General features: G+C 35.6%; 42 protein-coding genes (1 of these 42 only partly in view). 31 read left to right on the forward strand and 11 right to left on the reverse strand.

Features of this window, described 5'->3' with window-relative positions:
• On the forward strand, positions 1-104 hold the end of the coding sequence (locus tag G600_RS0107850) for a YoaK family protein (RefSeq protein ID WP_027431455.1). 580 nt of this gene lie to the left of the window's left edge; only the last 104 of its 684 coding nucleotides appear in the window; the start codon falls outside the window, past its left edge; the stop codon is at positions 102-104.
• A gap of 27 nt (positions 105-131) precedes the next feature.
• Here the strand turns inward: G600_RS0107850 and G600_RS0107855 are convergent, their stop codons facing one another.
• Positions 132-581 carry a hypothetical protein gene (locus G600_RS0107855; RefSeq protein ID WP_027431456.1) on the reverse strand — a complete coding sequence of 150 codons (450 nt, stop codon included), beginning with the start codon at positions 579-581 and terminating at the stop codon, positions 132-134.
• A 160-nt stretch (positions 582-741) separates the two neighbouring features.
• Here G600_RS0107855 and G600_RS0107860 point away from each other — a divergent pair, with 160 nt between their 5' ends.
• From G600_RS0107860 to G600_RS0107870, 3 genes are all read left to right on the forward strand, one after another.
• Positions 742-1,914 (forward strand): serine/threonine-protein kinase, encoded by a 1,173-nt coding sequence (locus tag G600_RS0107860; protein ID WP_027431457.1) that lies wholly within the window; start codon positions 742-744, stop codon positions 1,912-1,914.
• An 89-nt stretch (positions 1,915-2,003) separates the two neighbouring features.
• A complete protein-coding gene (locus tag G600_RS15040; RefSeq protein ID WP_051195422.1) occupies positions 2,004-2,639 on the forward strand; it encodes a DUF4190 domain-containing protein in 636 nt (211 codons plus the stop codon).
• 16 nt (positions 2,640-2,655) lie between these two features.
• Positions 2,656-3,618 carry a D-2-hydroxyacid dehydrogenase gene (locus G600_RS0107870; RefSeq protein ID WP_027431458.1) on the forward strand — a complete coding sequence of 321 codons (963 nt, stop codon included), beginning with the start codon at positions 2,656-2,658 and terminating at the stop codon, positions 3,616-3,618.
• Positions 3,619-3,850: 232 nt separating this feature from the next.
• On the opposite strand, the gene G600_RS0107875 is transcribed toward G600_RS0107870, so the two are convergent.
• Complete coding sequence (locus G600_RS0107875; RefSeq protein ID WP_027431459.1) at positions 3,851-4,207, reverse strand: hypothetical protein; 357 nt, start codon at positions 4,205-4,207, stop codon at positions 3,851-3,853.
• Positions 4,208-4,249: 42 nt separating this feature from the next.
• Positions 4,250-4,636, reverse strand: coding sequence for a hypothetical protein (locus G600_RS0107880; RefSeq protein WP_027431460.1), 387 nt, complete (start codon positions 4,634-4,636; stop codon positions 4,250-4,252).
• A 165-nt stretch (positions 4,637-4,801) separates the two neighbouring features.
• On the opposite strand from G600_RS0107880, the gene G600_RS0107885 reads away from it, so the two are divergent.
• Together G600_RS0107885 and G600_RS0107890 are read left to right on the forward strand one after the other, a co-directional pair.
• Positions 4,802-5,446: an HAD-IA family hydrolase gene (locus G600_RS0107885; RefSeq protein ID WP_034245953.1), complete on the forward strand. Its 645-nt coding sequence runs from the start codon at positions 4,802-4,804 to the stop codon at positions 5,444-5,446.
• 80 nt (positions 5,447-5,526) lie between these two features.
• Entirely contained in the window at positions 5,527-6,030 is a 504-nt protein-coding gene (locus G600_RS0107890; protein ID WP_027431462.1) for an NUDIX hydrolase, read from the forward strand.
• 630 nt (positions 6,031-6,660) lie between these two features.
• Here the strand turns inward: G600_RS0107890 and carB are convergent.
• Complete coding sequence (gene carB / locus G600_RS0107895; protein ID WP_027431463.1) at positions 6,661-9,912, reverse strand: carbamoyl-phosphate synthase large subunit; 3,252 nt, start codon at positions 9,910-9,912, stop codon at positions 6,661-6,663.
• Positions 9,913-10,097: 185 nt separating this feature from the next.
• Between carB and G600_RS0107900 the strand changes: the two genes are divergently transcribed.
• The 6 genes from G600_RS0107900 (at position 10,098) to G600_RS0107925 (ending at position 15,057) form a co-directional block, all read left to right on the forward strand.
• Positions 10,098-10,655 (forward strand): GAF domain-containing protein, encoded by a 558-nt coding sequence (locus G600_RS0107900; RefSeq protein ID WP_027431464.1) that lies wholly within the window; start codon positions 10,098-10,100, stop codon positions 10,653-10,655.
• A gap of 3 nt (positions 10,656-10,658) precedes the next feature.
• Positions 10,659-10,931, forward strand: a complete 273-nt coding sequence (locus G600_RS0107905) for a hypothetical protein (protein WP_027431465.1) — start codon at positions 10,659-10,661, stop codon at positions 10,929-10,931.
• Between the two features lie 93 nt (positions 10,932-11,024).
• The gene (locus tag G600_RS15695) at positions 11,025-11,198 is read left to right on the forward strand and encodes a hypothetical protein (protein ID WP_155885959.1); all 174 of its coding nucleotides are present in this window, start codon (positions 11,025-11,027) and stop codon (positions 11,196-11,198) included.
• Positions 11,199-11,331: 133 nt separating this feature from the next.
• Positions 11,332-13,758: a leucine--tRNA ligase gene (gene leuS / locus G600_RS0107915; protein ID WP_034245956.1), complete on the forward strand. Its 2,427-nt coding sequence runs from the start codon at positions 11,332-11,334 to the stop codon at positions 13,756-13,758.
• 143 nt (positions 13,759-13,901) lie between these two features.
• A complete protein-coding gene (locus G600_RS0107920) occupies positions 13,902-14,426 on the forward strand; it encodes a hypothetical protein (protein ID WP_027431467.1) in 525 nt (174 codons plus the stop codon).
• A 10-nt stretch (positions 14,427-14,436) separates the two neighbouring features.
• The gene (locus G600_RS0107925) at positions 14,437-15,057 is read left to right on the forward strand and encodes a hypothetical protein (RefSeq protein WP_027431468.1); all 621 of its coding nucleotides are present in this window, start codon (positions 14,437-14,439) and stop codon (positions 15,055-15,057) included.
• A gap of 66 nt (positions 15,058-15,123) precedes the next feature.
• Here the strand turns inward: G600_RS0107925 and G600_RS0107930 are convergent, their stop codons facing one another.
• On the reverse strand, positions 15,124-16,347 hold the full coding sequence (locus G600_RS0107930) for a 6-phosphofructokinase (RefSeq protein WP_027431469.1): 1,224 nt from the start codon (positions 16,345-16,347) through the stop codon (positions 15,124-15,126).
• Between the two features lie 573 nt (positions 16,348-16,920).
• Here G600_RS0107930 and G600_RS0107935 point away from each other — a divergent pair.
• The 4 genes from G600_RS0107935 (at position 16,921) to proS (ending at position 22,291) form a co-directional block, all read left to right on the forward strand.
• Positions 16,921-18,435: a sensor histidine kinase gene (locus G600_RS0107935; RefSeq protein ID WP_027431470.1), complete on the forward strand. Its 1,515-nt coding sequence runs from the start codon at positions 16,921-16,923 to the stop codon at positions 18,433-18,435.
• Between the two features lie 60 nt (positions 18,436-18,495).
• Positions 18,496-19,185, forward strand: coding sequence for a response regulator transcription factor (locus G600_RS0107940; RefSeq protein WP_027431471.1), 690 nt, complete (start codon positions 18,496-18,498; stop codon positions 19,183-19,185).
• Between the two features lie 830 nt (positions 19,186-20,015).
• Entirely contained in the window at positions 20,016-20,720 is a 705-nt protein-coding gene (locus G600_RS14080) for an RluA family pseudouridine synthase (protein ID WP_051195423.1), read from the forward strand.
• A 131-nt stretch (positions 20,721-20,851) separates the two neighbouring features.
• Positions 20,852-22,291, forward strand: coding sequence for a proline--tRNA ligase (gene proS / locus G600_RS0107950; RefSeq protein ID WP_027431472.1), 1,440 nt, complete (start codon positions 20,852-20,854; stop codon positions 22,289-22,291).
• Positions 22,292-23,091: 800 nt separating this feature from the next.
• Here the strand turns inward: proS and G600_RS0107955 are convergent.
• A complete protein-coding gene (locus G600_RS0107955; protein WP_027431473.1) occupies positions 23,092-24,375 on the reverse strand; it encodes a CCA tRNA nucleotidyltransferase in 1,284 nt (427 codons plus the stop codon).
• A gap of 281 nt (positions 24,376-24,656) precedes the next feature.
• Here G600_RS0107955 and G600_RS0107960 point away from each other — a divergent pair, with 281 nt between their 5' ends.
• From G600_RS0107960 to G600_RS0107990, 7 genes are all read left to right on the forward strand, one after another.
• The gene (locus G600_RS0107960) at positions 24,657-26,000 is read left to right on the forward strand and encodes a PEGA domain-containing protein (RefSeq protein ID WP_027431474.1); all 1,344 of its coding nucleotides are present in this window, start codon (positions 24,657-24,659) and stop codon (positions 25,998-26,000) included.
• Between the two features lie 181 nt (positions 26,001-26,181).
• Positions 26,182-27,393: a DegT/DnrJ/EryC1/StrS family aminotransferase gene (locus G600_RS0107965; protein ID WP_027431475.1), complete on the forward strand. Its 1,212-nt coding sequence runs from the start codon at positions 26,182-26,184 to the stop codon at positions 27,391-27,393.
• A 12-nt stretch (positions 27,394-27,405) separates the two neighbouring features.
• Positions 27,406-28,122, forward strand: coding sequence for a sugar transferase (locus G600_RS0107970; protein WP_081669443.1), 717 nt, complete (start codon positions 27,406-27,408; stop codon positions 28,120-28,122).
• A 105-nt stretch (positions 28,123-28,227) separates the two neighbouring features.
• Complete coding sequence (locus tag G600_RS0107975) at positions 28,228-29,223, forward strand: glycosyltransferase family 2 protein (RefSeq protein WP_027431477.1); 996 nt, start codon at positions 28,228-28,230, stop codon at positions 29,221-29,223.
• Positions 29,224-29,392: 169 nt separating this feature from the next.
• Positions 29,393-31,255 carry a polysaccharide biosynthesis protein gene (locus G600_RS0107980; RefSeq protein ID WP_027431478.1) on the forward strand — a complete coding sequence of 621 codons (1,863 nt, stop codon included), beginning with the start codon at positions 29,393-29,395 and terminating at the stop codon, positions 31,253-31,255.
• 227 nt (positions 31,256-31,482) lie between these two features.
• On the forward strand, positions 31,483-33,813 hold the full coding sequence (locus G600_RS14085) for a glycoside hydrolase domain-containing protein (protein WP_051195424.1): 2,331 nt from the start codon (positions 31,483-31,485) through the stop codon (positions 33,811-33,813).
• 1 nt (position 33,814) lies between these two features.
• Positions 33,815-34,399 carry a hypothetical protein gene (locus G600_RS0107990; RefSeq protein ID WP_027431479.1) on the forward strand — a complete coding sequence of 195 codons (585 nt, stop codon included), beginning with the start codon at positions 33,815-33,817 and terminating at the stop codon, positions 34,397-34,399.
• Between the two features lie 123 nt (positions 34,400-34,522).
• Here G600_RS0107990 and rfbC read toward each other — a convergent pair whose 3' ends face one another.
• The 5 genes from rfbC to G600_RS0108015 form a co-directional block, all read right to left on the reverse strand.
• Entirely contained in the window at positions 34,523-35,131 is a 609-nt protein-coding gene (gene rfbC / locus G600_RS0107995; RefSeq protein ID WP_027431480.1) for a dTDP-4-dehydrorhamnose 3,5-epimerase, read from the reverse strand.
• Positions 35,132-35,209: 78 nt separating this feature from the next.
• Positions 35,210-36,157, reverse strand: coding sequence for a dTDP-4-dehydrorhamnose reductase (gene rfbD, locus G600_RS0108000; RefSeq protein WP_027431481.1), 948 nt, complete (start codon positions 36,155-36,157; stop codon positions 35,210-35,212).
• A gap of 100 nt (positions 36,158-36,257) precedes the next feature.
• Positions 36,258-37,277, reverse strand: a complete 1,020-nt coding sequence (gene rfbB / locus G600_RS0108005) for a dTDP-glucose 4,6-dehydratase (protein ID WP_027431482.1) — start codon at positions 37,275-37,277, stop codon at positions 36,258-36,260.
• A 49-nt stretch (positions 37,278-37,326) separates the two neighbouring features.
• The gene (gene rfbA, locus G600_RS0108010; RefSeq protein ID WP_027431483.1) at positions 37,327-38,223 is read right to left on the reverse strand and encodes a glucose-1-phosphate thymidylyltransferase RfbA; all 897 of its coding nucleotides are present in this window, start codon (positions 38,221-38,223) and stop codon (positions 37,327-37,329) included.
• A gap of 191 nt (positions 38,224-38,414) precedes the next feature.
• Positions 38,415-39,608 (reverse strand): MerR family transcriptional regulator, encoded by a 1,194-nt coding sequence (locus G600_RS0108015; RefSeq protein ID WP_027431484.1) that lies wholly within the window; start codon positions 39,606-39,608, stop codon positions 38,415-38,417.
• Between the two features lie 122 nt (positions 39,609-39,730).
• On the opposite strand from G600_RS0108015, the gene G600_RS0108020 reads away from it, so the two are divergent.
• The 8 genes from G600_RS0108020 to G600_RS0108055 all read left to right on the forward strand — a co-directional run.
• On the forward strand, positions 39,731-40,168 hold the full coding sequence (locus G600_RS0108020; RefSeq protein ID WP_027431485.1) for a DUF2712 domain-containing protein: 438 nt from the start codon (positions 39,731-39,733) through the stop codon (positions 40,166-40,168).
• 1 nt (position 40,169) lies between these two features.
• Positions 40,170-40,847 carry a hypothetical protein gene (locus G600_RS0108025; protein ID WP_034245960.1) on the forward strand — a complete coding sequence of 226 codons (678 nt, stop codon included), beginning with the start codon at positions 40,170-40,172 and terminating at the stop codon, positions 40,845-40,847.
• Positions 40,848-40,930: 83 nt separating this feature from the next.
• Positions 40,931-41,761, forward strand: a complete 831-nt coding sequence (locus G600_RS0108030) for a hypothetical protein (RefSeq protein ID WP_027431487.1) — start codon at positions 40,931-40,933, stop codon at positions 41,759-41,761.
• On the forward strand, positions 41,715-42,530 hold the full coding sequence (locus G600_RS0108035) for a hypothetical protein (protein WP_027431488.1): 816 nt from the start codon (positions 41,715-41,717) through the stop codon (positions 42,528-42,530). The genes G600_RS0108030 and G600_RS0108035 overlap by 47 nt, the downstream gene beginning before the upstream one ends.
• Positions 42,493-43,260, forward strand: a complete 768-nt coding sequence (locus G600_RS0108040) for a hypothetical protein (RefSeq protein ID WP_027431489.1) — start codon at positions 42,493-42,495, stop codon at positions 43,258-43,260. Before G600_RS0108035 ends, G600_RS0108040 begins: the two co-directional genes overlap by 38 nt.
• Before the next feature lie 2 nt (positions 43,261-43,262).
• Positions 43,263-43,895 (forward strand): ATP-binding cassette domain-containing protein, encoded by a 633-nt coding sequence (locus G600_RS0108045; protein WP_027431490.1) that lies wholly within the window; start codon positions 43,263-43,265, stop codon positions 43,893-43,895.
• Between the two features lie 10 nt (positions 43,896-43,905).
• Positions 43,906-44,457: a hypothetical protein gene (locus tag G600_RS0108050; RefSeq protein ID WP_027431491.1), complete on the forward strand. Its 552-nt coding sequence runs from the start codon at positions 43,906-43,908 to the stop codon at positions 44,455-44,457.
• A gap of 256 nt (positions 44,458-44,713) precedes the next feature.
• Positions 44,714-45,419: peptidoglycan-binding domain-containing protein (locus tag G600_RS0108055; RefSeq protein ID WP_027431492.1), on the forward strand; the 706-nt coding region annotated here is incomplete at its 3' end.

Consider the following 45,419-nt stretch of genomic DNA (forward strand, 5'->3'; position numbering starts at 1 on the left):
TTGGTGGAACATTTTCAAAAGATATAGGAATTCATGCTATATGGATAAGCTGTGCTTTCTTGATTGTAGCTATAGGACTTATGGCCATGGAGATTAGGAAATAAGGGCAAATTGACATGTATATCAAAAAGTTACAGTAGAAGTAAGCTTTCATCTTGTGTCAAATCATATATTTCCTGATTAATAGAATTAATATCATAATTATCATGTAAAAGGTGAGATATGACGCAAAAATCTCGAGGATTTTTTGGGTCAAGACTTCCTTTGTTAATTAGCCTAAGTGCTTTATTAGCTTCCTTTACATCCATATGAGCGGAAACGATTAAAGCTAGTATTTTGTTTTTTGAGGGATTTGTTTTTTTACCATTTATTATATCGTAAGCATAGCCTTTAGAAAGACCAGAATTTACTCTAGCTTCATTTAAACTAATATTCTTTTTTGCTAAAATGTCATTATAATATTGACTAAAGCTAAGCTCCTGTCCTTTAACATAGCTTAGATAATCTTGTAAATCCTTTTCATTCTTGACGGATTTTAAATAATTAAACAGTTCTACAGTATCCTTTTGATGGTTTGCCATAATACCCTCCCCATTAACATGATAAAACATTATCCTTTAGCAAAATAAAGTGCCATCAAATATTGATGGACACTAGATTTATGATATAATATTTTAGAAACAAATAAAAGTATCTCTAAGGGATATTTGGGGATTAATTATTAGATAACAAAGAGGAAATATGACAGAATACGAGAAAGTAGCGTTGGCTATGTATGAAACTGTTGATGAGGTGGATGAAGGTCATAATGTTAGTTTAGTTAGAAGTTTAGTTGATAAACAATTTTATGTAAAAAAAGAACTAGAAAACTATAATAAGAAGATATATGACTACCTCAAGGAAACGAAGAATATTTTCTTTCCAATCATAAGTGAATGTATATTAGATGATGAGAATCCTTCTAATGACGGAGATTTAAAGGAAAAACTAATTATTATAGAGGAGTACATAAGCGGGGAAACTTTAAGTCGAAGAATTGAAAAAAATGGACATCTTTCCGAGGATGAAAGTGTTAAAATAATAATAGATATATGTAAGGGCTTACAACATTTGCATAAAAAGAACTTTATAAATAGGGACATAAAGCCAGATAATATTATTATTACAAGGACTGGGGAAGTTAAGATTGTGGATGTGGACTCTGGCAAGGAAATTAATAGGGAAACCAACACAGATACGAGATTAATAGGGACTCCTGAATACTTCGCACCAGAACAGATTGGCCTTGGCTTTCACTCTTCGGATGAAAGAACAGATATATATGCTTTGGGCATTGTTTTCAATGAGATGTTAACAGGAGACTATCCTAAGAATAAGATGGTTGAGGGCGTATTTAAGGAGATAGTGCTTAAGGCAACACAACTAGACCCAGAAAAACGCTTTAAGAGTATTGATGAATTTATGGAGGCTATTATTTTTTTCCATAAGAATCATATGTCTTATAATTTGAAAAAGATATATGATAGTAAAATGTTACGAAAAACAAATAGTCGATTCGATACTAAAAGTTGGAAGTTACCAGGATTTAGATCTGGAAATAAAATAAAGATTGTTTTGGCATTGCTCTATTACATTTGTTCTTTTATTTTTGCTTGGAGTTGTTATTTACCACCGTATACTCAATCTAATAATCTCATAATAGGAATGATTTGTACGATATATATAACTTGTTGCTTTTATTTTTTATCGTTTGTCATTTTTAATTATAGAGGAATTAGAGATAAACTACCCTTAATGAAAACTAATAATAAAATCTTGTACGTAATATTTGCGATAATTTGGTACATTATAATTATTTTATTAGCATTTTCGGTAATAGTAATAATTTGGAGTATAATAGAGGCCATATATTAAAGGACTTAAAAAGTCCGCTATCAGCGTACCAAGTGCCAAATGAAAATTGATATTCTCGTTAAGTAAAAAATAACGAGGAGGTCATTTTTATGGCAGAGGAAATGAAAAACGAAGTAAAAAAGGAAAACAGACACAGTGGTTTTGCAACTGCAGCATTAGTATTAGGCATTGTTGGGATTGTATTATCTTTCATTCCAATTATTAATAACGCAGCTTTTATTCTTGGTGTGTTGGCAGTGATTTTTGGATTAGTGAGCTTAATTAAGAGAGCTAGTAAGGCAAGTGCTTTTGTTGGTTTAGTTCTTGGTGTTGCGGCTTGTGCAATTACACTTTATATGCAGGAAAGCGTATCTAAGGCATTGGATGATGCAATTAGTGAAATGGATACTGCTTTTGATGATTTAGACGGATCTAATACAGATCAATTATTAGAGAAATCTATTAAGGTTTCATTTGGCGCATTTAGTGTTGATAACAGTGCATTTATAACTTCAACAAAGTTACCAGTAACAGTAACAAATCTTGAAGCTGAGACAACAAGTTATTCAATTCATGTGGAAGCTATTGATGCTAATGGCAGCAGAATTGGCGATGATTATATTTATGTTAATGATTTGGGAGCTAATCAAAGCCAGGTCTTTGATTGTTTCGAATATATTTCAAGTGATGAAATTGCAAGCTATGAAGCTGCTTCATTTAAAGTAGTGGAGGTGAGCAGGTACTAGAAGTTAGGAGGTATTTATGGAAATTTTAATGTTGGAATCTAGCGTTTATGGCGAGGATATTTCGCTAGATAAGTTTGATAAGTTAGGAAATGTGACAAAATATGAGCGTTCTAATCCAAGTGAGGCTCTAGAAAGACTAAAGAAACACAATCCTGACGTAGTAATTGTAAACAAGATTCTTATGAACAAGGAGGCCATAGATGCCGCTCCGAATTTGAAAGTAATTGCAGAAGCTGCAACAGGATACAACAATATTGATATTGAATATGCTAAAGAAAAAGGAATTAGAGTGGCAAATGTAGCAGGCTATTCTACAGATTCAGTGGTACAGCATACATTTGCTTTACTCTTTTATCTTTATGAAAAAATGAGACATTACGACGAGTTCGTAAAAGACGGAAGTTATGCAAACTGGCCAGTATTCTCATATTTTAATAACATTTTTTATGAATTAAAAGGTAAGAAATGGGGTATTGTAGGGCTTGGAAATATAGGCTCAAAGGTAGCTAAAATCGCCACAGATTTTGGTTGCGAAGTGTTAGTTTTCTCAGCTAGTGGTCACAAGTATGACAGCCCATATAAGCAGGTAGAACTTGATGAATTATTGAAAGAATCAGACATTATTTCAATTCATGCACCACTTAATGAATACACTAATAACTTATTTAATTATGAAAATCTTTCTAAGATGAAGAAGAGTGCGGTTTTACTTAACTTAGGTCGTGGACCTATTGTTAACGATGCAGATTTAGCTAAGGCTTTAGAAGAGGGAAGAATTAGCGCTGCAGGTCTTGACGTAATTAGCGTAGAGCCAATTGCTAAGGACAATCCACTCCTTAAGATTAAAGATAGCGACAAGTTAATCATTACACCTCACATTGCTTGGGCAACTCATGAGGCAAGAGAAAGATTAATGGATGAGATTTATGAAAATATTGTCGCATATTTCGAGGGTCGTGAAAGAAACGTTATTGTGTAAAAATGTATAACCTCTTTGTTAATTAATCATATTAAATAACGCTTCTTCTGACATAGAGGAATATTCCAAAAACAGCTCCTAGCTTGCATAGCTGGGAGCTTGTTATTTGCTAGAAAATTATATGATAAAAAACAGTAATAGATAAATAAAAATATAAAAAGTCGCTTTTATTCAAAACTATAGTTTGAATAAAAGCGACTTTTTTGCTATTGGTCTAGCTTAGTTGAAAAATTTAGTTTGCCTTCTTAAAGCTGTCTTTCTTAGATTCATTTTCATTCTGCTTTAAGAAAAGCTCAGACTTTAATGTTCCTAGTGGATCAGTAATTAACATATAAACTACCCATATAATAAGAGCAAGCACAACTACTGATAAACCAAGGAATGTATCATTTAACATATCAGCTGCGCTTGGTGTAAAGTAAGCAGCCTTTAATTCTGCATATTCAAAAATAGCATCTCCAAGCCACATAAGTGAAGCACCCCAAAATAACCAAATAAGAATTCCGCATTTTAACTGGCGAGCCTTTGGATTTACATACCAAATTACTGTAGCAATAATTGCTGCAATTGTAGATATAAGTAATGTCATAAATGTTCCCCTTTTATTTTTTAGTTATTAGTGCTAGCTAAATTAGTTAGCCTTAGCCTTTAATAGCTTCTTTTCCATTGCTGAAACAACAACTAACATTCCAATCCAAACAACAAGGATAATTCCTGTCATTGTGATACCAACAGTAGCCATTTCATGGAACATCTCAGCCATTGATGATGGGTCCTCCATTGCAGTTAAGAATGGGAAGAAAGGAACAACCTCACCGTGCCATACATGCTCAAAGGCAAGTAAAACTGCACCGCCGATTAACATTTTCACTAACCAAGACAACTTTCTTGAAACAGGAATTGCCTGAATCTGATTAGTACTTTCTTCTTTTCTTTCATACTGTTCATTCTTCTTTGCAACCTTAGAAGCGACGCCTGCTGCAACTGCTCCTGCTGTAGGAACTAAAAAACATGCCATATAATCCCTCCTTAAATATTATCTAAAAATAGTTTAAATAACATTGTAATAATAGCACAATGTTGTCTAATAAACAACGTAATGGTATAATCTTAAACAATGTTTAAGACGAAAAAAGGTCTTTGTCTTAATAGGAAATTTTTGAAAGAAAAGGACATTTTTAAAATGTATAATTATGTATTTTTTGATTTGGATGGAACATTGACACAGTCTGAATTTGGTATTTTACAGGCCATTGAATATACTCTAAAAAAGATGGGAGAGGAAGAGACTAGCAAGGAAACAATGCTAAAATTTATCGGCCCTCCTCTTTATGATTCTTTCGTGGGAATTCTTGGTTACGACGAAGAAAAGGCCAACAAGGGCGTGAAGATTTTCAGAGAATATTATGAATCTACAACTCTTTTCAACGCTCCGCTCTACGAGGGCATTGAAGAGGTTTTAAAGAAGCTACACGCAAAGGGCAAGAAGCTCTATGTAGTAACTTCAAAGGTTGAGCGTATGGCCAAGGCAATCGTTGACCACTTCGGCATCGACAAGTATTTTGCTGGAGTTGTGGGATCAGATCCTAACTCAAAGACTCACGGCAAGGACGAGCTAATTCGTCGAGTTTTTGCCATGGAAAATGTAGACGATATCTCTACTTGCGTCATGATTGGCGATAGATTATTCGATATTAACGCCGCTAATAAGGTGGGCATAGATTCAATCGGCGCAGAGTACGGCTACGGCACTCGCAAGGAATTAGAGGAGTGTGGTTCTACATATATCGTAGAAAAGCCAATGGAGATTTTGGATATTGTGGGATAGTGGAAAGCCAGTTGCTTTTTGTTGAAAATGGTTATGAAAATGTAACGCTTTGTGGATTACATAGTTAAAGGAGATAGAAGATGGCAGAGTTAACAACCCTAATTTATTTGAAAAAAAACGACAGTTATCTCATGCTTCACAGAGTTTCAAAAAAGCATGACATTAATAAGGATAAGTGGCTTGGAATCGGAGGACACTTCGAGGCTTATGAAAGTCCAAGTGAATGCATCATAAGAGAAGTAAAGGAAGAAACAGGTTACACAGTAAATAAGCCAGACTTCCGCGGCATCGTAACCTTTGTTGCCTTTGACAACAGGGAAGATTACGAAAAGAAGCGCAACGGAATCTGCGAATACGTTCACGTCTTTTTATCAGAAGATTTCTCAGGAGATGAAGAAACCTGCGGCACAAACTTTCCTTGCGATGAAGGCAAGTTAAAGTGGGTGAAGATAAAAGACATCTACGACTTACCAATCTGGGAAGGCGACAAGCTCTTCTTAAAGGCATTAGAAGAAGATAGAGATTTCTTCAATCTTAAGTTAATTTATGTAGGAAATGAATTAGTAGAACATGAGTGGTTCTAAGATAGGATAGGGAAGCCCCCACCAATGCGAAGCATTGGTGGGGGCTTTGTTGTGCTGATGGGGGAAGCTGTATGGAGGGTGCTTACTTAATATGGGGGCTTGTGCCTTTCGTGTGTGATATCTCTCATTTCAGCCACCAGCTTCCGGGACTTAACAGAGAAATTTAGCTTACAAAAAGCAAGTTTGTGCTTCTCGGAGCGAAAAACACTAAAAAAGGCACAGCAATTCCCATAGCTGTAATGATTATAAAAGCGAGTTTGTGCTTACCAGAAGCTTAATGCGGGAAAAAAGGCACAGAAAATTCCGCAAGGAAATAGAGGAAAAAGCTTGTTTGTGCCTCTAAGGACGAGATAGAAGAAAAAGAGCACAAGGAATAGAAGGTAGCTTCCAAGAATTTAATAGAATTTGTGCCTGAAAGTGTGAGAAAAGCAAGTTGGGGGCACAAAGCTCCGGGAAACAGCAAAAAACCGGGATGAAACCAAGCTCCACTAGGCACAAATCCCCGGGAAATGCCAGCCGGACGGGATGAAACCAAGCTCCACTAGGCACAAATCCCCGGGAAGCAACAAAAAACCGGGATGCAACGAGCTCCATAACTCGTAAGCATCCCGGAAAGTGTCTAAATACTTACTAAATTGACTCCACCACTGGACTGATTAGCTTATGCCAATCCTGAAGGGAGTTGACCTCGCTGTCCTTTCTTGCCTGGTGGGCTTCGTTAATTGTCTTGATACCTGTAGCTGCGGCCTTGGCAGCTGCAACAGTTGTGATATATGGAATCTTTGCCTTAACGGCTGCTTTTCTTAAGTAAGAATCATCATAGGCAGAATCCTTGCCAACTGGAGAGTTGACGATTAAGTCGATTTCTCCGTTATTTATGGCATCGATGATGTTTGGGCGACCCTCATATATTTTGTAAATACGATCTGCTGGAATTCCGGCAGCGTTAATAATCTTGCAAGTGCCCTCAGTAGCAACAATCTTGAAATTGCTCTCCTTAAAGAGGTTAGCAATCTCAGCAATATAAGGCTTGTCGGCCTTGTTAACTGCAATTAAGACAGTTCCTGTTAAAGGAAGAGTTTGCTTTGCAGCTTCTTGAGCTTTGTAGAAACTCTCGCCCTCATTTCTTGCAATACCTAAAACCTCACCAGTAGAGCGCATTTCAGGTCCAAGTAATGGATCTACTTCTGGGAACATGTTAAATGGGAAGACCGCTTCCTTAACACCAAAGTAAGGAATGTTTTGATCCTTAAGATTTGGCACAGGAGAAGGTCTGCCGGTTATTTCTGAAGTTATGATATCAGTAGCAAGAGGCACCATGCGAATGTTACAAACCTTAGAAACTAGAGGCACAGTACGGGAAGCTCTTGGATTAGCTTCAAGTACGTAAACCTTGCCCTTTTCAATGGCATACTGCATATTCATAAGACCCACAACATGCATTTCCTCTGCAATCTTTCTTGTATATTCCTTGATTGTGCGAAGAATCTCAGTAGGGATGTGCTTTGAAGGAATGATGCAAGCAGAATCTCCAGAGTGAATACCAGCAAGCTCGATGTGTTCCATAACTGCAGGAACATAGGCGTGGAGTCCGTCACTAATAGCATCAGCTTCACATTCAAGGGCGTGTTGTAAAAATCTATCTATAAGTATAGGTCTATCAGGAGTTACACCTATTGCTGCCGCCATGTACTCTGTCATTTGTTCATCGTCATAGACAACTTCCATGCCACGGCCGCCAAGAACATAAGAAGGACGAACCATAACCGGATAGCCAATTTTATTTGCAATATTAATGGCATCCTTAGTGTCAACAGCCATTCCCGACTCTGGCATAGGAATTCCGAGTTTGTCCATCATTGCTCTAAACTGGTCTCTATCCTCTGCAAGGTCAATAACCTCAGGGCTTGTACCAAGAATCTTTACGCCGTTTTTCTTAAGCTTACTTGCAAGATTAAGAGGAGTTTGACCACCAAACTGAGCAATAACGCCAACTGGCTGTTCTTTTTTGTAAATGCTTAAAACATCTTCTAAAGTAAGTGGCTCAAAATAAAGCTTATCAGAAGTATCATAGTCTGTTGAAACCGTTTCAGGGTTACAGTTAACAATGATTGTTTCAAAGCCTAGCTTCTTTAAAGACTGAGCGGCATGAACGCAACAGTAGTCAAATTCAATACCCTGTCCGATTCTGTTAGGACCTCCGCCAAGAATCATAACCTTAGGCTTGTCAGATTTAATAGGATTTTTATCCTCGCCAACATAAGTTGAATAGAAGTAAGAACTATCTTTGGTGCCTGAAACATGAACGCTATCCCAAGCCTCTAAGATGCCGGCATCCTCTCTTGCATGTCTAATGTTAGTTTGTGAAACCTGTAAAATCTGGCTTAAATACTTATCAGAGAAACCATCCTCCTTGGCCTTCTTTAAGTCCTCTTTAGATGGAATCTTGCCAAGATACTTCTTAACAAGATACTCTTCCTCTTCCACTAATTCCTTCATTTGTTCAATAAAATATTTCTTAACCTTTGTAATATCATGAATTTCCTCAACAGTAGCGCCCTTTCTAAGAGCTTCATACATCATAAAATGTCTCTCTGAATTAGGGGTATTAAGTTTCATTAAAAGCTTTTCTTTTGAAAGTGTATCAAAATCTTTAACATGACCTAATCCATATCTATTTTTCTCAAGGGAACGAATAGCCTTCTGGAAGGCTTCCTTGTAAGTCTTGCCAATACTCATAACCTCACCTACGGCGCGCATCTGAGAACCTAGGTGATCTTCTACATCCTTGAATTTTTCAAAGGCCCATCTAGCAAATTTTACAACTATATAATCGCCGTCAGGCTTGTATTTATCAAGAGTTCCGTATTTTCCACAAGGAATCTCTGAAAGTGTAAGTCCTGCTGCAAGCTTTGCAGAAACTAAGGCGATAGGGAAACCAGTTGCCTTTGATGCAAGGGCAGAAGAACGAGAAGTTCTAGGATTAATCTCTATTACGATGATTCTATCGGACACAGGGTCGTGAGCAAATTGAACGTTAGTACCGCCAATTACTTGAATAGAATCAACGATTTTATAGGCCTGCTCCTGAAGGCGCTTTTGTACATCTTCAGAAATAGTAAGCATCGGAGCAGTACAGAAAGAGTCACCTGTGTGAACTCCCATAGGATCAACATTTTCAATAAAACAAACTGTAATCATGTTGCCTTCTTTATCGCGGACAACCTCAAGTTCTAGTTCTTCCCAGCCAAGTACACATTCTTCTACTAAAACCTGGCCCACTAAACTTGCCTGCAAGCCACGCTCACAAACTGTCTTTAATTCTTCTTTGTTGTAGACAATACCACCACCGGCACCGCCCATTGTGTAGGCAGGACGTAAAACCACAGGGTAGTGAAGATCTTCAGCAATCTTTAAGGCCTCCTCAACGGAGTAAGCAACCTCTGAGCGAGCCATTTCAATGCCGAGCTTATTCATAGTATTCTTAAACTCAATTCTATCCTCGCCTCGTTCAATAGCGTCGACCTGAACGCCAATAACTTGCACATTATATTTTTCTAAAATGCCCTCTTTATTCAATTCGGCACACAAATTAAGACCTGATTGGCCACCAAGATTAGGCAAAAGAGCATCTGGTCTCTCTTTAGCAATAATCTGTTCCAGTCTCTTAGTGTTAAGAGGTTCGATGTAGGTTACATCTGCCATTTCTGGATCTGTCATAATTGTAGCTGGGTTGGAATTAACTAGGACTATTTCATAACCTAGCTGGCGAAGTGCCTTACAAGCCTGTGTTCCTGAGTAATCGAACTCGCAAGCCTGTCCAATGATAATAGGACCAGAGCCTATTATGAGAATCTTTTTGATATCTGTTCTTTGCGACATTTTAAACTATCCTCCCTTTCTGATTAGCATGCTGACATGCTAGTTTTAGGCGATGCGATTTAACGCTTCACCCTATTAAAGATATTATAGCACTTGTAAAGCTACTATTCTATTAATTAATTGATTTTTTGCAAATGTATTGCTACACTTTTATATAAATTTAAGAACAAATGGAAGGAAATATTATGGACTATATTAAGAAAAATGAGACAGATTACGACATTTTAAAGGCTCAGTTTGAGGGCTTTATTGAGATAGAAGACCACTTTATACCGGTGCTTGCCAATGCTAGCGCATTAGTTATGGAGAATTTAGAGGATTTAAACTGGGCAGGTTTTTATTTAACAGAGAAGTTCTTAGGCCTTGATAAAAAGGAAGTTAAGGAACAGAATTTAAGCGCCCACAATCATTCTAATAAGGAACGTTCTCCTTACGATTTGATTCTTGGCCCTTTTAACGGAAAGAATGCCTGCGTTAAGATAGCAGTAGGTAACGGGGTTTGCGGCACTGCAGTTAAAGAGGATAAGGTGATGTTAGTTAAAGATGTTAATGAATTTCCTGGACACATTGCCTGCGATAGCGCTTCTAATTCAGAAATAGTTCTTCCTATTCATAAGAATGGTGAAATCATTGGTTTACTTGATATTGATAGCCCTTACAAGAATCGTTTTTCTAAAGAGGATGAGGAAGGCTTATTAAAATGTATCGCAGTATTAGAAGAGAAGGTTTCTTGGGAGAGGTAAGATATGTTTAGACTTTGGTGTAAAATTTTTGATGAAGGCAGACATTTAGTTAAGGATACGGTTATTGAAAATGATGATCCAAATTTAAATAGAACAAGAAAGATTTTAAATGGCCTAAGAGATGCTTGCTATGAGTTTGATTTGGGAGAACCTATCTGGCTAAATTCAAATATAGAAGATTTCAAAAGACATAGTAAGGTAAAATTTATTCAAGATAATTTTGTGGAAGAAATCGACTTTTCTTATCTTGAGATTGAGGTCATAGAGGAGGATTAAGACGATTCTTTAATGGAATTTTTTAAAATGTATTGCAACTAAAAATGTGCTGATACATTTTCAAAAACAAATTTAATATGAGGGGGATTAGCTATGGCAAACTTTAAAAAATTATGGAAGAAATTCACAAAGAAAATGAAGAAGGCAACTAAAAGTAATTACAAGAAAATGCAAAGAAATGATAACATTTTCACATGTATTGTAGCTGTGGTTTTTCTAGTAGTTATGCTTGTTGGCGCTATTAGTCTTACAGATACAGAGGACTAGGAACTTGCGTTGACAATAGTTGTAATAAATTTTATACTAGAATTCGTGTGAGTGTATGCATTTGCACTAATATAGTAAATGTGACGGGTGTAAACCCTAGAATAAAATTGTCATAAATGAAAGGACTAAGATTATGGCTAATACAACTAATTACAATCCGAAATCGATTGAGCCAAAGTGGCAGAAATATTGGGAGGAGAACAAGACATTTGCAACAGACGTTTGGGATTTCTCAAAGCCTAAATTCTACGCACTTGATATGTTCCCATATCCATCAGGTGTAGGCCTTCATGCAGGTCATCCAGAAGGCTACACAGCAACAGATATTATTTCAAGAATGAAGAGAATGCAGGGCTACAATGTCCTTCATCCAATGGGATATGATTCATTTGGTCTTCCAGCTGAGCAGTACGCTGTACAGACAGGTAATCATCCTAATGGCTTTACACAGAAGAATATTCAGACTTTCACTGGTCAGTTAAAGGAACTTGGTTTTGACTACGACTGGGATAAGTTAATTGCTACTAGTGATCCATCATTCTATAAGTGGACTCAGTGGATTTTCAAGCAGTTATATAAGGAAGGTTATGCAAAATATATCGATATGCCTGTTAACTGGTGCGAGGAATTAGGTACAGTTCTTTCTAATGATGAGGTTATTGATGGTAAGTCAGAGCGTGGCGGTTATCCAGTAGTTCGTAAGAACATGAAGCAGTGGGTAATTGACCAGGTTGCTTTTGCAGATAAGTTACTTGAAGGTTTAAATGAAATTGATTGGCCAGAATCAACTAAGGAAATGCAGAGACACTGGATTGGTAAGTCTGAAGGTGTTGAGGTTAAGTTCCAGATCGTTGGTGGTGGCGAGTTCTCTATCTTTACAACATGTATTGAAACAATTTATGGTATTACATTTATGGTACTTGCTCCAGATGGAGAGATTGTTAAGAGCTTACTTCCAAGAGTTAAGAACTTAGAAGAAGTTCAGGCATACATTGATGAAACTTTGAAGAAAAACGACATGGATAGAACTGAACTTAATAAGACTAAGTCAGGTTGTCCACTTGAGGGTGTTACTTGTATTAACCCGGTTAATGGCAAGGAAGTACCTTTATTTATCGGTGATTTCGTACTTGCAAGCTATGGTACAGGTGCTGTTATGGCTGTTCCAAGTCATGATCAGCGAGATTTTGAATATGCTATCGCTCACAATATTCCTATGATTCAGGTTATTGAAGGCGCAGATGTTTCAGAGCATGCATTTGAAAAGCAGGATTATTTAGGCAAGGGCTGCAAGCTTATTAACTCAGAAGAATTCACAGGTTTAACTGTTGAAGAAGCTAAGGAAGCAATCACTTCTAAGCTTGAGAAGATGGGTGTTGCTAAGCGTACAGCTAACTACCACTTTAGAGAATGGATTTTCGCAAGACAGAGATACTGGGGTGAACCAGTTCCTGTAGTTTACTTAGAAGATGGACAGATTCATGTGTTAGATGATGATGAATTACCACTTATCCTTCCTGAACTTGAGGATTACAAGGGCAAGAACGGACAGGCTCCTCTTGAGAATGCTACAGAATGGAAGATGTATGACCACAATGGCATTAAGGGTAAGAGAGAAACTTCTACAATGCCAGGTTCAGCAGGTTCATCATGGTATTACATGAGATATATTGATCCAAAGAATGATAAGGAATTATGTGATCCAGAACTTCTTAAGCATTGGTTACCAGTTGATCTTTATATTGGTGGACCAGAGCATGCAGTAGGTCACTTAATGTATTCAAGAATCTGGAATAGATTCCTTTACGATCAGGGCATTTCACCAGTTAAGGAACCATTCAAGAAGTTAGTACACCAGGGTATGATTCTTGGTTCTAATGGTATTAAGATGGGTAAGAGATTCCCAGAATTCGTAGTTAATCCTTCAGATATCGTAAGAGATTACGGTGCTGATACACTTAGATTATATGAAATGTTTATGGGACCTCTTGAAGCTTCTAAGCCTTGGTCTAATGAAGGTGTAGAAGGTGCAAGAAGATTCTTAAACAAGGTTTGGAACTACTTCTCAGTAGAAGAGAACTTAATTGATGGCGAAGGTGGAGCCCTTGAAAAGGTTTACCACAAGACAGTTAAGAAGGTTACATCTGATTTTGAAACACTTGGCTTTAATACAGCTATTTCTCAGATGATGATCTTCATGAATGCAGCAGTTAAGGAAAAGTGTCCAAAGGTTTATGCAGAAGGATTCATTAAGATGCTTTCATGTATTTGTCCACATATCGGCGAAGAATTATGGCAGCTCTTAGGCCATGATAACACAATTGCTTATGAGCAGTGGCCAACATACGATGAAGACAAGTGTAAGGATGACACAGTAGAAATCGGTGTTCAGGTAAACGGTAAAGTCCGTGGTACTCTTGAAATCGCAGTTGACGAAGATGAAGCATCAGTAAAGGCAAGAGGTAAGGAAGTTGCTGGAGTTGCTAAGGCACTTGAAGGAAAGAATATTATAAAAGAAATCTATGTTAAGGGAAAGATCTTTAATATAGTTGCTAAATAAGTCTGCAATCTATGATTGCAGACGTAGGCCGCCCCACGTCAGCGAAGCTGACATCTAATGGGGTGGCCTTTGTGAATTTTTTAAGGTTTATTAATATTAGTTTTAAGTGCACTTATAAAGTGCTTATCTTCTAGGGAGGTTAAATGGTAATAACAATAAAAGCGGATGAACAATTTTGGGTAGAATTTTTAAAAAATACAATTGTTAAGGACGAGAAATTAAAAATAATACATTATTTACTTTTTGCATCTTGTATAGTGTTTGTTGTTTCGAATTGGGGTTCTTTAGAAGCTTTTGATTTCACAATTATACTTGCAATGTTAGTAGTTATACATGATGTTGTAGCATATAATATGATAGTAAGACAAGATAAAGTACCGAAAATATTTGAGTTAAGTCTCAGTAAGAGGTTAAAAATTAAATGTAAAGATGTTTATAAAGTGACTATTTGTTATAAATTCGATGTGCTTAATGAAGAGATTAAAGTTACGAATCTTTATACAAAAAATAGCGTTTTAATAAAAGATATTATTATTTTGGACAATTATATAATTAATAAGAACCGTTTATTTATAAGTAAAAATAAAACTTCGGAACATGAATTCGAATCACTTAAAAAAATGTTAGAAGAAAATATACCGAAAGGGAAGATTACATATAATCGATAGGCAATAAAGTATGATAATTTCATTTTATACAAATAAGGATTATTTTTTAGAAAAAATAAGCATGAAATATAACAACTTTATAAAACATCATAAAGAAATATATAATGTATGTAGAGTAATATATGGTTTAATATTGGCATTAATGACATTCTTGATTGGAATATTTGTTAGTATTTTTCTATATAGGATGTGTTCAGTATATTATTATGAAATAGAATTTGCAGCTGTAATACAGATATTTTTTGGTGTTATAATAACAAGTTTATTATGTTTAAAAGGGATTTATAAAAGTTTTTTTAGTGAATTAGATAGTGGATATAAAATATGTAACCTATCTTTAAAGTATAGAATATTATGTTGGATAAAATATAAGAATATACACCTTGATGATATAAAGATTGTATATGACATAAGTTACACAGGAAATAATCTAAGCTACATAGATAATAAAAATAATCATAACTATATATTAAACAAACTATATATCACAGATGAAATAATATCTGATGGAAACAATTTTATGGTTAAAAAAGAGTTAGTAAAAGAGGATGTTTTTTATAAACTTAGAGATTTCTTTGAAGAAAATTTACTAGAAAAAAACATAGAAAGAAAATTACCATATCAAAAATAATATCTCTATAAAAAGCCACCCCTGTCAGCTTTGCTGGCCGGGGTGGCTAAATATATATAGCAAATACTACATATTAATATTTAAATGTCTTGGTAAGCCATCAACCATGATTGGTGATAACTCAGCCTGAATTAATGGACGAATGTAGTGGATTAAATCCATTGTTACATAATCGTCATCTGTTATCCACTCAAGTGGAATCTTCTTTTCGATGTTAGCAATCTGGTGAACATCGTGAGTTTCTGTGATGCACATATATGGATCATCGCAAACTCTCTTTAATACTACAACCTTGCCAGATTCACCTTCGAAGGCAGCCTTAACAGCAGCACCACCAACATTGAAGGCTTCTGTAATATCTGTTCTACTTGTCATATGAGCTGCACAACGCTGTAATGTTGCAAGCTCGATAGCTCTTGTCTTAACGCCGTAAGCGGCACCAATCTTGTCAGCTAAGAACTTAGCTGTACCTGCAAGCTGCTTATGACCAAATGCATCTACGAATTCTACGTGATCTGCAAGTTCAAATACATAACGACCGTCTTCCACTTTTATACCTTCTGAAACAGCAACAACTACAGAACGTCCATCCCCTACTTTTTCTTCTACTCTAGCCATGAAATGATCAATATCAAATACCTTCTCAGGAAGATAAATTAAATCAACACCTTCACAGTCTTCACCACGAGCAAGTGCAGCAGCAGCAGTTAACCAACCTGCATTACGACCCATGATTTCAACAACTGTAACCTGTGGATAATCATAAACAAGACCATCTCTAATAATTTCCTTCATTGTTGATGCGATAAACTTAGCAGCACTACCATAACCTGGTGTGTGATCTGTAACAGCTAAGTCATTATCGATAGTTTTTGGAACACCCATAAAACGGATATCACTGTTGATAATTAAACCGTAATCAGATAACTTCTTAATTGTATCCATTGAGTCGTTACCACCGATATAGAAGAAGTATTTAATTTCAAGCTCATCTAAGATTTTGAAAATCTTATCATAAGTTTCCCTATCTTCACCAATTTCTGGTAGCTTATAACGACATGAACCAAGATAAGAAGAAGGTGTTCTCTTTAATAAGTCGATATCAATATCAGTCTTAATCTTTTCTGATAAGTCAACATATTGCTTATCAAGTAAGCCTTTAACACCATGGAGCATACCGTATACCTTCTTAGCTCCTCTGTCCTTTGCAGTTTTAAATACACCAGCTAGGCTTGAATTAATTACTGATGTTGGACCACCTGACTGGCCCACGATAACATTACCTATCATATTGTCCTCCATATATTTATTTCGCGCTCAGTTTCTGCCTAACAAATAAAAAAACATTGCAAGAATTACTCCCTAGAAGGGAAAATGTTACGGTAAAGTCAAGCTTCTCACAATGAATTATAAAACTTTAGAGTTTTGATTGAATTGTTAACATGCAGTTGCGGCCAAGCGCATTTTACATAAATTGATTGTAGCATAATAATGTAAAAGGCACAATGAAAAATTTGCGAAAGTTGTAGATTTTATGCGGTCTGAAGGCACTTTTGATTGGGAAAAATTTAACAAATGCCACAAGCTTCTAATTAAATCTACTTAATTTCGGCGTTTGATTGACTTTGTTAAAACGATAACGAATTGTGATTATTTTGACAAACTCGATAAGAGATACACTAGTAAGCTTTATACTCCCGCTTAAAGCTTACGCTTTTGAAGCGGGGGATTGCTTACACTGCGTTAAAAATATTATTCTTTTTTTATGCATTCTTTATTCTTTTAATCGTTAAATCATAAACAAATTGTTAAAAATGTGATAAAATATCTTTAGTAAATAAATATACAAGTAAAGGCAATATTATGAAATTAAAAAATAAATTAAAATTGTCCTTTTGCATTATGATTATCGTGCCGATGATTCTATTCGTCATAGCAGCATTTATAATAATAAAGTGGCAAGCATACAACTATAAACAAGCTTATAACATTGATACAAACGTAGGTTTAGAAACATTTTATTCAAACGGAAACGCCATAAGCAAGATAACGAGTGGAATTTATCAAAGCATGATTGAACAGGCAGAGACAAATCCGGAGAGTTTTTCTGATGAAACAACTTTAAGAGAGTTATCTAGCGAGCTAAAAACTAAGCTTTCTGATTTGGTAGTTCGATGGAACGGCGTTTTGTTATATAACTCCACAAGCTTTTCAAACGATGAGTTAGAAAACTTGATTCCAGAATGTGGCGAGGTTACATATGGAAGTATTTGTGATACTGGCTATTATCAAAGTGAGTACGGCTGCATTGTTAAGACTTTAGGTTTTTGCGATGAAGAGGGAAATGTATATAACGTTTCCATTGTAACGTCTATCTCGCAGGTGGTGCCACAGATTAGAAATTCTTTGACTTTGATGGTATTAGCCATTGCCATAGTGCTTATAATCACAGCGGCTTTGCTGATTTTCTGGATTTATAAATCAATTGTTAGACCGATTAATAAATTAAAGTTGGCAACGAATAATATTAAGGATGGAAATTTTGATTTTAAAATGCCAAAAACGGGAAACGATGAAATTGGTCAGCTTTGTAAAGACTTTGAGGAAATGAGACTCATTTTAAAAGAAAATACTGAAGCGAAGCTGAAATCAGATATTGAAGAAAAAGACCTTATTAGAAACATTTCCCATGACCTAAAGACGCCACTTACAGCCATTAAGGGTTACGTGGAAGGTTTGCAGGACGGCATTGCCGATACTCCTGAAAAGCAGGAGAAATACATTAGAACAATTGCTAATAAAGTTAATGACATGGATAGACTTATTGATGAGTTGTCAATCTATTCAAGGCTAGACACTAACAGGGTTCCATACACATTTGTAAAAATAAGCGCAGGCGACTACTTCAACGATTGCGTGGAGGAGATTAGCGTGGAACTTGATGCCAGCCAGATAGAGTTAGACTATAAATCACATTTGGATAAAACCGTATATGTTTGTGTGGATCCTGAGCAGTTAAAACGAGTGGTGAACAACATTATCAGCAACTCAGAAAAATACATGGTGGAAGGCCGCCAGGGTAAGATTGGAATAGACATTTACGACGAGGGCGAATACGTGCATGTGCAATTTAGCGATAACGGAAAAGGTATCGCAAGTAAAGACCTAGAGCGAATTTTCGAGCGTTTCTACAGAACGGACGACTCAAGAAATTCAAAGCAGGGCGGCAGCGGAATTGGACTTGCCATTGTTAAGAAAATCGTTGAAGACCACAAGGGTATGATTTGGGCAGACAGCGTTGAGGGCCAAGGCACTACAATGCATTTAAAGCTCCCTAAATATAAGAAAAATGAGCTAGCTTGTCAGGGTTGCAAGTAAGTGATTAATTCTATAGCTTGTAAACTTTTTTGTAAAAATACGACATTCACGGAGGTAATTATGAGTAAGATTCTTATTGTTGAAGACGAAGATGCAATTGCAGATATTGAAAAGGATTATTTAGAGCTTAACGGTTTCACAGTAACAGTTTGTTCTGATGGAACTAGCGGTATGGCTGAGGCTCTTGAAAATGACTACGACATTTATATTTTAGATGTTATGTTACCAGGAGTTGATGGTTTTGAGATTTGTAAGACTATCAGAGAGAAGAAGGACACACCAATCATCATGGTTTCTGCAAAGAAGGAAGACATCGATAAGATTCGTGGTCTCGGGGTTGGCGCCGATGACTACATGACAAAGCCTTTCTCACCAAGCGAACTTGTTGCTAGAGTTAAGGCCCACCTTGCAAGATATGAAAGATTGGTAAGCAGCGGCAAGCCAACAAACGATACTATTGAAATCCGTGGTATCAAGATCGACAAGACAGCAAGACGTGTATTTGTAAACGGCGAAGAGAAGGCCTTTACTACAAAGGAATTCGACCTTTTAACATTCCTTGCTGAAAATCCAAACCACGTTTACACAAAGGACGAGCTTTTCAAGGAAATCTGGGATATGGATTCAATCGGCGATATCGCAACAGTTACAGTACATATTAAGAAGATTCGTGAAAAGATTGAGTACGATACATCAAAGCCACAGTACATTGAAACAATCTGGGGCGTCGGCTATAGATTTAAGATGTAATTTGTCTTGCAACGAAGTTGCAAGACCTAACGCCCGCAGATTTGCGAAGCAAATTCTAATGCGGGCTTTCCCAAGAAAACTTGCAATGAAGTTGCAAGACCTAACGCCCGCGGATTGCGAAGCGATTTTAATGCGGGCTTTCCCGTACCTGTCTTTACTGCAAAGCGGAATATGTTAGAGCTATAAAACATAGTTTTATAGCTCTTTTTTAGTGATTGCGGGGGAAATCGGCTTTGTTGCGCGGTGGAATGAGTCATGTTGCGATAGGAATTGCGGGTAAAAGCCAAGAAATTTACTGTTACCTGTAGATATTGGTAAATTTCTGGGTATCGCACGGGAATTAAGCGATTGGGTGAAACTGGAATAGTACGTAGAGGAAGAATTTTTCCAAAAAGGATTATTTTTTGAAAGTAAGATAGTTCAATTTAATTAAGAGATAATCCATTTTGGCAAAAAATCTCCTCTAGGGATTATTAATATGGAGAAAAGCTTAGTAAAAATAGTGGGATTAGTACTTTTGAGTAAAAAACACCTCAAAAGGATTAAAACAAGAATTGTTAAATCGGGAAGGTGTTGACCTAATGGACAGAAAAAGTCCTAAAAGCAGTATCTATGCGGGTTTAGCTATGTCACGATTTAGTAAGTGGGAAAGCTCATAAATGTGCTATAATCAAATTTAGGTTTTATTAGTATTCTTTCGCAATCCGCTTCGCGGCTTGCGAAAGCGCAGAAACACTGAGGTTACTGGAAGCGTTGGTATATAACAAAGCCAGATAAAGCAAACTCAAGAAACTTATAATAGTAATAATAGGGAAAAACAAGGACATTTTATGATAAAGATTATTTATGAGGATAACGAGAAGTTAATTGTGGATAAGAAGGCCGGCCAGCTTTCTCAAAGTGGAAAAGGCATGGAGCCGGATTTGGTTTCCGAGGTGCTAAACTACAGAAAGCGCAAGGGCGAGGAGGTCTACGCTGCCATAATCAATAGGTTGGATAGACCAGTTGCCGGTTTAGTTCTTTTTGCAAAAACTAAAGAAGCGGCTGCAAAATATTCTAAAGAAGTTCAGGACAAAGGCTCTATTAGCAAGGTTTACGAGGCTTATGTCTATGGAAAATTTGATTGTAAAAAAGCGACATTAACAGACTGTTTAATTCACGACAAATTAAACAATACAAGTTCCGTGTGGGAAGGCGACAAGCAGGATGTCAAAGAAATCGGAGATGCCAAGGAAGCTCGCCTAGACTATGAAGTTTTATCCTATGACGAAGCCACAAATCTTACTAAGATTTCTGTGAAGCTCTACACCGGCAGGCACCATCAGATTCGTGTGCAGCTAGCCTCAAGGGGGCACGCAATTATCGGGGATTATAAATATTTTCAAATGGCCAATGAAAAGCTAGGAGGCGAGGCCATCTCCAAGGAAACTTTTGATGGACTTGTAAGAAAATGCAAACTCAGACGTAACACTATAGCCCTTGCGGCAGTTGAGTTAGAGGTGGATGGGCAGAAGTTTAGAACGAAACTAAAATAGTGGGGAAAAGGTACATTTTCCTAATAAAACTATACTTGAATTAGTTATAGAATAATGTTAAACTAGACACCGTATAACTTTATGTAGAAAATTATTACATAAAAAAATATTATGAATAGGAGAAAAGTAGTATGGCTGATGAGAAAAAATTAGTTGAAGCAATTACATCGATGGATGTAGATTTTGCTCAGTGGTATACAGATGTTGTTAAAAAAGCTGAGCTTATGGGTTACTCAAGTGTTAAAGGATGCATGATCTTCAAGCCCGCTGGCTATGCTATTTGGGAGAATATACAGAAAGAACTTGATAGAAGATTCAAGGAAACTGGTGTTGAAAATGTTTACATGCCAATGTTCATTCCTGAAAGTCTTCTTGAGGTTGAAAAGGACCACGTAGAAGGTTTCGCCCCAGAGGTAGCATGGGTTACTTATGGCGGACTTAATCCGTTACAGGAGAGATTATGTGTACGTCCTACATCAGAGACATTATTCTGCGATTTCTACAAGGATGAAATCCAGTCTTATAGAGATTTACCAAAGGTTTACAACCAGTGGTGTTCAGTTGTTAGATGGGAAAAGGAAACAAGACCTTTCCTTCGTTCTAGAGAATTTTTATGGCAGGAAGGCCATACAGCTCATGCAACAGCTGAGCAGGCAGAAGAAAGAACACAGCAGATGTTAAATCTTTACGCAGATTTCTGCGAGCAGGTTCTTGCAATCCCTGTTGTTAAGGGTAGAAAGACAGATAAGGAGAAATTTGCTGGTGCAGAAGCTACATATACTATTGAAGCTTTAATGCATGATGGTAAGGCTCTTCAGTCTGGTACAAGCCATAACTTCGGTGATGGATTTGCTAAGGCATTTGGAATTCAGTATACAGATAAGGATAATAAGCTTAAGTATGTTCATCAGACATCTTGGGGTATGACAACTCGTCTTATCGGCGCAATTATCATGGTTCATGGTGATGATTCAGGTCTTGTATTACCACCAGCAATTGCACCTACACAGGTTGATATTATTCCAATTATGCAGAAGAAGGCAGGTGTGCTTGATAAGGCATTTGAAGTTAAGGAAGCACTTAAGGCTGCTGGTCTTAGAGTTAAGGTTGACGATTCAGATAAGAATCCAGGTTGGAAGTTCTCTGAACAGGAGATGCGTGGAATCCCTGTAAGAGTTGAAATGGGACCTAGAGATATTGAAGCTGGCAAGGCTATTATCGTTCGTCGTGATACTAGAGAGAAGACAGAAGTTGCTATTGAAGATTTGGCTACAGAGATTAAGGCTATTTTAGATAGAATGCAGGTTGAAATGTTAGAAAGAGCTAGAGCTCATAGAGAGGCTCACACTAATGTTGCAACTAATTATGAAGAATTTAAGGAAGTTGTTGCTACAAAGCCAGGTTTTGTTAAGGCTATGTGGTGTGGTGACCAGGCTTGTGAAGACAAGATCAAGGAAGATACAACAGCAACATCAAGATGTATGCCATTTGAACAGGAACACCTTTCAGACGTTTGTGTTTGCTGCGGCAAGCCAGCTAAGAAGATGGTTTACTGGGGAAAAGCATATTAACTGTCATAAGGGGAACCAGCTTTGCTGGTGGAACCTTGTGACTAGTATGACACGAAGTGTCATACATATATGAATAGGTATCTAGTGGGACGAACCCGCTTATTTAACAGGGAAGAGATGACCTTCATCTCTTTCCTGTTTTTTTAGTGTGATTGCAATAATCAGCTGGTTTTGAAGTTGATTTTAATGGCTGATTCTTTTGGAAATCCAAAGTGTTAGTCATATGTATGGAATTTTTACAGTCAATCACTAAAGTTTGCTCTTTTACCTGTAAATTAAAATTGTATTTTAAAAGAACATACGGTCAACTGGATGTTTTTTTGAAACTGATGGTAAGTTAAAATTGTTTTTTATTTATACATACAGGCAATTAAGCGAGAAAAGCAAGATTGATGGTATAAGGCAACTTAAAGGAAATAAGTAGGTTACAGGCATAACAGAGAAATATACTAATTGACGGTATAGTTAGTTTCATGGGGTTGTGTAAAAGTGATTTAACTTGCAGTCAAATAGGATTTTTGAATAGTTTGATCGTATGACTCGCTGAACGGAAGTTTTTAGCTTACGGTCAATAAGAAGATTTCTTGGAATTACCGGTAGCTTGTGAAAGATATTTAAGAACAACGATACAGGTAAATAACTAAAAAAAGAGGATTGCCCGTAACAAGCCTGAAAATCCCCGGTGAGAAACAGAAAAAAGGCTGAAACAACCACGAAACAACCTAGCCAGAAAGAGAAATATGCCCAGATTAAGAGCACAAACACAAACCCCCGTTGATGCAACATCAACGGGGGTTGTATTAATCTCTAGGAATCATACTTAAAAGCGTAGACTTCTCATTAAGTCTAGGGTTTTCAATGCACAAATCTAATAAGTATTCTAATGTTTTTCCAATATCTTTACCTGATAGACCAAACTCTAGTAAGTCATTGCCAGAGATATCAAGCTCTTTAATGGAGAAGCAATCACCTCGATTTATGATATTTGTGGCTATTTTTTTCAAATTCTCATAGTGAGAAATTTTTACAGGATTAGAAATTCCTGTAAGTTCAGAAGCCGCTAGACTTAAGGCTTTTTTAAAATCTAAAGTTAAGAAGAAAAGGTCTCTTCCAAGATGCCTTAATGATTCTCTTATGGAAGGCTCTGTTTCCTGAATGTCCTGTTCACTAGCATCTAAAAGAGTGCCCACTAGCTTAATAGTTATATTATCCATCTTTAAAGTCTTTAGAGTTTTAGTTGCTGCTTCACTTCCAAGGGAAGAGAAGAGAATTGCATATCGCATGCGTAGAAGCAAGTCTTTATCATATTCTTTAGGAAAATATTTCATTGCTGCGAGAGTTCTTCTTGTATGCTTGTTTGTTAATGCCTCGTCTATGTATGGAAGAATTTCCTTAAACAATCCAGTTTTTGAATATAAAAGACATTTTTCTGGGTTGTCAGAAAGGAGAGTTTTTCCAAGTTCAACATGAACTCTTTCCATACTGATTTTCTTAATTGTTGGTGCAAGGTCGTAAATTGCCGCCATTGTTTCATTTTCAATATCAAAACCTAGTTGGGCACTAAAACGAATAGCTCTCATCATTCGAAGAGCGTCCTCGGTGAAGCGATCATGAGCCACGCCAACGCAGCGAATAAGCTTGTTATTAAGGTCAGCAATTCCCCCGTACTCATCCACTAGGCCCTCACTATCGTTGTAGGCCATTGCATTGATGGTGAAGTCGCGGCGACTCAAGTCATCTGTTAATAATACTGAAAATTCAACAGATTCCGGATGTCTGCCATCTTTATATTCTCCATCAATTCTGTAGGTTGTGACTTCGTAGCCGTTCTTATCAATCATGACAGTTACGGTTCCGTGTTCGATACCTGTATCTATAGTTCTTCTAAAGAAAGATTTTACCTGAGTTGGGAGAGCAGAAGTTGTGATGTCCCAGTCTTGGGGTTCCTTATCTAGAAGAGTGTCTCGGACGCAGCCGCCAACCGCGTAGGCAGAATGTCCGTTTTCTTCAATTTTGCTTATTATAAATTTTACGTCCTCTGGAAGTTCTAAGCTGAAAGCTTCCTTATTAAAGTTAGTATCCATATAAACCTCGAAATTAGATTATCTTAGATTTGTCGCTAGGGCGTGCCCGCCCATATTGCATGTGGGTAGTTACAGTGTTACACTCCGTGATGGCGCGCCCGTCCATATCGTTAGCGACACCAAGCACAATCTAAGTCACGCATATTATATCATATAAAAACTTAGATAAAAATCAATATATTAAGCTAAAACTTCACAAATTCCAAGCACTGTGATAAAATTCAAGTGGAGTAGGGTTTGTTTTTGGCGGATTTTCTGCCATTTTTATGAGGGATAATAATATGAAGAGAATGTGCGCAAGACTAATGGCTTTAGGGGTAAGTATTAGTTTATTGTTTACAGGTTCGGCTTGTTCTTTAACTGGAGATGGCAAGTCGTCTAGTACAATTACGCCGGGAAGCTCAATAACACTCGGAAGAGTGGTTAATAAAGTAGATGATATTGTTGAGAAAGAAGACTCAGAGTCTGCAACCTTAGTTGGAGTTTTGACTTATTTGGATACAGCCAATGATATGACCCATATGCTAGATATTGAATCTGGCGTGGAATACGAGGTGCCATATTCTGGCGGTACAGATATAAGAAGCGCCTATGATAAAGTGATAGCCGATTCTTCTATGGAATTAGGCGGGATTTATGACGTTTACATTAATAAGTCAGGCAAGGCTTCAGCCATAATTGGAAATTCTGATGCTTGGGAACGTAACGACGTTTCAAGAATTACAATAGATGAGAATAATCGAAAGATAACAATAGGAGCTTCGGTTCTTTTCTACGAAGAGAACACAGTTGTTCTGTCGGGCGGTGAGAGAATCAATATCGCCAAGATCGTGGACCAGGACAATTTAGTTTTAAGAGGTATTGGAGAGAAGATTTATTCTATAAATGTAACATCAGGTCATGGTTACGTGGAGTTTTCAGGACTAGACGCCTTTGAGGGTGGATATGTCACTATCGGCAAGCAATTATTTTCAGTTACAGAAGGAATGCTTGTAACTTCTCCCGTTGGGACTTATACTGTAGAGATACAGCTAGAAGATGTTTCAGCAACTAAGACTGTTACAGTTAAGAAGGATGAAACTTCTAAGTTGGATTTTAGCGAGTATGTGCCAGAGGCAACCAAGTATGGAACCGTGAATTTTTCAATCACACCGAACAATGCAATACTAAGCATTGACGGAGTGGAGGTGGATTATTCAGAACCTCTATCGCTAGAATATGGAAGACACTATTTGACATTGGCATGCAATCATTACGAGGAGTACACAGAGACTTTCGTGGTGAACTCTTCTTATAAGACCAAGGTCATTGACATGGTGTCTAATGGAACCGGCACAACAACTACCGAAAGTGAAACAACGGTTGATAATACTAGTGGTTATACGGTAAATGTGCAAGCACCGACAGGAGCAGCTCTCTACGTTGACAGCGTATATGTCGGAATTGTACCATGCACTTTTGCAAAATCTTACGGCAATAAGACAATCACACTTAAAAAGTCTGGTTACAAGACCGTAAGCTACACGATTTCTATAACCAACACCACTGGTAATTTAACATATAGCTTCCCAGATATGGAGGAAGCTAGCACAGAATCAGAGACGGAGAGCGCCACAAGTAACTAGCGCCGGCAAGCGCATGGGGCGAGAAATCCCCGAGGGGCCGGCAAGCGCACGGGGCGAGAAACCCCCGAAGGGCCGGCAAGCGTACGGGACGAGACCCCTCGAATGGCCGGCAAGCGCACGTCACTGAATGATTTTGTCCATCCGCAAAGATATGGACATAGATTTTTGGAGGAATTTAAAAATGAGTAAGTTAAGTGTACCTTTTTCACCACCAGATATAACTGATGCTGAAATTAATGCAGTAGTAGAAGTTTTAAAGTCAGGTTGGATTACAACAGGTCCTAAGACTAAGGAATTTGAGAAGAAAATCGCAGAATATGTAGGAGCAGCAAGAGCAGTTTGCCTTAATTCTGCCACAGCAGCCCTTGAACTTGGACTTAGACTTTTTGAAATCGGTGAAGGTGACGAGGTCATCGTTCCTGCTTATACCTACACAGCTTCAGCAAGTGTTGTAGAACACGTAGGAGCTAAGATTGTATTAGTAGATGTAGAGGCTGGAACTTTCCATTTTGACTATGATAAATTAGCAGAAGCTATTACAGATAAGACAAAGGCAATTATTCCAGTAGATTTCGCCGGAACAATGTCAGATTATGAGAAAATATTTGAAATCGTTGAGGCTAAGAAAAACATTTTCAAGCCATCATCAAGTTATCAGAAGGCTCTTGGAAGAATTCTAGTTCTTGCAGATTCAGCTCATGGCTTTGGTGCTGCAGCTAAGTTTAGAGGTAAGCTTGTAAAGAGCGGAAGTATTGCGGATTTAACTGCATTTTCCTTCCACGCAGTAAAGAACTTAACAACAGCAGAAGGTGGAGCACTTTCTTGGAATAGCATTCCAGGAATTGAGGATGAGGATACTTATAAGAAGTTACAGTTATTCTCACTTCATGGACAGAACAAGGACGCCCTTGCTAAGACTAAGGCAGGCGCATGGGAATATGACATCATCGGTACTTACTACAAGTGCAACATGACAGATATCATGGCTGCTATCGGACTTGTACAGTTTGACAGATATCCAGAACTTCTAAAGAGAAGAAGAGATATGATTGAAACTTACAAGAAGGGTATTGAAAGCGATAGAGTTCATATTTTAGAGCATTTTACTGACGACTATCAATCAAGTGGTCACTTAATGATCGTTAGAGTGGACGGCTACGACGTAGAGCAGAGAAACGCCCTTATTACAGCTATGGCTGAAGACGGCGTGTCTACTAATGTTCATTACAAGCCACTTCCAATGCACACAGCTTATAAGAAGTTAGGTTTTGACATTAAAGATTACCCTAATAGTTATGATATGTATAAGAATGAGATAACTTTGCCACTTCATACTAAGTTATCAGATGAAGATTTAGCTTATGTTATTGAGACTTTCAACAAATACGTATAAGGAGTAATAAAAATGATACTTAGACCATGGACCAAACTTCCTAACAAAATGAGAACAAAAGAGGTTTACAAATATTACGTAATCCTTGAAAAGCGTAAAACATGGTTGGTCTTTAAAAGATTAATAGACGTTGTTATCTCATTTATTATGTTAGTTGTGCTTATAATTCCAATGGCATTTATAGCAGTTGCAATCAAGTTAGACTCAAGAGGACCTGTCCTTTTTTTACAAGAAAGAGTGACACAGTATGGTAGAGTTTTTAAGATTTTTAAATTCAGAACTATGGTTGTAAATGCAAGTGAGCTAGGTTCTGCAGTAACTGTAGACAATGACAATAGAATAACTAAGGTGGGTAAATTTCTTAGAAAGTATAGAATGGACGAGTTTCCACAGGTCTTTAACATTCTTGCAGGAGATATGACTCTTATTGGAACAAGACCGGAGGTTGCTAAGTACGTCAAGAGATACACTCCAGAGATGTATGCCACACTTTTATTGCCGGCAGGTCTTACAAGTAGAACAAGCATTGCTTATAAGGATGAAGACAAGATCCTTGGCGAGGTAGATGCAAGTGAGGTAGACGAGGTTTATGTAAATGAAGTGCTACCGGCTAAGATGAAATATAACCTAGAATCAATTAAGAAATTTGGTTTCTTCCAGGAAATGTCAGTGTTGTGGGACACATTTGTTTCAGTGGTAGGAAGCGAGAAACTAACCGTACATAAGTAGAGTTTCGGGTCGCAAGCCCCGAGAGGAAATCTTTATGGGGGTCGCAAGCCCCAAGATGAAATCAGCGTGTGGGCTACAAGCCACGGTTAGCGAGAGGATAATAACGTGTATATCAGTTTATGTGTTATAGCTTATAACGAAGAAGATTATATAAATTCAATACTAGAAGATATAAAGCAGCAAGATTACAATCATCAGGATATGGAGCTGCTTTTGGTGGATTCGGCATCAACAGATAAGACTAGAGAACTTATGCAGGATTTTTTGAATAAAAACGACACTGAGTTTCGAAAGATAAGTTTGCTAGATAATCCTAAGAGAACCCTTCCTTGCGGTTGGAATGTGGCTCTAAAGGCCTATGAGGGCGAGGCTATCTTAAAGGTAGATGCCCATGCTACAATTCCTAAGGATTTTGTTAGTAAAAATGTAGCGCTACTAAAATCAGGTGAGGATGTTTGCGGCGGTAGACGTCCTACAATTATAAAGGATGGAACAAACTGGCAGGATACACTTTTACTTGCCGAGAATTCCATGTTTGGCTCAAGCATTGCTTCCTTTAGAAATAATCCAGGAAAGACCTATGTTAAGTCTATTTTCCATGGCGCTTATAAAAGAAAGGTTTTTGATAAGATTGGCGGTTTTAATGAAAATCTTACAAGAACGGAAGATAATGAAATTCACTATAGAATCAGGAAGGCTGGTTTTAAAATAGCTTTCGATCCTGAAATTGTAAGCTACCAATATATTAGAAGTAGCTTGCCAAAGATGCTAAAACAAAAGCATGCCAATGGCTATTGGATAGGAAAGACTTTAAGAGTTTGTCCGGGATGTCTATCCCTTTATCACTTTGTGCCTTTTGCTTTTGTTATGGCAATTCTAGTTTCAAGTTTGCTATGCATTTTCACAAAGCTAAGTATTATCTATATGCTGACAGGCCTAATGTGGGGAGCATATATAGCTTTGGCTTTGCTAATGGCAGTAATGGCAGTTGTTGGTGCAGATAAAAAGAGCAGACATTTATCGGCAATATTATTACCAGTTTTATTTTTCTTGTTGCATGTTTCCTATGGACTTGGCACTCTAAAGTCGATTTTTAGATAGATTTTTATGAAAATGCATCTTTGAAATCTGAGATTGCTTAATATGAAAATGTATATCGAATTGACAAGTTTGCCTAAAGGGAGTATACATAATAGGTTATTAAATAAGAAAATGTAAGTATTTAAATACATTTAATTGATGTGCCTAGGCACTAAAAAAGAGGTAAGATATGGATGAGAGAAAAAAAGATAGGATGCAGCTTCTTGTAAGAAGATTATTCCTTGTTATAGTTGATGCTATTATTCTTAATGCATCGGTGGGTTTGGCCCTTGTTATGCGTTTTAATATTAGTATTTCAGCTATTGAGCCACAGTATGTGCATTCGTTTTTAGCAAATATTATACCCTACACTTTAGTATCTCTTGTGATTTTTTGGGCTTTCAAGCTCTATCATTCCCTTTGGCAGTATGCAAGTATTGCTGAGGTTTATAAAATCGTAGAGGCCTGTTTTGTAGTTGAATTGGCTCACATTACATTTACATTATTAACAGATACAATGCTTCCACGAAGTGTTTACTTTAACACATTGGTATTCCTTATCGTTGCGGAATCGGCAAGTAGATTCATGTATCGTATGATAAGAACGGTTTTAAACAGAAAGCGTCAGATCGGTGAATATACAAGAATCATGTTAATAGGTGCTGGTGAGTCGGCAAATGTAATTATACGTGAAATTCAGAATTCAAGATATCTTGCTAACTCAGAAGTTATCTGTATCATTGATGATGATAAGGAAAAGATTGGTAGATACATTAGAGGAATTAAGGTAGTTGGTGGTAGAGAGAAGATTGTTGATAGTGCAAGACTCTACGGTATTGACGAAATCATTTTCGCAATCCCAAGTGCAACTGCAGAACAGAAGAAGGAAATTCTTAACATATGTAAGAATACAGACTGTTCACTTAAGACATTACCTGGGGTTTACCAGATGGTGGATGGCGACTTCAATGTTAATTCTATTAGAAATGTTGACGTATTAGATTTACTTGGTCGTGACCCAATCAACGTCGATATTGAGTCCATTATGGGCTATGTAAGTGACAAGGTAATTATGGTTACAGGTGGTGGCGGTTCCATCGGTTCTGAGCTTTGTAGACAGCTTGTAAGCCATGATCCAAAGAAGCTTATTATTTTTGATATTTACGAGAATAATGCTTACGACATTCAGCAGGAATTAAAGCAAAACTATCCAGATGCAGATGTGGAAGTTTTAATAGGTTCAGTTAGAAATACAAGTAGACTTGAAGAAGTCTTTAAAAAATATAGACCAGAAATTATCTATCATGCAGCAGCTCACAAGCATGTACCTCTTATGGAGGACAGCCCTAATGAGGCTGTTAAGAATAACGTAGTGGGTACTTGGAAACTAGCTCAGATGGCAGATAAGTACGGGGTTAAGAGATTTGTAATGATTAGTACAGATAAGGCAGTTAACCCAACTAATGTTATGGGTGCAACTAAGCGAATCTGTGAAATGATTGTTCAGGCATATAACGAAATCTCTAAGACAGAGTTTGTGGCTGTGCGTTTTGGTAACGTGCTTGGTAGTAACGGTTCCGTTATTCCACTATTCAAGCGTCAGATTGAACATGGTGGTCCAGTAACAGTAACACATCCGGATATCATTAGATATTTCATGACAATTCCTGAAGCGGTTTCCCTTGTTTTACAGGCGGGAGCCTACGCTAGAGGCGGCGAAATATTTGTACTTGATATGGGTGAACCAGTTAAGATCGATGACTTAGCTAAGAACCTTATTAGACTTTCCGGTTACACTCTTGGTGTTAACATGGAAATCAAATATACGGGCCTCCGTCCAGGAGAGAAGCTATACGAAGAGCTTCTTATGAAGGAAGAAGGCATGCAGGATACTGATAATAAGTTGATTCACATTGGCAAGCCAATTGAGTTTGATAGAGAGCAACTTTTTAAAGATCTAGAAAGATTAAAAGAGGCATCTTATTCAGAAACTGACGACATTAGAAGTTTGATTAAGGAAGTGGTTCCAACATATCATCCAAAAGAATTTTAAAATAAAATAATCCCTCCAAATTCTGTATGACATAAGGTCAGGTGGCAGAATTTGGAGGATTTTTGTTAGTGTGATAAGAAAAGTGTTAATTTTTTATAAAAATTATAAAATAAATTATATAACCAACTATTTTCCTTGCATATTATTAACAAAAGAGTTATAACCATATTAGACATTTGAAATCCGGATTTTACAAATGAAAACTAGCTAAAAAAGGAGACTTGAATATGGACGAAAAAGTAAAAGAAGCACAAGTGTGGTTAAACAAAACTTATGGTAGTAGAGAAGGATTTGTTAAAGTAGAGGAAAATGGACGTACTGGTAATGCAGTTATGAATGCCTTGGTTCGTGCTCTGCAGATTGAATTACATATGAGTAACATAACAGGTTACTTCGGGGAAGAAACAGCTAAAAATTACAATAGTAAAGCCATAAAAAAGGGAGATAGAGATAGTGACAACAATTTTGTAAAAATTTTACAATATGGTCTTTTTTGTAAGGGTTATAATCCTAGTGCTGTCACAGGATTTTTTGGCGATGGTACCATGGAGGCTGTTACAAAGGTGCAGCTTGATGCTGGATTTAGTGAAGATTATATAACTGAAAGATTGTCAGCTAAGGTATTTAAAGAGATATTATGTTCTGATGCACTAGTATTGGTGCCAGGTGGAGATAGTAAAATTAGACTTATTCAACAGTATCTTAATAGATATTATGGTGGTTATTTTGATATAATACCATGTGATGGTAAGTACAACGCCAACACGAATAAAGCATTAATATATGCCTTCCAGATATCGGCAGGTATGGATGCTTACACGGCTAACGGAAATTTTGGCCCAGCAACACAGGAACTAGCAAAGCAGAATACCCTTACAGTAGGAACAGGTAAAGGGAAGCTTGTAAAACTTGCTAAGTTTGGCTTATACATTAATGGTGTAAGAAAATTCAAAGAAAATTCCTTTGATTGCAGTGATGGTAATAATTTTACTGAAACTTTTGATGAGAGAATGGAAAATGCAGTAAAAGAGTTTCAGAAATTTACGGGCATGTTAAATATAGATGGTGTGGTAGATATCAAGGTTTGGATGTCACTTTTTGTAAGTACAGGATATCCTAAAAGAGATGTGCTTGCTTGTGATGCATCAACACAGATTACGGAAACTAAGGCAAAGAGAATTTATGCCAATGATTTTAGAATAATTGGTAGATATCTCACAGGTTGTACAGCTAATGGCCCTAAGAATCTAACAAGAGAAGAATTGTCTATTTTATTCAATCAAGGACTATCGGTATTTGCTATTTATCAGGATGAAAAGGAGTACTACAATTGTCATCCTGATGAAGAAACAACGGTACATTATTACAATTATGATCAGGGTTATTCTGATGCTAAGAAAGCTGTAGAGGCTGCCGAAGACTTAGGTATTCCTTATGGGGAACCTATATTTTTTGCAGTTGATTATGACTTTAATGATGATCAGACAACAGATATGATAATTCCGCATTTTCGGGGAATTGCTAAGTACATAAGGGACAATGGTCATAAATATACAATTGGATGTTATGGCCCACGTAACATATGCACTCGTATTGGCAACTATGGTTATGCCAAGTATAGTTTTGTAAGTGATATGTCCACAGGATATAGTGGCAATAAAGGCTTTATCTTACCTGATAATTGGGTGTTTGATCAGATACGTGAGTATACGCAAGGTTCGGCTGATGGAGCATTTGCTCTTGATTGTGTAGCAACTTCAGGAAAATATAATGGCTTTAATCACATAATTGATAGACCAGAACAGCAGATTAAACCAAGCAGCAGAGATGTAGCTAATGGATTTTGTGTAGATACATTGAAGTTACTAGGTATTGATGTAGATATTGTTAAGTTCAATGCTGAAACAGAGGTTAGTTTACCTGGTGTGACTGTTAAATATAAGGCTACACAGGGAGAAAGTATATCAATTGGTGATGGCTTTACAAGAGCTAAGTTCGATATCGTGGATGGTAAGATTGAAGATAAAGCATATATTACTGCGACTAAAGGATTTAAAAATGTATCTGAAGATAATTCAATGATGGTAGATGCGTCTGGGATTCTTGATTTTCAGTCAAAAGTACAGTTTATGGTAAATAATGGGTATATTGAAATGGGAGTATCATTGTTAGATGATGGTACGTTTAAATGGTTTATTCTATTTCATAAGAATATGTCTATTGAAGAAGGACTTGAGGAATATGTTGAATTAGGTCTTGAGTTTGAATTTGATGATAGGCTAAGCGAAGCAGAAGTGCAAAAATATAGGAAAATTGAGGAAATAATCGCAACGCAAGAGCAAACGGAGGAAACAATTAAGATGTTTGTGGCTAGTACAGTTATGTGTATTAGTAATGTATTTAACACTGTAGAAAAAGCTGTAAATGAGGCTGGTAAAGTGGTGAAAAAATATCATTTAGCAAATTATTTAATTCTGCTAATAGTAGTGCTAATAATTGTATTTGCTGGAACTCCAGCAGTTGCTGCATTAACTGCATTATTAATTGAGGTGAAATAAAGTGGAATTTAAATTTAAAACAGATAATGAATATTGGAAAAGAAGATTTAATATTATCAATCGCGAAAGTGCGATGATAAAGAGGTTTTTATTAGTAATTATTGCCTTATATTTAGTTGCATACATGTTAACTTTTTTTATAGCAATATTAAAATTGGAAGATGCAATTTTAGGCGAATCACAAAATATGAAAATTATACTTGGAAAACTATTATTATTAGTAGTATTCACATTTTTGGCTATATTTATAACACAAAAATTATTGAAATGTGGAAAAAGATTTAAATTTATAGGGTTGACGAAGCATTTGATGTTGTTACGTTATGGAATAAGTCTAAAGACTATGAATCAATCATATTGTGTTATTACTTTTTCGGATAATAAATTGACTGCTAATTTTTTCAATAAGTGTGTTGAAAAACAATATGATGACATAAAAAAATGTGTTATGGCACATGAGTATATTGTTATCGATGATATATTTATTGATGAGCAATCTTTGATTGATGGAAGTTATGAGCAACTTCAGAATATAGTTGTCTCTAAAATAGAAAGAAAGAGAATATTTAGTAATTTTAATATTTAGTTAAATTGTAAAAATAGAGGAAGCAAGCTTCTAATATAATATTTTATCGTGTGCATATTAATATAAGAACCCCATCCAATTATGCTAGACATAATTGGATGGGGTTCTTGTATGTAATCTTAATTAGAATTTAAATGTATTCTCAAGTGTTTCCCACTTCTGATCCTTATCAGATAAGTTAAGTGGTGTACCATCAGTAAGTGTGTAGCCTGTAGCTTCGCAGTTACCCTTGTATTCGCCAACAAGTTCTGGCCACTCAATGCCAATCGCTGGATCGTTCCAAGCAAGACCGCCCTCATCACCTGGATGATAGAAGTCAGTTACCTTATAGCAGAATTCTGCTACATCTGAAAGTACAAGGAAACCATGAGCAAATCCTTCTGAAATGTAGAACTGCTTCTTATTTTCCTCTGTAAGTTCAACACCATACCACTTACCGTATGTCTTACTATCTTTACGAAGGTCAACAGCAACGTCGAAAACCTTACCCTTAATTACTCTTACAAGCTTGCCCTGTGGGAATTCTTTCTGGAAGTGAAGACCACGAAGAACACCCTTAGTTGAGCATGACTGATTGTCCTGAACAAAAACCATATCAAGACCTTCTTCGTGCATATCGTTCTGATTGTATGTTTCCATGAAATAACCACGGTTGTCACCATGAACTGCTGGTGTGATTACGTGAAGACCTTCAATGCCACCAACATTTTTCTCTACCTTAATCTGTCCCATTATCTTATCCTCTTTCTTAAATTTATTTTTGAAATAAACATAACGAGCTGTAATTCTTTTGAATCATCAGCAAATATCTTATAATTGATCCTTAAGCTCAGTTAAATATCTATGAACTGCATCCTGCCATGTAGGAAGTGGAGTAAAGCCAGCCTTAACAAGCTTAGACTTATCAAGTCTTGAGTTGAAAGGACGAGCAGCCTTGCTTAAACCATATTCTGCAGTTGTAACTGGATTAACCTCAACAGTTCTATCTACATAACCTTCAATGCCAAGTTCCTTAGCCTGCTTGTAGATTTCACATGTGAAGTCATACCATGAAATATATCCACCTTCATTAGTTGCATGGTAGTAACCGTATTTGTCAGTTTCAACCATATCAACAAGGAGTCTTGATAAATCAAGTGTGTAAGTTGGAGTACCAATCTGATCTGCAACAACGCGAACAGAGTCATGTGTTTTACCAACATTTACCATAGTCTTAATAAAGTTCTTACCGTTAAGACCGAAAACCCAAGCGATACGTACGATAAAGTACTTATCAAGAGTTTCAGATACTGCAAGTTCGCCACCGAGCTTAGTTTCACCGTAAACATTAAGAGGAGAATAATCCTTGCAATCAGCTTCCCAAGGTGTTTCACCCTGACCATTAAATACATAGTCAGTACTGATGTAAACCATCTTAGCATCAAGAGCCTTAGCGCAGTTAGCAATATTTTTAGTACCATCTACGTTAATAGCCTTAACTTTAGCCTGCTTATCTTCATCTTCTGCAAGGTCAACAGCTGTCCAAGCAGCACAGTGAATAATTACATCAGGCTTAACTTCATTAAGAGTCTTAGATACAGCATCTGCATCTGTTATATCAAGAGGGCAGTAGCTTGCAGTAGTTACATAAGAACCATCTGCAATACCTGAATATTCAGGAGCGATATCACTACCGATACCTTCGTAGCCCCTCTTAGCTAATTCGTTCATAACGTCGTGGCCTAACTGACCACCAACACCTGTAACAAAAATCTTCATCTATTAGCTTCCTTTCAGTCGTTAATATTGTTAAAGCCCGGACTCTATTGCTAGAGCCAGGCTATTATTTTTATGAAAATGTAAAAGTCAACGCGACTAATTATCTGTTAGCATACATTTTCTCATAGTAGTTCTGATATTCACCAGAAATGATTGTTTCCCACCATTCCTTGTTATCTAAGTACCACTTAATTGTCTTCTTGATACCATCTTCAAACTTAGTTTCTGGTAACCAGCCAAGTTCGTTGTGGATCTTAGTAGGGTCGATAGCGTAACGCATATCATGTCCCTTTCTATCTGTAACATGTGTAATAAGGCTTTCTGGCTTACCAAGTTCCTTACAAATAATCTTAACGATATCGATGTTCTTCATTTCGTTGTGGCCACCAACGTTGTAAACTTCACCAACGCGACCTTTATGAATAATAAGGTCGATAGCGCGGCAGTGATCTTCAACATATAACCAGTCACGAACGTTAAGACCTTCACCATAAACTGGGAGTGGCTTATCATTTAATGCGTTAGCAATCATAAGAGGGATAAGCTTCTCTGGGAAGTGGTATGGTCCGTAGTTGTTAGAACATCTTGAAATAGATACAGGAAGTCCATAAGTTCTGTGGTAAGCAAGTACAAGTAAATCTGCAGCTGCCTTAGATGATGAATATGGGCTTGATGTATGAATTGGAGTTTCTTCTGTGAAGAATAGGTCAGGTCTATCAAGTGGAAGATCACCATAAACTTCATCAGTAGAAACCTGATGATATCTCTTAATACCGTACTTTCTACAAGCATCCATAAGAACTGCTGTACCCTTAATGTTAGTATCAAGGAATACTTCTGGGTTCTCGATAGAACGGTCAACGTGAGATTCAGCAGCAAAGTTAACTACCATATCTGGATGTTCTTCTTCAAAAAGCTTATAAACAGCTTCTCTATCTGTAATTGATTCCTTTACGAATCTGAAATTAGGGTTGTCCATAACTGGAGCAAGTGTAGATAAGTTACCAGCGTATGTTAAGCAATCTAAACATACGATTCTGTAATCTGGGTACTTATTTAACATATGAAAAACGAAATTAGAACCGATAAAACCGGCACCACCTGTAACGATAATTGTCATGAGTTTTCTCCTTTAAAAATAATAATCACACGCCAAAAGGCGCACACATTTACCTTAACTGGTCGAGGTACTTGCCGTCTAAGACGTCCTTTAAGTACTGACCGTACTGATTTTTCTTTAATACTTCATATACTTCTAATACATCATCCTTAGAAATCCAACCATTTAAGTAAGCGATTTCTTCAAGACAAGCAATCTTACGATGCTGATGTGTTTCGATAGTCTTTACGAAGTTAGTAGCATCTACTAATGATTCATGTGTACCTGTATCAAGCCATGTGAAGCCCTGTCCTAAGAGCTCAACATTTAAGCTTTCATTCTCAAGGTAGATTCTATTTAAATCTGTGATTTCAAGTTCGCCTCTTGCTGATGGCTTAAGGTTCTTAGCGTATTCTACAACCTTGTTGTCATAGAAATATAAACCTGTTACACAGTAGTTTGACTTTGGCTTAGCTGGCTTTTCTTCGATTGAAATAGCCTTACCTTCGTTGTTAAATTCAACAATACCAAAACGTTCTGGATCATCAACATAGTAACCAAATACTGTTGCACCCTTACCTTCTTCAGCGTTCTTTACAGCAGCGCTAAGTCTCTTCTTAAGACCATGACCTGCGAAAATGTTATCTCCAAGAACCATTGCAACAGTGTCATTTCCGATGAATTCCTCACCGATAATGAAAGCCTGTGCAAGTCCGTCTGGACTTTCCTGAACAGCGTAAGAAAGTTTAACACCAAACTGATGTCCGTCGCCTAAAAGCTCCTTAAATCTAGGAGTGTCCTGTGGTGTAGAAATAATAAGAATGTCTCTAATACCAGCGTTCATAAGAACTGACATTGGGTAGTAGATCATTGGCTTATCATAAATTGGTAGTAACTGCTTTGAAGTTACCATTGTTAGTGGGTAAAGACGTGTGCCTGAACCACCTGCTAAAATAATACCTTTCATAATTCCTCCATATTGTAATTGCTTTGGCAATTAACATAACTTGTTGTAAGTAAATAACTTTATTAATACTTACATAACATTTATTAAGAATCGATTGTATTATACAGGGTGACGTTACGTAACCGTCAAGGCTTTTTCTGTATTAAATTTAGTACAGAAAGTGACATGTCTTAAAATTCCCACAAAACTGCCTACTTTGTGCATATGAAAATCCCAGATTCCTTGGTGATTTTAAAGCCGGACCCGATTTTGCTAGAAACAAAAGCTTTGAAATCCGAGTATTTATCTAGAAGATATTCATTCTGATTACCGTGGCAGGATAAAATATATTCAATGAGAGGTTCTGCGCTATCAACAAGAAGATAATCATCATAGAGTTTTTTGTCGATTTTCTTCTTATTGAAAAAATGAGACAAAATATCAGCTCCGTTATCAAGTCCAAAATTTTCATAAAGCTTGTCAGAGCTTAGTCTTATTCTATTATCAAAGCTAGTTACTAAATCAGAAATCTCTTTCATATGATTAGAACCATAAGTACTACAAACTAGTTTTCCGCCAGGTTTGAGAATTCGATATATTTCAGCAAGTGCATTTTTTTTCTTGGCCTTTAAATCCAGATAGAAAAGCAAATGATTAGCGATGCATAAATCAAAGCTATTATCTTCAAATGGAATATTTGTAGCGTCGATTTTTTTAAAATGCATTGAAGCAGAAAGAGTTTTCATATTTCTTTTAGCATCTCGAAGCATACCATTTGAAAGGTCTGAAATTGTAATATCGGCACCAGCGGGTATCTTAGTTGTGTTACTTGTCCAAAGAGATCCATTTCCACAACCAAGTTCAAGTACCTTCATATCTGACTTTATATGACATTGCTTGTATATCCATGGAAACCAACCTTCTTTATTATTCGAATACAGATTGTGTAACTTAATTCTTGCAGAAATGTTACTAGCATTAATATATTGAGATTTTAAGCTGGATTCCATATTGGTTAAATGGATAAGATTTAGCATGTGATCCCAGTTGACTTCACCCTTTGAACGTATGGCAGCAGATGTTTCCTTAATGGCACCGGCAACAAGTTGCATTTGGGCAAGTTTATCTTCAATTAGTCGGCTTTGTAATTCTAAAGAATTAAGAAGAATGTGGTAGTCGCTATCTCCGATAGTCATATTTTTAATTTCCTCTAGAGAGAAACCAAGGTATTTTAAAAGTATAATTTGCTGTAATCTTGCAAAATCGGCATCTGTGTAAAGCCTCGATCCATTTTCAATACGACTTGGTTTTAATAATCCTTTCTGATCGTAGAAACGAATTGTTCTAGTTGAAACATTAGCCATTTTGGCGAATTGTCCTGATGTATAGTAGTTTTTATCTTCCATAATTATATCCTCGAAAAGTTTCATAAATTATATAAAAATATTGATTCTGGTTATTAGTTTTAGTATACTACAGTAGTAATATTTTTACAAAAATATGATTATAAAATGGAGGGAAATTTTAAATGAGGAAAAATTTTGTAAAAACGAGTATGATGGCAGCACTTATTATAATAGTGTTAGCAATTGCCAAGAATGTTACTACAGTGGTGGAGGCAAATAATTGTAAAGATACTAGGTATAGATATTATCAAAACAATCGAAATTGTCCACAAAAAACATTATGGACAGAGTCTAGGACAAAAGAAGATTACAGCAGTGCATATATTTATAACGACAGATCAAGTCAGAGAATACCTGTAATTTGGATATATGGTGTAGGAAATGGTGAAAGTGATTGTACTTGGAGAAATGAAGGAGTTCCATATTGTAATGTGGGTGAGCAGAAATTTCTAAAAAACTGGGTTAAGGAGAGGGGTTATAATGAACTAGAATTAAGATTTGAACCCTTAAATCCATATGTAATAGATTATAATTTCTTATGGAGCCCAGATAGTGTTTAGGATGACAAGTAAAATTAAAAAAATTTTGGTTGTATTAACCTTGATGATGATAATAATAGTGTATTCTGTTGTTAAAATGATACCTAAAGTAGAAGAAATGAAAAGTGTTATAAAGGTGGAAAATACAACAGGTGATACTAATGTATATGAAGAGGATATTTATTTGCCACCTGACATATACACTTTTAATGTTGAGTTTTTTGATTTTGATATCAAATCGATTGAAATAGTAAATGAACTACCATATGAAATATTATATGATAATGCCTTAGGTGATGATGATAGAAATTATTTAAAAAATAATTATACAAAGTATGCGATTTTAGATTTATCACTGACATTTAATTATGATTACAACAAAGAATATATTTATAATGATTATGATTCGGATAAAGAATTGTATCTTAATTGTATAAATCTTGAAGATGAGAATAAACATGAAGCTAAGATGGTTTATCCATATGAAAATTCAGGTAGGTCATTATTTAAGTTTGATTTTGAGCAAGGAGAAACAAAAGAAGTAAGTCTTTATTATCCCATATCAGAAAATTTCGATAATTTATATTTAAGTATATCTATTTATGGATGGCAAAATATATTAGAAATTCCAGATGGAAGTGGTGGAATTATACGTGATGGTCTTGCAAAGGTAGATATTACTAATTTGATAAATAAATGATTATTAAGCAAAGTCATCAAAGTTATAAAAGCTTTGATGACTTTATTTGTAAAAATATAGTTTGTAGCTTTATAGGAGTATATATGAAAAATTTATATAGATTTGAGTTTAAAAGACTATTACATTCAATTGGATTTTGGGTTGCATTATGTACAGGAATGATAATATCAATTATAGATATAATATTTAATGGTATACCAATGAGTAAATATGTAGTAGAACCTAGTGAGGCTTTAGAATATACTTTATTTTCACCGATTAAGGTATGTGAAAATTGGATGGGTGCAACATATTATTGGAATGGTAAAATACTGTTATTGATGTTACCATTGCTTGCAACAATGCCTTTTGCATATACATTTTACAAAGATAATGTAAATGGTGTCTATAATTCTATATGTACAAGAATATCGAAAAAATACTATAAAAGATGTAAGTTTATAGTTACATTTTTTAGTGGTGCTTTTGTTACAGGTTTTCCATTTTTGTTTAACTATATGGCATATTTAACATTAATGCCATCAATTAATCCTGAACCAGGAAGTGTTTCTGATCATTTAGGAACTAAGTCTTATTTTGCTGATATTTATTATGAGCATGTAAATGTATATATATTAGTATCCATAATTATGATTGCATTGTTTGGCGGAGCTATGGCAGTAACTGCGCTTTATGCAAGTTTTTATGTAAATAAGATATATACGGTTTATGTATATCCTTGTTTGTTATATATAGGAATGATATGCCTTTGTGACATTTTAGGAATACAAGAATGGGAACCGAATATTTTTTTAGATTCTTCGATAAACTATCAGAGATTAGTTCCTTTTATTGTTGAGTTTATTATTGTTATGCTAGTGGCAATATATGAATTTTTTGTTTCAGGAAGGAATAAAGAAGGTGTTGGATTATAAATTTAAAAAGCATGGAATAAGGATAATGTTATATTTGGTTTTGTTATTGATTAGCCTTATTATGCTTATGTTTACAACAAGTTCTGAAATTATATATGGGAGAAAGATGGGTTATTTAATTTGTGGTTTAGATGTATATAATTTCATGATGATGTACACATATTACAATTTATTTGTAACCATTATAGTTTATATATTTTATGTGTCATTTATTATAAAAAAATGTAGTGATGCGTTTTTAATAGCTCATGGAAGTTATAAAAAGTATTATATATATCTTTTAAAAGTTGCTTTAGTTGATGCGATTATAGTTACCCTTATTGAAGGAGTTGCCACATTTATAAGCACTAGAGTCTATAATTTAAATCAGAATAATTGGACTTTGCTTGTTAGTAAATATAATTATTTAAACGGTAATACGATTGAAATAAATGGACATATTATAATTGTAACTTTTATTATTGCGATTTTTTTATGGAATTTATGGATAAGAATATTTATGAATAGTATTTATTACATTACAAGAAATAAATTGACAACAGTATTTATAGGTATTGGTGTTTATCTTTTTTTTTCTAGAGTTGGGATAATAAATGTACTGCCATATATAACATATGAAGGATGGGAAAATGAAGGTAATATGTATGCATTTATTCCAATGCTTATAGCCTATGTTGTACTTACAGTTTTTTTGTTTTGTTTTAGAACTATTAATAAAAAGGTAAGAATAAATGAAATATTATATAAGAGAAATAAAAAGAGCAAATAAAGAACAGTTTAGAAAATATATCTTTTTATTTGTATTTGTGATTTTTTATAATGTATTTATGCTGAATAAAGTCGAAATACTATCGAATGGCATGCTTGATGTTTTATATAATAATTTTAAAGGCATGCAGTACATAGATGATATTCATGAAAATATAGTTTTAAATGCTTATTGGGTGGCTAATAATCTATTATGGATATTTTGGATATCAAGTTATGTAAATAATCAAATTCATAATAATTGTCAAAAAATTATTAGAGTTGGTAAAAGAAAATGGTATGTTACTCAATTTGTAGTTTTGTTTAACCAAGCTGTAATGTTTATGCTAATACAGGTTTTTGCATGCTTTTTAACTTATGGCTTTTTGTCACATTTTAGTGATGGAAAAAATTATGGATTTATAAGTTGGCAAGGAAATACATTTGATATGGTAATTGCAATATTGTTATTAACAATAACATATTGTGTAATATCCTTTGTACAAAATACACTAAGTGTTCTTTTAGGTGAAAAAATTGCTGTTATTATTACATTTTGCATAACAATAATCACTATATTTGTAAAAAGAGGACATATATATATTGGTAATCTTTTGATGTTTGAGAGAGTTTTGTGCATTAAGAATCAATATTTATTTTTGCTAATGATTGAGCTTGGTATAGGCACTATATGTATATTACTTACAGTTCTTGGAAATGGAAAAAGAGATTACTATGGAAATAGAGGTTAATGATGAAAATAGAAATAAAAAATGTATCAAAAACAATAAATAATAATGAGATATTAAAAAATATAAGTTTGAGTATGGAATCAGGTAATGTTTATGGGTTTGTAGGAATTAATGGTTCTGGAAAAACAATGCTTATGAGAGCTATTTCTGGATTAATATTACCAACGTTTGGAGAGATAACTATAGATAATGAGATTCTGGGTAAAGACATTGATTTCCCAAGAAGTATTGGAGTATTAATAGAAAACCCAGGTCTTATAAATTATTATAATGCCTTTGAAAACATATATGAAATAACATCAATAAAAAGTATAGTGGATAAAAATAGAATTAATGAAGTTCTTTGTGAAGTTGGCCTAGATCCTAATGATAAGAAGAAAGTAAAGAAATTTTCATTAGGAATGAAACAGAAATTGGGGATAGCATTAGCTTTTGTAGAAAATCCTGATTTGATTATATTGGATGAACCATATAATGCGTTAGATTCTAAATCGAGAGAAAAACTCACAAAAATGATTTTAGATGCTAAAAACAGAGGAGCACTTGTAATACTTAGTTGTCATGATCAAAACATTATTAACAATGTGGCTGATCATATAATAGAAATTGAAAATGGTGAAATAATAAATTGTTAGAGGGGTATATATGAAAGGAAACAAAGTTAAAATAATAGCTTTTATTGTTATTGTAGCGATATTGGTTTTATGGGGTATTCGTGTTGGCTATCTTGTTAGAAAATATCCTTCAGCTAAGATGGTAGATGTTTCTATAGAAGATGAACTGGTTTATAAAGATATAGGTTATAAAGTAAAGAATGTGAGAATACTATCATCGAAAGATATAAAAGAATTAATAGAAGAATACAATCTAGATGAATCTAATTATGAAGAAAAAGGAATATTAGTAGATTTAGATGTTAAAAATTATTCGGATGAGACATTTACGGTAAGCCCTGCAAACTATTTGATTGGATTTAATGTTTTTGGAGGCTCTATGAATTTATATGATTATTTTCTGTTAAATGAAGAATTTACAAATTCATCAAGTAAAATAGTGCCAGGAGATACTGCAAATGTAAAAATGTTATTTAGGTATAGTGAAGTACTATTAGGTAATAAGTATAGTAAATTCGAAGATATGGATTGGGGACTTATATTTAGTTTTTACCCTATAAAATATAGAATAAAGTTGGTTTAACTAAGAATTTGAACAGCTCCCTGTCAAGTAGACAGGTCAAATAATTAAAAGTTTTGGCGTCTATCCATTCGGATAGGCGCTATTTTTGGTGAATCTTTATACTTTTGATTCTTTTATTTTCAGGAATTAGATATTTCTTCACTCTTTTTTAATAAAAAGTTTATTGTAAATATTTGATAGCGTGCTATAATCTACTTATGTATAGTTTATATAATTTAACAACTATAAAAATGAATACACAAGAGGAGGAAGAAAAATGAGTGATGCAAATGTAACTAAAGCACAAAAGTATTTAAATGCAATGTTTGGAGCAAATGAGTATTGGGAACACCTTGAAGAAAATGGTAAAACAGGAACAGCCGTGATGCAAGGTATTATTAGAGCGTTTCAAATACAGAATGGTATTATACCAGCAACAGGAACAGTTGGACCATTGACAGTAGAAAAAATGAAAAGTTTACCTAATATTTCAAAAATGGATCCTAATGATGAACCACAAATAAATGTGTGTTTAATTCAATGCGCGTTGTTTTGCAAAGGATATACAGCAGGTGGAATTACTGGAATATATTATAATTCTGGGGTTAAAGCAATTAAAGAAATGCAAGGCGATGCAGGGTTACCAGAAACTGGTGTGATTGATTGGAAAGTATGGTTTGGTTTATTATCATTAAATTGGTTCAAAAAGGTTAGCGGTGGAGATTCTAAGGTAGTTAAGATACAGAGGCAGCTAAATAAAGATTGGTCAGATGTTATAGGTGTTGGACCATGTGATGGAATTATATCTAGACAGACTGCATTATCTTTAATTGGAGCATTACAGGCAGCAGAGGGAGTTACAAAAGAATTAATAATAAATTTGAATTCTTTAAATTTCGGACCAGCAACAACAGCTGCGTTTCCAAAGGTATTACAGGAAAATCAAAACTCATCAGACTTAATTCCATACAATAAATTAGTTC

The sequence above is a fragment of the Lachnospira multipara ATCC 19207 genome (assembly GCF_000424105.1).
GTDB classification, from domain to species: domain Bacteria; phylum Bacillota; class Clostridia; order Lachnospirales; family Lachnospiraceae; genus Lachnospira; species Lachnospira multipara.

Coding starts and splice junctions, on each gene's coding strand:
- G600_RS0108035 (WP_027431488.1), top strand. CDS start 41,715: ATGAATTTTTTGTTTCAGGAAGGAATAAAGAAGGTGTTGGATTATAAA.
- G600_RS0107955 (WP_027431473.1), bottom strand. CDS start 24,375: ATGGATACTAACTTTAATAAGGAAGCTTTCAGCTTAGAACTTCCAGAG.
- G600_RS0107905 (WP_027431465.1), top strand. CDS start 10,659: ATGTTTAGACTTTGGTGTAAAATTTTTGATGAAGGCAGACATTTAGTT.
- G600_RS0107960 (WP_027431474.1), top strand. CDS start 24,657: ATGAAGAGAATGTGCGCAAGACTAATGGCTTTAGGGGTAAGTATTAGT.
- G600_RS0107930 (WP_027431469.1), bottom strand. CDS start 16,347: ATGATAGGTAATGTTATCGTGGGCCAGTCAGGTGGTCCAACATCAGTA.
- G600_RS15040 (WP_051195422.1), top strand. CDS start 2,004: ATGGCAGAGGAAATGAAAAACGAAGTAAAAAAGGAAAACAGACACAGT.
- G600_RS0107885 (WP_034245953.1), top strand. CDS start 4,802: ATGTATAATTATGTATTTTTTGATTTGGATGGAACATTGACACAGTCT.
- carB (WP_027431463.1), bottom strand. CDS start 9,912: ATGTCGCAAAGAACAGATATCAAAAAGATTCTCATAATAGGCTCTGGT.
- G600_RS0108025 (WP_034245960.1), top strand. CDS start 40,170: ATGACAAGTAAAATTAAAAAAATTTTGGTTGTATTAACCTTGATGATG.
- G600_RS0107860 (WP_027431457.1), top strand. CDS start 742: ATGACAGAATACGAGAAAGTAGCGTTGGCTATGTATGAAACTGTTGAT.
- G600_RS0108050 (WP_027431491.1), top strand. CDS start 43,906: ATGAAAGGAAACAAAGTTAAAATAATAGCTTTTATTGTTATTGTAGCG.
- G600_RS0107875 (WP_027431459.1), bottom strand. CDS start 4,207: ATGACATTACTTATATCTACAATTGCAGCAATTATTGCTACAGTAATT.
- G600_RS0108040 (WP_027431489.1), top strand. CDS start 42,493: ATGAAATATTATATAAGAGAAATAAAAAGAGCAAATAAAGAACAGTTT.
- G600_RS14080 (WP_051195423.1), top strand. CDS start 20,016: ATGATAAAGATTATTTATGAGGATAACGAGAAGTTAATTGTGGATAAG.
- rfbA (WP_027431483.1), bottom strand. CDS start 38,223: ATGAAAGGTATTATTTTAGCAGGTGGTTCAGGCACACGTCTTTACCCA.
- G600_RS15695 (WP_155885959.1), top strand. CDS start 11,025: ATGGCAAACTTTAAAAAATTATGGAAGAAATTCACAAAGAAAATGAAG.
- proS (WP_027431472.1), top strand. CDS start 20,852: ATGGCTGATGAGAAAAAATTAGTTGAAGCAATTACATCGATGGATGTA.
- G600_RS0107970 (WP_081669443.1), top strand. CDS start 27,406: ATGATACTTAGACCATGGACCAAACTTCCTAACAAAATGAGAACAAAA.
- G600_RS0108020 (WP_027431485.1), top strand. CDS start 39,731: ATGAGGAAAAATTTTGTAAAAACGAGTATGATGGCAGCACTTATTATA.
- leuS (WP_034245956.1), top strand. CDS start 11,332: ATGGCTAATACAACTAATTACAATCCGAAATCGATTGAGCCAAAGTGG.
- rfbC (WP_027431480.1), bottom strand. CDS start 35,131: ATGGGACAGATTAAGGTAGAGAAAAATGTTGGTGGCATTGAAGGTCTT.
- G600_RS0107890 (WP_027431462.1), top strand. CDS start 5,527: ATGGCAGAGTTAACAACCCTAATTTATTTGAAAAAAAACGACAGTTAT.
- G600_RS0107880 (WP_027431460.1), bottom strand. CDS start 4,636: ATGGCATGTTTTTTAGTTCCTACAGCAGGAGCAGTTGCAGCAGGCGTC.
- G600_RS0107855 (WP_027431456.1), bottom strand. CDS start 581: ATGGCAAACCATCAAAAGGATACTGTAGAACTGTTTAATTATTTAAAA.
- rfbD (WP_027431481.1), bottom strand. CDS start 36,157: ATGAAGATTTTTGTTACAGGTGTTGGTGGTCAGTTAGGCCACGACGTT.
- G600_RS0107940 (WP_027431471.1), top strand. CDS start 18,496: ATGAGTAAGATTCTTATTGTTGAAGACGAAGATGCAATTGCAGATATT.
- G600_RS0107980 (WP_027431478.1), top strand. CDS start 29,393: ATGGATGAGAGAAAAAAAGATAGGATGCAGCTTCTTGTAAGAAGATTA.
- G600_RS0108030 (WP_027431487.1), top strand. CDS start 40,931: ATGAAAAATTTATATAGATTTGAGTTTAAAAGACTATTACATTCAATT.
- G600_RS0107920 (WP_027431467.1), top strand. CDS start 13,902: ATGGTAATAACAATAAAAGCGGATGAACAATTTTGGGTAGAATTTTTA.
- G600_RS0108045 (WP_027431490.1), top strand. CDS start 43,263: ATGAAAATAGAAATAAAAAATGTATCAAAAACAATAAATAATAATGAG.
- G600_RS0108015 (WP_027431484.1), bottom strand. CDS start 39,608: ATGGAAGATAAAAACTACTATACATCAGGACAATTCGCCAAAATGGCT.
- G600_RS14085 (WP_051195424.1), top strand. CDS start 31,483: ATGGACGAAAAAGTAAAAGAAGCACAAGTGTGGTTAAACAAAACTTAT.
- rfbB (WP_027431482.1), bottom strand. CDS start 37,277: ATGACAATTATCGTTACAGGTGGTGCCGGTTTTATCGGTTCTAATTTC.
- G600_RS0107935 (WP_027431470.1), top strand. CDS start 16,921: ATGAAATTAAAAAATAAATTAAAATTGTCCTTTTGCATTATGATTATC.
- G600_RS0107870 (WP_027431458.1), top strand. CDS start 2,656: ATGGAAATTTTAATGTTGGAATCTAGCGTTTATGGCGAGGATATTTCG.
- G600_RS0107965 (WP_027431475.1), top strand. CDS start 26,182: ATGAGTAAGTTAAGTGTACCTTTTTCACCACCAGATATAACTGATGCT.
- G600_RS0107925 (WP_027431468.1), top strand. CDS start 14,437: ATGATAATTTCATTTTATACAAATAAGGATTATTTTTTAGAAAAAATA.
- G600_RS0107900 (WP_027431464.1), top strand. CDS start 10,098: ATGGACTATATTAAGAAAAATGAGACAGATTACGACATTTTAAAGGCT.